This is a genomic window from Leptotrichia wadei (genome assembly GCF_007990445.1).
Taxonomy (GTDB): Bacteria; Fusobacteriota; Fusobacteriia; order Fusobacteriales; family Leptotrichiaceae; genus Leptotrichia; species Leptotrichia wadei_A.
The window spans coordinates 1,435,542-1,493,212 of the sequence record NZ_AP019841.1 but is presented as its reverse complement, the minus strand read 5'-3'; the positions used below and the strand labels follow the sequence as shown (position 1 = coordinate 1,493,212).

Genomic DNA, 57,671 nt, shown 5'->3' with positions numbered 1-57,671 from the left:
TGATTTTAGCTATGCAGATTTAGATATGACAAAAGGCGGATTTTACTATTCATTGAGAGATATTCCAACAATAGAGCTTAGGGATGCTATTTTTGAAAGTCAGTTGACTCAGCAAAAATACGGATGGGGAGCACCATTCTTTGAAAATCACGATTTGCCAAGAAGTTTAAATAAATTTTTTGGTGAAAAAGCAAATGAAACAAATGCAAAATTATTAGCAAATGTATTTTTCTTTTTGCGAGGAACACCGTTTATTTATCAAGGTCAAGAAATTGGAATGGATAATTTTGTGAGAAATGATATTTCTGAATTTGATGATATTGCAAGTAAAGACCAATATCAACGGGCATTAGGAGAAGGATTTTCATCTGAGGAAGCATTATATTTTGTAAATAAACGAAGCCGTGACAATTCAAGAACGCCTATGCAATGGGATAACAGCAAAAATGCTGGCTTTTCAAAAGATGAAAACTCAAAATCATGGATAAAATTAACAGGAAGCCAAGCCACAACAAATGTAGCAGACCAAATAAATGACAAAGATTCAATTTTTTCACACTACAAAAAAATGATTGATTTAAGACAAAATGGTAAATATTCAGATTGCTTGACTTTTGGTGATTTCATCTCTGTTCCGTTGGAGAATGAAAAAATTATTGCTTATGTGAGAAAATACGGGAATCAAAAAGTTCTTTGTATTAGTAATTTTTCTGAGTTGAAACAAGAAGTTAAATTAAGTGAAATTGCAAAAGCTCTTGGAGAAAAAGAAATTAAAATTGGAGAAATTTTGATTAACAATTTTGATGGTTTTGAAAATAATGGAGAGAAAGTTATTTTTGAAGGGTTTCAAAGTTTATTAGTTGAAATTTAAAGAATTTTTGTTAAAAATGGATTTGTTTTATAAATTATGAAATAAGATAATTTTAAATAATTCGTAAATAAAAAAACTGTCTTTTATTTTTAAAAATAGAAATATTAGACAGTTTTTTGTTTTTAATGCTCAATTTAACCCAATAATTTAAAATTCAATTTAGAAATTTTAAATATAAATTTTATCCCTTTTATCTATTTGAACAACCAAAATAAGTAATTCATTTTCTTCAATTTTTACAATAATTCTATAATTTTCAACTCGATATCTCCAAAATCCTTTTAGATTATATCTCAAAGCTTTTCCAAATTTTTTTGGATTATCTGTTTCATTAAGATTTTGCTTGATATATCGCATGATTTTTAGTTTTATTGAATTATCTAGTTTATTCAGTTGTTTTTCTGCTTTTTCTCTGATAATGACTTTATATTTCATCTTCCAAGCCCATTTTTTTTACTAAATCGTCAAATGAAATTGCTTTTTCCTTGTTTGCTTTATATTCTTCATAAGCCTCAACAGCCAATTTGTAGTCTTCTTCATCTTCGATTTTTTCAAGAATTAAATCTAACATTACCTGGTTTAAATTGATATTATTTTCCTTAACATAGTTATTTATTTTGTTCTCTATGTCAGGATTAGCATTTATAGAAACGGTTATCATTGATTTCACACCCTTTCTTGTTGTTTTAGTTAATAAAATTTTAACATAAAAGATAATAAAAAGCAACGAAAATATTTAAGTGAATTATTTTATTTTAATACCTTCCAATTCCAACAAAAATCGCTTAATATGAAGTCCCCCACCATAACCAACCAATTTTCCATCTGCACCAATCACACGATGACAAGGAATAAAAATAGCAATTTTATTTCGATTATTTGCCATTCCAACTGCACGGACAGCTTTTGGATTGTCAATTGCGATTGCAATATCTTTGTAAGAACAAGTTTCACCATAAGGAATTTTTTCAAGAGCACTCCAAACAGAAATTTGAAATGGTGTTCCTTCTTTCAAAAGTGGCAAATCAAAATTTTTTCGTTTTTTTTCAAAATATTCAAAAAGTTGTTTTTTCGCTTGTTTAATCAGTTCAGTTTCACAAATTTGAAAATCATTTTCTTTTATTAAATTTTCAAAATCAGATTCCCAAGTCAAATCTGTAATGTGAGAGTCATCTTCTGTTGTAGCAATCCCAATTTTTCCAATCGGAGTGTTTGTCTCATAAAAATAGATGTTCTTTTTCATTGTTTTTACCTCTTAATTTTCATTTATAAAATTACTTTAAAACTAAACTCAAAAGTTATGTCTACTTACTCAAAATCCAAATTTATACAATTTTAGTAGTTTGGTTTTAAATAGGTTCAAATATATAATTAATTAAAAAAATTAACTTCAAATTACAAAAAATTTTTCATAAATTATTCTCTCTCAAATTTTACTTCAAACTCTTTTCCAAAAAACGCAATTCCAATTTTTAAAATATTGTCAATTCCAGCATTTTTCAAAATCGAAGTATACTCTTTTTTTTCAATTTGATTTAGTGCAACCTCACATTCATTTAACAATTTTTCGTGAATCTTTTCCAAATCTAATTTCAAATTATCTATATTTATTGCTTTTAATTCAATGATGATTCCTTCTTTTCTTTCAAAAATATTTTTAGGTTTCAAAAGTAAATCGTATCGACCTTTTCCAGCAAAATTATTTGATGAAATTTCATATTCATTTTTTAACATTAAGATTAGTCCTAACATTAATCCATGATAAAACTGCTCTTTATAAATTCCGATTACATCAAAAATACCAATATTTTCTAATAAGATTTTATTCAATTCAAATTTAAATTTTTCAATATTTCCAGTTGTAAGTGCATCAGTCATATCCAGAAAGGTTTCGGAATCTTTGAAATAAATTTCGATAAACATTTCTGAAAACATTTCTAGAATTTCTTTGTTTGGAATTTTAATACTAGCATTTTTTTTCATCACATCATACTTATCAGCCAAAGTCAAATATCCGCTATGAAAAAATAGATTCCAAATATTTTTTCCAAAATTAGTTTTCAAATTTTCAAAAGTCATATTGTTGTTTATTTTTTTAAGAATATTTTCTTTATTCAATAATTTTGAAAAATCGTCAAAAACATCATTTTTTAATTTTTGGAGATATAAGTTGATTAATCCGTTTCCACTTGTATTTACCCAATAAGGCTTCAATTTTTCATTTTTTAAAAAATTAATAATCGACCAAGGATTATAAACTTTTTTTTCGCCAAATAAATATCCATTGTACCACTTCTGGACATCATTTAATTCATATTTTAAGTCAAAATCTTCAAGAGATTTTTCAACTTCATTTTCCATAATTCCAAAGTATTCTGTAAATTCATCATCTAAAATTGTGTGAACTTCCAAATTATTCAATCCCGAAAAGACATTTTCCTTTGCAACTCGTAATATTCCAGTTAAAATTCCCATTTCCAAATAATTATTATCTTTCAAAACTTTTCCATAAAATGCTTTAAAAAACGCAATACATTTCTCATAATTTCCTTTTATGTAGGAATCAATTATTGGCTGGTCGTATTCATCTATCAAAACAACAACTTTTTTTCCAGAGATTTCATACAAATATCTAGTCAAATTAAATAAAGAATTAATCCAGTCAGCATTATCTTTTTTCAGCCAAATAGCATCAAAATCTGCCAAGTCACTTTGATTTAAATTATCTCTTATCAAATAAAATTCGTTATACAGCAATTTTATTTCATTTTTAATCGTATTAAATCCACTTTCCCAGCTTTCTGCATCATAATTTTTAAAAGAAATAGAGATTACAAAGAAATTCCCCTGTTTTTCAAAATATTCACTTTTAGAAATTTCTAAATTTTCGAATAATTTTCTATTTTCGTCTTTATTTTTAATGTCAAAAAAGTATTTTAACATCGAAATATTTAAGGTTTTTCCAAATCTTCTCGGACGAGTAAATAATTTAACTTTAGAGCCATCTTCTAAAATATTTTCTATAAATTTTGTTTTATCAAAATAGTAGTAGTTATTTTCGATAATCTCTTTAAAATCAGATATTCCAATTGGTAATTTCTTTTTTTTGCGATTTCCCATCTTCATTATCCCTCCTTTTTATTTATAAATAATTTTATTGTTTTAACTAAGTGAATATATTATAATATGAATTGTAAAAAAAGTAAATTATTTGATTATTACAAAATAGTTTTGAATTTATAAAATAGATTGTATAGTAAAATACAATAATTTTAGAATAAAAGTGTTTTATTTAATTATTGTAATTTGAAAAGTAAAAGGGAGTAAAAAAATGAATTTATTTGATGAAGTATATGAAAATAAGAAGCCACTTGCATTTAGATATCGTCCGAAAAGTTTGGATGATTTTTATGGTCAGGAAAAATTGGTTGGGAAAAATGGAATTTTGAGGAAGATTATTGAGCGTGGAAATTTTATGAATGCGATTTTTTGGGGAGCACCTGGGACGGGGAAGACGACTCTTGCGGAAATTGTTGCTGAAAAAATGAATTATCATTATGAATATTTGAATGCGATAAAGGCGTCTGTGACTGATATAAAGGACATTTCTGATAAGGCACACAACAGATTTCGTACGAACGGACAGCAGACACTTTTGTTTTTGGATGAGATTCATAGATTTAATAAGTTGCAGCAGGATTCACTTTTGCAGGATTTGGAAAATGGGAATATTATTTTAATTGGTGCTACGACTGAAAATCCTTATTATAATTTGAATAATGCGTTGTTGTCACGATGTATGGCATTTGAATTTAAAAAATTGAGTGAAAAAGATTTGCTTAAAATTTTAAAAAATATTAATGAAAAAGAGAAAATTGGAATTTCAGATGAGATTTTAAAATATATTTCAGAAATTATTGAAGGAGATGCGAGACAGGCTATAAATATTTTGGAATTGATTGCGAATGTTGGGGTGGATTTTACGCTTGATGAAGTGAAGGAAGTGTTGAATACGAAAAAGTCTTATCACAAGACGGAAGACAAGTATAATACGGTTTCTGCGATGATAAAAAGTATTCGTGGGAGTGACCCTGATGCGGCGATTTATTGGATGGCAAAAATGCTCTCTGGTGGTGAAGATATTTTGTATATTGCTAGAAGGCTTGTAATTTTGGCTTCTGAAGATATCGGACTTGCAAATCCACAGGCGTTACCAATTGCGGTGTCTGGACTTAATGCGGTAAAGGAGATTGGAATGCCAGAAGCAAGAATAATTCTTTCGGAAGTTGCAATTTATTTGGCAATTTCTCCAAAGAGTAATTCAGCTTATAATGCGATAAATTCAGCACTTAGCCATATTGAGAATGAAAAAATTCAAGATGTGCCAACTCATCTTACAAAAGTTGGGAAAAAAGATTATAAATATCCTCATAACTATGAAAATCATTATGTTAATCAGGTTTACATGAATGAAAAAATTAAGTTTTATGAATTTGGGGAGAATAAGTTTGAGATGGCGGCGAAGGAGTATTTTAAGAAAATAAAAAAGAATGAAAAATAAATTTGTCTATTAAATTTTATAAAATGATTTGAATAAAAAGTATTTAGACAATAAATCATATTGGTACTTGAGTATTTTTTGAATATTTATATGATAAAAGGACATACTCTCCTTCTAGATACTATCTTTTTTTCTTTTGGAATAGTTGTAATATGTTTAATGCCATAACTAGCAGCAGCAAAGGGTGTGTAAAAATTTTTGTGTAAACCTCTAAATAATATATGGTAAAATTAACTATACAATTTTGTAATTTTCTTTTAGCAAAACCTCTAGTTTATTTCTTTCATTTATGGTAAAATATTTATGACTCATGATATATTTCCTTTCGTTAATGTTTTTGTGGTTACTAACATTTTAACACGAAATTATCATGAGTTCTATTTTACTTTTAAAATTTGTTGCATTTTATTATAGAATCTATCGATTATAAAGAAATTAAATTGGAGTTAATTTTATAAATTATTGTATAATAATTTTAAGTTCATAATTTTTAAAAGTTAATATTTTTGGCAACCTTGATAAATATAATACTTTATGATAAAATAAATTAACAAAATGTATTGGAGGAATGATACCGAATGAAAAAAGTTTTGATTAGTATTTTTGATATAACTGGGAATATTGTAAAAAACATATTTTATTGACGAAAGGAATAAAAAAAGATGAAAAAGATTATATTTTATATATTATTGGCTTTAGTTTTGATTGGATTATGTTCTAAAAAAGAAAAAAGTATCTATGAATCTGAAAATAAAAAGTTTAATAGCTATCCAGCAGTAAAAGTTTTAGAAAAATATATAAGTAAATTTAAAAATAAAATTGGAAATCAATGTGAACCTGAGTTAAAAGAAATAGCAGGAAAAGATGCTTGTGAAAGTATACAAAAAGCAATGCAAACTTTAGATTATAAAATTAATAATGTGAATGAAAATAATGATAAAATAGTTATTAATATAACTATGAGAACACCTGATTTTGAAAAAGCATTTTCTAAATTAAATAATGAAATGAATGCCTTTTTTGAAAAAGAAGAAATAGCAGGAAATGATGTTAACGGATACAAAAAAAGCATTTCTAAAAAAGTTAAAAATATTTTGGTCAATGAATTATCAAAAGAAAATTTAAAATATAGAGAAAAAAATTTGAATGTTGTATTTAGAAAAATTGGAAGTAATTGGGTTTTATCGGAAGAAGAGAATGAAGAATTTTTTAATGCAATAGTACCATTTTAATCATAAAAATATAAAAAATTGAAAGGAAGAAGTAAAATGAAAAAAAGAGCATTAATAAGCGTTTTTGATAAGACAGGAATTTTAGAATTTGCACAGTTTTTGGATAAAAAAGGTGTGGAAATTATTTCAACAGGAGGGACTTATAGATATTTGAAGGAAAATGGTCTTTCTGTGATTGATGTTTCAGAAGTTACGAATTTTAAAGAAATGCTGGATGGGAGAGTAAAAACTTTGCATCCGAATATTCATGGTGGAATTTTGGCGATTAGAGATAATAAAGAGCACATGGATACGATTGCAAAAGAAGGAATTGAAACAATTGATTATGTTGTTGTTAATCTTTATCCGTTCTTTAGAGAAGTTCAAACTGACAAAACTTTTGATGAAAAAATCGAATTTATTGATATAGGTGGACCTACAATGCTTCGTTCGGCTGCAAAATCTTTTAAAGATGTGACAGTTATTTGCGAAACTGAAGACTATTCAGTAGTTATGGAAGAAATGGAAAAAGATGGACAAGTTTCTTATGAAACTAAAAAAAGATTGGCTGGAAAAGTATTTAACTTGACATCAGCTTACGATGCGGCAATTTCTGCGTTCTTGTTAGAAGAAGATTATCCTAAATATTTGAATGTTTCTTATGAGAAAAAATTTGACTTGAGATACGGGGAAAATCCTCATCAATCTTCAGCTTATTATGTTTCAACTACTGAAAATGGAAGCATGAAAGATACTAAGCAATTGAATGGAAAAGAATTATCATTTAACAATATTAGAGATATGGATATTGCTTGGAAAGTGGTTGGAGAATTCGATGGTCCAGCAGCTTGTGCGATAAAACACTCAACTCCTTGTGGTGTAGCTGTTGCAGATGATATTTTCACAGCGTATAAAAAAGCTCACGATTGCGACCCAGTATCAATTTTTGGTGGAATTGTTGCACTAAACAGAGAAGTTAATAAAGAAACTGCCGAAGAATTGAAAAAAATCTTCTTGGAAATTGTAATTGCACCTTCATTTACAGATGAAGCATTGGGAATCTTGAAAACTAAGAAAAACTTGAGAGTTATCGAATGTAAAACTCCAAAACCTCAAGATAAATTCGATTATGTAAAAGTTGACGGCGGAATTTTGGTTCAAGGAACAAATAATAAAATGATTGATGAAATAAATGTTGTTACTGAAAAACAACCTACTGAAAAAGAAAAAGCTGATATGGAATTAGGAATGAAAGTTGTAAAATATGTAAAATCAAATGCAATTGTAGTCGTTAAAGATGGAATGGCAATTGGTGTAGGAACTGGTCAAACTAACAGAATTTGGTCAACAGAACACGCATTGCAACATGCTCAAGAAAAAGTTGGAAAAGACTTGACAGGAGCAGTATTAGCATCAGATGCTTTCTTCCCATTCAGAGATTGCGTAGATACAGCTGCAAAAACAGGAATTAAAGCGATTGTACAACCAGGTGGATCAATGAGAGATCAAGAATCTATCGATGCTTGTAACGAACATGGAATTACAATGGTATTTACAGGAATTAGACATTTTAAACATTAATTTTTTAACAGAAAAATAAGATTGAATGTGCTACACCAATAGTTTTAGAGATTAAAATTTAGGTGTGGCATTTTTATATTAAACTCTATTTGAATAACGAATGCATTATAAATCTTTTTATTAGATTAAATTTTAAATAATTAAAATAAATATTTACTTTTTAAACGGAGAATAGTATTAAGTATAAGTGGATTTGAAATTGCAATAAAAATTAAGAGTAGAAAAAAATTCTACTCTGCAATTCATTAATTGGCATTGTGTTGTAACCAATCTAAATATATTTTTGTATTTTTTTCTGTTTCAGAATTAAGCCTTTTTGCATTTTTAGATTTTAATAAAGCATTTAATTCATTTTCTGAAAGCATTTGGAAGTCAGTTCTTTCGTATTTATTACCTTTTTTTATTTCTGTTCCAGTATTAATTACTCCAAATTCAACCCTAATTTCATACGAATCCGTAACTGGTGTATTTTGATTTTTTTTGCTATTTACATAATATTTTTTTTCAATTTTATAATTTAATATTGGATATTTTTCTTTATTATAAGATTTTACATTGTCAAATGGTGTGTATGAAACTCTATATTTGTTTCCAATTGGAACTACATTAATAAAATAATTAAGTTTTTCCCATATTATTTCATCATTATCTGATGCTGGATCCATCCCTGAAAACCAATCTTTTTGATTTGAAACATAAATTTGTGCTTTTGGGGTGAAAAAACTTTCTACTTCACTAATTGTAGTTTCAGAAAAAGTAAATGTTCCCAAAACAAACATTAACATTAAAATAAATTTTTTCATAATTTTAAACCTTCTTTCTTTTTATGATTTGTCTATCATCTCCATAATTTTATAAAACCTCATTTAACAGGTATTATACTTTTATTATAGCATATTTTTATAAATTCGTATATCCCAATATTTTATCATCTTGATTATGCAATCACTCAATACACCTTTTTAAAATTTATAAAATTAAAGTCTTGACAAATATATGATATTATGATATTATAATTATGTTGTTAAAAAAGTTATAAACAATCCGGGACCGTAGCTCAACTGGTCAGAGCAACCGACTCTTAATCGGTAGGTTGTGGGTTCGATCCCCACCGGTCCCACCATTATAAAAGTTATGTTTTACAAGAGTTTTTAAACTCTTTTTTTTTATTATAATTGACAATATATTAATAATGTGATATAAATTACATTGATGAGATTAAATTTAGAATATTCTCAAATTAAAATTTTTACAGGTAGAAAAGAAGGATTAATATGATTTTAAAAAATGATGAAACTGAAGTAAAATTAAAGATTTGGAAAGAAGGATTTGTTGATGAAATCTTTTTTGATAAAAATTCGACAGTGGAAAATCTTCCAAGACTAGAGAAATTATTAGATGTGCAAGAAAGTGATTTTTTAAGTTTATTTCAAGAGGAAAACGAAGTTGTAATCGAAGGCAATATCATTGCGATGATGAATGGAAATGAAATAATCAAATATGATTTTAAGAAAAAATATGAATTTATGGATAATAATGGAAATATTTTAAATATGGTAAATGAAGAACAACTAGAATTGATAGAAACTGCAGAAAATATGTTTGAAAAAGCGATGATTTATATTTCTGATAAAACAAAATGGATTGCTGAAGCATTTAAACTTTTTTCGATTTCATTAAAGATATTGAAAGAAAAAGATGAATATAATAAACAAGAACTTATCAGTTATCTGAGAGAAAATAGATAATTTTGTAAAAAAATTAAGTTGTCGAACAGATCTATTATAAGGAGAGATTATGGAAAATAGAAGTTATTTTGATGGGGGACTGTTAAGTTATGTTGGCTGGATCATTTTAGGAAGTCTTTTAACTTGGTGTACGTTTGGAATTTGTTATCCTTGGGCTTTGTGCATGATTTATGGCTGGAAAATAAACCATACTGTTATAGAAGGAAGAAGGCTAAAATTCAACGGAACTGCAGTAGGATTATTTGGAAATTGGATAAAATGGTTATTGTTAATAGTAGTGACATTTGGAATATACGGTTTTTGGGTGCACATAAAACTGGAACAGTGGAAAGTAAAAAATACAACATTTTTAGATTAATTTATTGGATAAGACTGATTATTTCAGTCTTTTTCTGTTTATTAAATGATTTTTGATGAAGGAGGATTGTGTTTATGAAAAAATTTTTTAGGATGTTAGGATTAATTATTTTAATTGGAAATATTGGATTTGCAGAATATACGATTAAAGATGGCAAAGTTTATTGGGATGATAAACTTGTCGTGAAATATGTAAATGGGGTAGTCAGTCAGTACAATAAATTTTTACCTGATGTGGAAAGTTTTAAAATATTAAAAGATGGGTATGCAAGAGATAAAGGAACTATTTATTATGATGGAGAAACGGTGAAAAAACAAAATGGAGATAATGAAGTAGATATAAAAACATTTGAGATTTTGGAAAAAGGTGTGGCAAGGGATAAAAATACGGTTTATATTAATGGAATTGATTATCCCAATGTGGATGTAAATACAGTAAAAATTGTAAAATCTTAGGTTTGAGGTAATCAGGAATACCTATGGATTCTAAAGGAATGATTCGGTTTTTTAAAGAAAATAGGGTATAATTTAAATGAGATTAAATTTTAAAATAGAGAGAGGGAGAATGGTATGAGAAAGTTTAAAATTTTATTTTTAATGTTGCTAGGGATATTTGGATTAAATTCTTGTGTTGCATTAGGAGTGGCAGCTGGTGTGGGATATGCAGTACCGTGGGTTGTAGCAATTTCATGTAGTGAGTTTGGAGTATGTTCTGAACCAAAGTCTAGAACTCCAAAACAAATTGAAAGAGATGAAAAACTAAAATTGAAAAAAGAAATAGAAGAAAAAAATTATATTCAGAATACAATTTTGAGTAAAAGAAAAAATAAAGAAATTTTTGAAAATATTTCGATATTAATGCCTGAAAAACTTGAATTTAGAAAAGTAAAAGAACCTAGAGAATATGAGTACAGTAATGTAATCTCAGAATTATATGACAAAGAAAAGAAAAATTTATTTTTACAAAGATTGTTTATAGTTGAAAAAGATAAAAAAGACTTTGAAAAAATAATTAATGATGGGAAAGATGAAAAATATAAAGAATATTATGAAAAAGAAAAAGCCGAATACAAATTAAGATTATTATCAACTGATGTAGAAAAAATAGGAGAAAATGTGTATAAGATTACTGAAAAACTTGAAATGTCAAATGAACCAATAGTTAAAATAACATATGTTAAAATACTAAAAGAAGGTGTCTATGTTATTGGAAATGAAAATTCAAAAGATATTTTTTTAGCATTATTTGGGAAATAAAATATTGATTAATTAAAAAATTACTGAAACAAAAAAAATTTTAAACTTTTTAAATAATGTTTAATTATCGTTTCTTTTTAAAATTTAAAGTTATAAAAAATATTCTAATTTTTTTCAAGTTTCTTAAAAATAAGAATAAATATATTGGAGAAAAATTAAAAATAAGGTATAATTTTAATGAAATATAAAAATAAAAGAAAGAGAGTTGGTAGTCATGAAAAAAATCAGAATACTGTTATTATTTGCTCTAGTTATGATTTTTGGTGCGAACTTATTGGCGAATGACTGGGAATTTGGGTCGGAAGGTGGGCATATTGTGCCGATGAATGTGTCGAATGTTTCGATAAAGAGTGAGAGGCTTCGTTTTAAATTGGAAAAATTTAAGTCGGAGTATGGGACGATAGATAATGAAATGGTGGTAACTGTTAGATTTGTGTTTGATAGTCCTGAAGCTGGGGAGAGATATATTGGATTTATTACGCCTGAAGGTGGGAATGAAGCATGGGATGAAAGAGATCATTTCAAGGATTTTAAAACTTCTGTCAATGGACAAAATGTGAGTACAAAAGCGTATAGATTGACTGATTTTGCACCGAAAGATGTAAAACAACTGGAAGAAGTTAAAAAATATTTTAAGGAATATGATGAAGAAAAGATACTAAAAGAATATGAATATTACAAAAAGAGTTATGTTTACTATTTTAAGGCTAATTTTAAAAAGGGAGAAAATGTAGTTGAGCACAGTTATCATTATGATGGAAGCAGTGGTGTTGGAACTGTTGATTTCAACTATGTTTGGTCAACTATTTCAAAATGGAAAAATCAGAAGGTGGATGATTTTGAAGTGATTGTTGAGCCAGGAGATGCTCTTATTGCGATGCCTGTGATAAAGACAAAAGATGGGAAAGAAATAAAATGGCAATTGGCTGGAGAAGGAAATGTTGATTATGCTTACAAAGAAAATTATGAAACAAATGAGCCATACAAAATTCTTTATGCCAGATTGAAAAAAGGTTATTTATATTTTAAAACAAATAATTTCAAGCCTGAAGAAGAATTTGAATTGACAGAAATAAAAGGCTTGAGAGTTAATTATGTATTTCCTGATAAAACGGAAAAAGGTTTTAAATTTAAGGATGATTTGACAGATGATGCCTATGCGATAAGGTATTTAGATAAAGATGAAATAAAAAATATTCCAGATGAAGAATTGAAAATAATGAGAAACTATCCTTATGCGATGGCAGGTTATGATTTTTCGGACAAAAAATTGAAAGACTATTTTTCAAAATTTTTGTGGTATGTGCCAACTGGAAAAGATGTGAAATTGGGAGAAGCTGATTATGAGTATGTTAAAGATGTGGATAAAGTTATAAATGATAGGAAGAATGGGAAGTAGATAATTTAAAGATAGAAAAAGGTTACGGAATTTTATTGTAGCCTTTTTTGTTTTGGGAAAAGATGTTATAATAAGTGTAAAATAAAAATTGGGAGATGAAATTGGATATTGAAGTTAAATTGAATGAAGGTATGAAAAAATATATTTATAAAATATGGGAAAAATTGGAAAATGAAGACAGAACAGAATATGATGTTGCACTTGAAAATTATAGGAAATACTTGTTAAAGGAAACTGTAAAAAATCCTGAGGATGTTTCAGTCGTTTGTCAGTTGGCGGGAGTTTGCTATTTGAGCAGGAAATGCGACGGTATAGAAATTTTAGAAACATTTTTGAAAAGGAATTTTGATATTTTAACAGAAGATGAAAAGTTTAGAATGTATGCTGATTTGGCTTATTTGTGTGAAGATAGGGGATGTATGGAAGAAAAGGCTATTGATTATCTTGAAAAAGCAATAAAAATTAATTCAAATAATGCAGACATTTATTACAGACTTGCAGGTATTTGTTTTCATGTTAAAATGTATCAAAAATCTCTTGAAAATATAGAAATTGCCTGCAAAATGAGTGATGAAGCGAAATATAGTTATGGATATGCACTGATTTTAATTCAAAATAAAGAATATAAAAAAGCTGAAAAAATTTTAGATAATTTGTTAATGGGAGACTCAAACAACATTAAATATCATTTTTACAGGGTCCTTTGTAAAATTTATTTAGGAAATAAAGATACTGAAAATATAGAAAAACTTTTGGAAAAAATAAAAGAGTTTGAAATGCTGGAGAAAACAGATTATGAAAAATATTTGAATTGGTTGACGTATGAAGGTTTTCACACGTTTGATGAAGATGTAATAAAAGATTTATTTTATTTATGCGATAATTATGAAAAATATTGTAAATATGCAGATAAAAGTAATTTTTATTTAGAAGCGAATTCCATAGCACCGTATCTTTATTCCTTAAAGCAATTAAGAAAATTTGAAAAAATAAATAAAATAGTGAAAAAAGCTGAAAAAGAAATTTTACAAAATATTGAAGAAATGAAGACTGATGAAGAATATCAGAAAGATACAACGGAAGAAGAGCTTTTGGAAATGATAGAAGATGAAAAAAAGAGATTGGCGAATATTAATTTAGTATCGGAAAAAATATTAAATACAGATTTTAAGCCTAAGATGGAAATAACAATGTTTTTTAAATATGAATGCTGGATGGCAGATTGTCCACAACATTTGGTAATTGATGAGGATTGAAGAAATACGAAAGGAATAAAATTATGAAACAAACAAAAGAAGAGTGGGCGAGATATATTCAGGATGAAATTCAAAAAAATGATAGTTATGATAATTATAAGCATGCATTTATTGAATATAAGGATTATTTAGAGAAATATCTTTTGAAAAATCCGCGAGATGTAGAAAAGGTATGTCAATTAGCGATAGCTTATTTTACGGTGTATCAAGATGGAAAAACGAGTGTGAATGTATTAGAGGAGTTTTTGAAAAAATATTCAAAAGATTTAAATGATGATGAGAAGGCTATTATTTATCAGGATTTGGCTGATTTATATGAAAAAGATGCTTATGATGATAAAATGTGTAAGTATTATTTGACAAAATTAATTAAAATGGGGAAACAATCAGTGGTTGTATGGGAAGTATTGGGAGAATATTATTTAAAAAGAAAAAAATACAAAAAGGCACTTGAATGTTTTCAGGAAATGGAAAAATTTTCAGATGAGAAGGAAATAGAAGATGATTATAATTATGGGATAACGTTGTTTTATTGTGGTTATTTTGAAAAAGCGAAAGAAATGTTATTGAGATGTTATGAAAAGGAACCTGAAAGTGCAGGAATTTTATATGCATTGGCACTGTGCTTACATTATACCAATGATAAAAAATTGGCTGAGCCAATTCTGGATAAATTGTTAGAGAAAGTGTCGTTAGAGAAATATTATTATGATGAGCAAATTTTATTTGAAGAACTTATAGACTTATATTATTTATTTGAAGAATACGATAGGTGTGTCTTGGTTTTTGAAAAAGAGATAGATGAACTTGACTGGGAAGAACGTTTTTATTATAATATGGGTTTTTCATTTTATTTTTACAGTTTAAAAAAATTAAGAAATTTTAAGAAAGCAGAAAACAAATTGTCAGAATTGATTCAAAAACATAATAAGTATATTGAAAAAATTGAAGTTGGAGAAATTTATGACAAAAAATACTGGAATGAAGAAGAGATTGATGAATTTATTGAAGAAGAAAAGAATGAAATAAAAAAGATTTTGGAGATATATAAAAAGATAATGAATAGTAATTATAAGCCTCAAAATACAAAAATAAATTTAGAAAAAATGTATAAAACTTGCTATTTAGTTGATTGTCCAATACATCAAAAGTTAGGTTAGGAGGAAAATTGGAAAAACAAAAAAATTTAGAAAGAAAAACGGTAAAAGAATGGATAAAATATATTCAAGAAAAAATTAGAAATAATAGTGATTATGATTCTGTTTATGAAGAGTATAAAATATTTTTGGAAAATAAATTGAAAGAAAATCCCAAAAATGTTGAAGTTATTTGTCAATTAGCGGCAGTTTACAATGAATTAACTTATCAATGGGATGATATTTATAAATTATTGAATGAATTTATTAAAAAATATGAAAATGAATTGACTAATGAGGAAAAATCACGGATTTATACTAATTTAGGTTTTTATTATGATGATCAGAGATATGGCAGTAAGAGAGCAATTAGAACTTTGAGAAAGGCTGTTGCATTTAATCCAAATAATTCAAAGGCTTATTATGGGCTTGGGGCGGATTATTATGGTGCTGGGAAATATGATAAGTCGGAAGAAATGTATAAAAGAGCTTGTGAATTAGAAAATAATCCAATTTATAAGTTTGAATATGCAAATTTGCTGATGATTAATGGAAAATATAAAGAGGCGAAAATAATTTTAGAAGAATTAATAAAAAAAGATTTTGAATTTGAAAAAGAAGATTTTGCTAAGATAAAGTATATTTATATTGCGAATAAGGTTCAGTTGAAGGAATTTGTAAATATTGAGGCTCAAATTAATGAATTAATGTTAGAAAATATTGATAATAATTATTTTTTTTGTAGTGATTTAGAAAGTCTGTATTATTTATCTGAGAATTATAAAAAACTTGTAGAAATTTATTTAAAAATAGACGCTCAAAAGGATTGCCAAGTACCATATGAGGAACTACCAATTTATTTTTATTCATTAAAGCGATTAAATAAATTTGATAAATTAGAAAAATCTTTTGAGAAAGCATTGAAATTTAAAAATGAAGAAATAGAGGATGTTAAAAATGGAGAATTTAAAAGAGAGTGGACAAAATCTGAGAAAAAAGAAGAAATTAGGGAGATAAAAAGGCAAATAAAGAATTTGAAGGCGGAGTATGAGAAAATTTTGAAAACAGATTATAAACCAGAAGTAAAAATTTATCCTAAATTTTTATATGACTGTTTTTTGATAGATTGTCCACGACATCAAAAATTAGATAAATAAAGTTTATAATTTTTGTAAATTAAGTTGAGGCAATATTAAATTTCTTTATAATTAAACAAAAAATTAAATATTTCAGATTAAGAAATAAGAGGGAAAAGAGATTCTAGAAAATTACTAAAATCTCTTCTCCATTATCCCAATTTTCTTAACAAAATAAACATTCCCATCTTCCCTATATTCTAAAAGCATCGGATAAATTTCAACACCATTTTCTATCACTTCATAAAAAGTTTCAGAAAATTCTCTGTCGACAATATGTTCGGGTGCAAAAATTTCAGATTTTCTGAATATTAAAATAAAAACTGCTGTCCGAAATCCTTCTTTTTTAAGTTCCATAAGTTCCCTCAAATGCTTTAAGGCACGAATTGAAGGAGAGCCAGGAAATTGAGCAATTTTTCCGTTTACTAAAGTACAACCTTTTACTTCAATAAAAATTTTTTCTTTTTCAGTTTCTAAATAGAAATCTAGTTTACTATTATTATGCTTAATTTCAGGTTTTATATACGAGGGTTCTCCAAATGGAGAAATTTCATTATCGTGAAATATGGCTTCTGTAATATATCGATGAAAAGCCGTATTTATAAGAATAATCTCTCCATGAACTTTTACTGCGATAATATCCCATTTAGTTTTACGATTTTTATTATTTGCCTTTTTTATCAACAATTCTGCACCATCAATCAATAATTCCGTCAATCTTCCAGTATCGTGCAAATGAGCAAAGTCTTCTCCTGAATATTCTTCATTTTCAGAATCTTTAAATTCAAATCTAACAGTAAATCGAGTTACTCTTTCCTTAAAATTCACAATTTTGTCATAGTTTATCGTATAAAGAATTTTGTTTTTTTTCATATATTTTTCCTTTTTTTAGTATTTTTGATTTTAGGATAACATATTTGAAGTTAGGGAGCAAGAAAATTTTATAAATTTAATGTTTTTTATTGATTTGGGTATAATTTTTATGATATTATAAATTTGTAGTGAAATGGAAAGGAGATAAAAATGACTATTATTGAAAAAATATTTTTACTTGCTGCAATTTGTAGTATCTTGCAATTCGCTTTAGAAGTGTATAGAGAATACCAAAAGCACAAGAAAAATAAGGACCAATAACAAAAAGGGCTATGGTTCAACAAACCCTCTGGCCTTTTCACTACATTTATTAATTTAAAAGAGGAGTAAAAAATATGTTTGAAAAAATAATGTTAGTATTGTCTATAATAATTATAATATTAGCAATTATAACTTGGACATTAAAATACATCAACTGGAAAAATGAAAAAAAAGATAAAAAAAATAAGCCCCAATAACAAAGGGCTTTGACTATTATTGAATTTAATTACAATAATAGTATATCATATTTAAAATAAAAGTCAATAGTTAATTAAAAACATTTGAATAATTTTAAATGAAAGTAAATAATAATGTAAAATAATGATGTAATATTGCAAGAAAATATGATAAAATATATTTATAAAAAAGATATAAAGTAAATCAGAAATATAAATATTCAAGGAGGAGACAAGGAAATGAAAGTATTAATCGTAGGAGCAGGTGGAAGAGAACATGCAATTGCTTGGAAAATATCTCAAAATGAAAAGGTGGAGAAAATATTTATAGCACCAGGGAATGCGGGAGCGGAGTTATTGCCAAAAGCTGAAAATGTGAATTTATCGAATAATATAGATGAGTATGTTAAATTTGCTAAGGAAAATAATATTGATTTGACATTTGTTGGAAGTGAAGAATTATTAGTAGCTGGTATTGTTGATGAATTTCATAAAAATGGGTTGAAAATTTTTGGGCCTAATAAACAAGCGGCAATTCTTGAAGGAAGCAAGGCTTATTCTAAAGATTTTATGAAAAAATATGGGATAAAAACTGCTGTTTATGAAATCTTTGATAATGCTGAAAAAGCGAAAGAATTTTTGAATAATTGGAAAGATTTTCCTGTAGTTGTAAAAGCTAGTGGTCTTGCGGCTGGGAAAGGTGTAATTATTGCTCAAAATCTTGATGAGGCGATAAAAGCGGTTGATGATATAATGATTGATGAAAAATTTGGAGATGCTGGAAATCAAGTTGTAATTGAAGAATTTTTGGATGGAGTAGAAGCTTCAATACTTTCATTTACAGATAGCAAAGTTATTGTACCATTGTTATCAGCAAAAGATCACAAAAAAATTGGAGAAAATGAAACAGGATTAAACACAGGTGGAATGGGAGTTATAAGTCCTAATCCTTATGTGACAGATGAAGTTTTTGAAAGTTTTAAAAATGACATTATGAATCCGACTTTAAAGGGAATGCAAGCTGAAGGAATGGATTTTGAAGGTGTAATTTTCTTTGGACTAATGATTACGGCAAAAGGTGTTTACTTGCTTGAATACAATATGAGATTAGGAGACCCTGAAACTCAAGCAGTTCTACCATTATTGGAAAATGATTTGTTAGAATTAGTAGAATATTCATTTGATAAAAAATTATCGGAATTAAATGTTACTTGGAAACCACTTCATGCTTGTTGTGTTGTAGGAGCTGCAGGAGGATATCCAGAAAGTTACAAAAAAGATGATGTTATAACTGGAATTGAAAATGCTGCAGATGATGAATTAGTATTTATCGCAGGAGCAAAATTTGAAGATGGAAAATTCAAAACTAATGGTGGAAGAGTATTAAATGCTGTTGCATTTGGAAAGACATTGGATGAAGCTAAGGAAAATGCTTATAAATTGTTGAATAAAATTAAATTTGATGGAATGTATTTTAGAAAGGATATAGGTAGAATTAAGTAAAATAATCGGGAAGAAAAAACTGTTTTAATTTTAGGACAGTTTTTTTGTTATATAAACAATTATTAAACGGCGGACTAATATAAAATATAATTTTTATTTTTTAAATTAGATTTAGTGGAAAATTCCATTGTTACCAAATAAATAAATATAATAAAAGCCAGTATTTGAGATTAAGTCTTGTAAATTGGAAAATATAATATAAAATATTTAATTTGAAATTTGAAAAATGTGTGATATAATTAGAAAAAACTGGAATAATAAAACTAAAGTTTGAAAAAATTATTGTAACTTTAGGGTTTGGAATTTACGCTTTTTCTATCTAAATTTTAGTAAAGGATTTCGATTTCCTAATGTGAAGATATTTATTTCAAACAGGATTTAGTATAAAGAAGTTTTATTATAATAAAAAAATGAAAAAAAGGTGAATACTTTGGATAAGCAGAAATTTAATCAATATAGGAAAGTAAAATTTTACATCGCAGTCTGTTTCTGGATATTTTCATTGTCAATGTTTGCTGGCGGGAGCAGAAAAGCTGTTAGTGAAAATAAAAGTGGCGAAAAGAAAATTAGTGGAAATAGAGTTGAGGATGAGGCGATAAAAATTGATATTATTATTAATAAAGATAGTAATACTGATTTTGAAAATGAAGATTTGGAAAAAACAGATGATGAAGATGGGGATTTGATTTATTTGGATCGGATTCAGGATGAGGAAGAGGAAAAACAACAGAAAAAGTTGAAAAAAACTAATAGAATTGAACGATTTATAAAAAAAATAGATGATAAAGTTAATCCGATTATAAAATTTCAAACGGCAAAGAGTTATGGAACGTGGTATTTGATAAAAACAGATGATAATTCGGAGAAAAACTTGAAAAATGTAAGATATGATTTTTTGCAGGAGGAAAATGGATATAGAATAATTAAAAGTTATTTTGATCCGCAGACTGATAAATGGAATGAAGAAATGCAGAGAGGGTGGATCGAAGAAAAAAAAGGGAATGTGTATTTGGATATTGAAAAGAAATATTTTAAAAATAATAGGAATGAAATTATATTCTTTGATAAAAATTATCGCTATATGATTATAAGATATTATAATGGAGTTACAAGAGTTCTTTCACGTTATCCGAATAATAATAAAATTTCACTTGAAAATGATGAATTGGATGAGTTTGAAAAAATTGTGGATAATAAAAGTAATCTTAAGAATCTTGATTATGATGTAAATATGAAAAGTATTCGGGAACTTGAGAATGAAAGGAAAAAAGCTGAATTAAAAAATAGAACGGATGATTTGGAAAGAAGATTGAGTGAAAATCCTGCAAGTGTGTTTCAAATTGATACAATTGGTGCAAAAAGGGAATTTGAGAGAAGAATGAGAAAAGAGGGAATGACAAGGTTTGAAACTAAGGATGGAACTAAAAGTGTAGAAGTTATTGAGCTTAATGATGAGGATTTAAAAAATAAAAATTTAAAAAATAAAAATAAAATAGAAAATAATGGTAAAGATACAAAAAAATGAAAAAATTAATTGAAAAAGTTCACATTAATTGAAATTTGTAGATTTTTACAAATAAAAATACTGAATATTTGGGAGAAAAAAATGAAAAATACATTGAAAATTACTTATGTCATAATATTTTTAATATTGTTTATGTGTCTGTCACTCTTTTTTAACTTCTTTTTTGCAAAAAGGGAGTATAAAAATGTTAATGTAAATGTAAAAAAAGGGACAAATTTTATACAAATTTATAAAGACTTAAAATTGAATTATGGAATTATGGATAGAATATATCTAAAATTAAATGGTGGAAATATAAAGTTAAAAGTGGGAACTTATAAATTTAATGGGAAATATTCAAAATATGAAATTATAAAAAAAATAAAGAATAGTGAAACTAATGGAATAAGACTTACAATTCCTGAAGGATTTACATCAAAGCAAGTGTTTGCTCGGATGGAAGCGCTTGAATTGGGAAATACTGAGGAAATTAATAAAGCTTTGAGCGAGGTTGATTTTCCATATCCGCATGAAAATAATAATTTTGAAGGATATTTCTATCCTGAAACTTATATTTTTTCTGAAAATGTTACAACAAAACAAGTTATTAGAACTATTCTTGATGAGTTTTTGAAAAAATTTCCGCCTGAAAAATATCCTGACAAGAAGAAATTTTACGATGATTTAAAATTGGCTTCTATTGTGGAAGCAGAAGTGCCTGATGAAGCGGATAAGCCTAAAGTTGCCGGAATATTTTTGAAAAGATTAGAAATTGGGATGAAGCTGGAGTCAGATGCTACGTTAAAATATGAGTTGGGAAGACAGGCTACGAGAAATGATTTAAAATTACAGAATACAGCGTATAATTCGTATAAAGTCAAAGGATTGCCTCCAACACCAATTGGAAATCCTCCAATTGAAACTTTTAAGGCTGTGTTAAATGCTGAGAAGACAGATGATTTATTTTTCTTTACATATAAGGGAAAAACATATTATTCAAAGACACATGAGGAACATTTGAAAAAACGTCGTGAGAGCGGGCAATTAAAATAAATCTAATTAAATTAAAATTATAGTTAAATTAAGTAGTGTAAAACAAGGAGTTTGGCTATTTGTAAGAGTAAAAATATTGGACATATAGATTTAATGGAAAAAAATAAAAAATTGGGAATAAATTTAATGGAAAAAGTAAAAAAAATAGAAAAGAAAATATTGAAGAGATCAATAGAAGTTATTGAAAAAAAATTGATTTCAGAAGGAGATAAAGTTCTTATTGCATTTTCTGGAGGGCCTGATTCGGTTTTTCTTTATAATTTTCTAAAATTTTTAAAAAGTCGAATTTCGATGGAAATTTCACTTGTTTATGTCAATCATAATTTGCGGGCTGATGTTGAGAATGATTTGAAATTTGTAAAAAAGTTTGCATCTGAAAACGATGTTGACTGTTATATTCAAAGTGTGGATGTAAAAAAATATTCAAAAGAAAATAAGAAATCATTGGAATTAGCGGCTAGGGAATTACGGTATGAAGCGATTGAGGAAGTTAGGAAAAATATTGGGTATAATAAAATTGCAACAGGTCATAATATGGATGACAATGTGGAAACTTTTATTTTTCGGCTTTTACGTGGAACGTCTATGAATGGGTTAAAGGGTATTCCAGAAGTGCGTGAGAATATAGTAAGACCAATTTTAGGATTTGAAAAAAGTGAAATTTTGTATTTTCTGAAAAGTCGGAATTGGGAATATTTAGTTGATTATACAAATAATGAAAATGATTATACGAGAAATTTTATTAGAAATGAAATTTTTCCTTGCTTTGAAAGGGTTAATCCAGATTTTAGAAGAAAAGTGGAATCTTTGATTGTGGAAATTAATGAAAGAAATTTTGCTGGAGCGGAAAAATTTGAAAATGAGAAAAATTTAGAAAAGGGAAATTTTAAAATTCTAAAGAAAAATGAGGTTAATCAAAAGGATGAATTGAGTTTTTTTCTGAAAAAAAATAATGTGCAAGTTTCAAGGGAAAAGATTGATCAGATTTTTAGGAGTTTTTTTAATAAAAATGGAGAATTGAAAAATGCAGGGACAAAGGAATTTTATTTAGGAGAAAATAAAATTTTGCAAAATGTTTATGGGAAACTGGAAATTGTAAAGATTTTAAATAGAAATACAAAAGAAGATCTAGAAAGTGATAAAAATAGAATATTATCTGATAAAACCATAATTTTAAAGGAAAATCAAAGTATTAAATGGTATAATTACAAAATAACCCTATATGAAAATATTGAAAATTTTAAAAAGGATGAAAATGCAGAATATGCTATTTTTAAAATTGATGATAGAATAGAAAATGGGGAATTTTTTGTCAGAAATAGAAAAGATGGAGATAGAATTTCTTTGAAAAATTTAGGACATAAAAAGGTGAAGAAAATCTTGATTGATGAAAAAGTTCCAAAGGGGGAAAGAGATTTTGTTCCGATTGTAGGAGTTAAGGTTTCTGGAATTCAAAATAATTTAGAGTTTTCAAGTGATGATGTAAAATTGGAAAATGGAAATACTAATGAAGTGACAGAAATTTTAGCAATTTCGGATATAAAATTTTCAAAATTTTTGGAAAAAATTCAGGAAAATGAGATAGAAAAAGAAATAAAAAAATTAGGAAACGGGAGTAAAAGTAAATTATTAGTAATTGGGAGGAAAAATGGCAGAGAAAGATAAAAACGATATTAGAAAGCGGTTGGAAGAATTGCGGAAGGATAACAATAGAAAAAATAATAGACAGGATGATGGAAATAAATCTCCATTTTCAGGATTTCTGTTCTTTATTTTCGTAGTGTTGCTATTCACTTTTACAGCGATATTCCATCAGGATATACAAACTTATTTTCAAGCTAAAAAGGAAATTTCATATACAGAATTTGTAAATAGGACACAAGCTGGGGAATTTGCTGAAATAAATGAAAAAGATGATAAATTGATTGCACAGTCTCATGAAAATGGAAAAGATACCCTTTATTTCACAAAGAAAATAACAGATAGAGTCGGAAATGAACCGATTATCATTAATGCGATTGAACGTAAGAAAGTGAAGTTAAATTCATTGCAGCCATCGGGAGGAAGTTTCTTCTTGCTACTTTTAGGGCAATTTTTACCGATGATTATAATGATAGCTCTTATGGTTTATTTAGCTAAAAAAATGGTTGGAGGTTCACAAGGTGGAGGACCTGGAAACATTTTCGGATTTGGAAAATCTAGAGTTAATAAAATTGATAAAAAGCCTGATGTAAAATTTGATGATGTTGCAGGTGTTGATGGAGCGAAAGAAGAATTACGGGAAGTTGTTGACTTTTTGAAAAATCCTGAAAAATATACAAAAGCTGGGGCAAGAGTGCCGAAAGGCGTGCTTTTGTTAGGAAGACCTGGAACAGGGAAAACATTGCTTGCAAAGGCGGTTGCTGGTGAATCTGGAGCTTCGTTCTTTAGCATTTCAGGTTCGGAATTTGTGGAAATGTTTGTTGGGGTTGGTGCTTCACGTGTAAGGGACTTGTTTGAAAAAGCTAAGGAATCTAGCCCATCAATTATATTTATTGATGAAATTGATGCTATTGGTAGAAGAAGAAGTGTTGGAAAAAATAGTGGAAGCAATGATGAAAGAGAACAAACATTGAATCAGCTGCTTGTTGAAATGGATGGATTTGAAACTGATACAAAAGTTATCGTGCTTGCAGCAACAAATAGGGAAGATGTGCTTGACCCTGCGTTATTGCGTGCTGGACGTTTTGATAGACGTGTGACAGTTGATGCGCCTGATTTACAAGGACGTATTGCGATATTGAAAGTTCATTCGAGAAATAAAAAGCTTGCTAAAGATGTAAGACTTGAGGATATTGCTAAAATAACTCCAGGATTTGTCGGAGCTGATTTGGCTAACTTGTTAAATGAAGCGGCTATTTTGGCAGCAAGAAGAGCCAGTGATACGATAAAAATGGCTGATCTGGATGAAGCTGTAGATAAAATTGGAATGGGACTTGGACAAAAAGGTAAAATTATTAAACCTGAAGAAAAGAAATTATTGGCTTATCACGAAGCTGGACATGCTATTATGACTGAATTAACACCAGGAGCTGATCCTGTTCATAAGGTTACAATAATTCCTAGAGGTGAAGCTGGTGGATTTATGATGCCGCTTCCTGAAGAAAAATTAGTAACTACAAGTAAACAGATGCTGGCTGAAATAAAAGTGCTGTTTGGTGGGCGTGCCGCTGAAGAAATCGGATTGGAAGATATAAGTACAGGTGCTTATTCTGATATAAAGCGTGCTACAAAAGTCGCAAGAGCTTATGTTGAAAGTGTCGGAATGAGTAAAAAATTAGGACCAATTAACTTTGAAAATTCAGATGATGAATATTCATTTGCTCCAAACAAAAGTGATGAAACAGTTAGGGAAATTGATCTTGAAATAAGAAAAATACTAACTGAAGAATATTTAAATACTTTAAATACTTTACAGGATAACTGGAGCAAATTAGAAGAAGTAGTGGCATTATTGCTGAAAAAGGAAACTATTACTGGAGATGAAGTTAGACGAATCATTAAAGGTGAAACAGCTGAGCAAATTTTGAAGGAATCTGAAAATTCTGACAAAGATGAAAAAACTCAAAGCTTTAAAACAGAAGAAGTTAAAAATAAAGAAATTCAAAAATCTGAGAGCGAAAAAGCAGCAGAAGATGCTAAGCAGGAATTAGAACTTGAAAATGAAACAGAAAATAAAGTGGAAGAAGATGCTAAAAAGCTGGAAGAAAAAAATAAAACTAAAAAACTAGCTGAAGCTGTAAGAGAAATTACTGGAAAATCAGACTGGTCATCGGAAGGTGATTCTGATTCAGAAGGAACAGAAAATAGTAAAAATGATGATGAAAATAAAGACAAAGATAAAAAAGATAAAGATAATAATAATTCTGATGATTCTTCTGATAATAATGGCGGTTCTGGAAGTGATGGAAATAAAGATGAAAATGATGATTCTTCAAATCAGGCAGGTAATAATAAAAAGAAAAAAAATAATTTTAAATTGCCTAGTTTTATGGAGTAGAATATAAAAATTTAAAATATTGGGAAATAACATTGATAAACTTTGTTATTTCTCTTTTTTTTGTTTAAAATATATAGTATAATACAAATATGTAAGGAGGTAATTTTAAAGATGAAAAAGATAATCTTAATAATAGCAGTTTTAGCATTAGGAATAATGAATTGTTCAAAGTATGGAAAAGAAAATAAAAAAAGTAAAAAGCCAAATACAGCAACAGTTTCAAAAAAGCCAGATATTTTAAAAATCAGTTATGAAGATTATATGAAGCAAAGAATGGAAGATACGAGAAGAGATGCCTTGCCTGTGGATGTAGATGGACAAATGATAGAAGCATGGAAATCAGAAGTTGCAAAACTTTATAATTTACTTTTAGGAGAGTTATCTGACAAGGAAAGGGAAAAGTTGCGTTTGAATCAGAAGGAATGGGATACGAAAGTAAATACTGAATCTAAAGAGAAAAAATTAGAAAATATAGAAAAAAAGGCAATAGAAATGGCAAAACGATATGATAAAATACGGAAAAAATAAATTTTTTTAAAAGAATTTATAAATATAGATATTAAAGTATTTTCATCAGTAGAAAAAATACAAAAATTAAATCAGGAAAAGCATCTAATAAATACGTGATAAACTGATTGAATAAATGAAAAAATAATAATACTAGAGATAAAAGCAGAATTTTATTTATTTGAAAATGGGCAGTTTTACAATTAACAGAGTATAAGAATAATAAAAATATAAAAAAATTATGAAAATATGGAAAAAAAATTTGCACTTTTAAAATGATATGGTATAATACTATTAGTGAGGTATAAAAAGTGAGTAAGTTTTTTTTATTTAAAAGGAATAAAATGATCTTGGGTATAATTTTATTGCTTTTTAGTCAAATAATGTTTCCAATAACTTTTAAATATGACACTGGAGAAAATCTGGTAACGAAAAAAAAGGAAGAGGATACGAAAGAAAGGCAGATAAAATCATTGCTTGATGCTATTCGAAAGCATAATAACAAATATGTTCAGTTTTATCTTGCAATTGAAAAAAATATTAAGAACCGTAAAGGATTGCTAGAAGAATATATAAATAGACCTGCAGGAGTATATGGAGTAGATTTGAACGAATCATCGCTAATTGCCGGTGGAGGAGCTGAATTAGTCGATGTCAACTCTAAAAGCAAGGATGGGTATACTCCGATTATTGTTGCTATTGAAGCAAGAAATCAGGAAATACTGAAACTTCTGATTGAAAATGGGGCAAATTTATATGAAAGACATCCAATTTTTAATAGAACGACTGTGGGAACGGCTGCATACTATGGAAATGAAGAAGCAGTGGAAACATTGTTAAAAAAGGATTCCAGGCTTGCTAATATTGGAAGTACGGTGGATGGCTGGACTCCGCTTGAAGATGCAACATTGAAGGCAAATGTGGAAATTGTAAAGATGCTGTTAAAATATGGAGCTAATCCGACACTTACTGATAAGCATGGCGGTACTCCAATGGATATGGCGACAAAGTTTGGAAAGGGAGAAATTGTTAAAGTTTTGAGGGATCATATAAAGGCTAATAGAAGTAAGTATTATAAGTAAATTTATGTTTATTAAGTTTAAAGTTAGTTTAATTTTAAAAAAATTGCATTAAAATTTGTTTGTAAAAAAAAATTATATATATAGAGGAGAAAAACATGAAAAGAATGACAGGAATTGGTGCTTCTGAAGGAGTATCTATAGGTAAAGTATTACTTTTTATAACAGAGGAAATTGTTGTACCGGAAACTAAGGATGAAAATTCAACAATTGAAGCTGAACTTGCAAAATTGGAAAATGGATTGAAAAAATCTAAAATGCAGTTAATTGCAATTAGAGAAAAAGTAAAAGAGAAAATGGGAGAAGATAAAGCAGCAATTTTTGATGGTCATATTATGCTTCTTGAAGATGATGATTTAATTTCGGAAGTTGAAGATAAAATTAAAGGAGATGGGCTTCCAGCCGCAAAAGCATTACACGATGGAATTAATGAATATTGTGATATGATTTCACAATTGGATGATCCATATTTAAGAGAAAGAGCTGCTGATTTAAAAGATATAGGTAAAAGATGGCTTAAAAACTTGCTAGGTATGAAAATTCATGACTTGAGCAACTTGGAACCAGGGACAATTGTTGTAACTGAAGACTTGACTCCATCTGATACTGCTCAATTGGATTTGGAAAACTGTATTGGATTTATTACAGAAGTTGGAGGAAAAACAGCCCATTCTGCAATTATGGCAAGATCGCTTGAATTACCGGCAGTAGTTGGAGTAAAAGGAATTTTGACAGAAGTTAAGGATGGAGAACTTGTTGTTATGGATGGAGAAACTGGGGAATTATATCTGGAACCATCTGAAGAATTGATTAGCGAATATGTTAAAAAACAAGAAGTGTTAAAAAAAGAAAAAGAAGAATTAAGAAAATTAATTCATGAAGATGCAGTTACTGTTGATGGAAGAAAAGTCGACATTTGGGGAAATATTGGAAGTCCTAATGATGTTGATGCTGTAATCGAATCTGGAGCAACTGGAATTGGATTATATAGAACAGAATTCCTATTTATGAACTCTGATCACTTCCCAACAGAAGAAGAACAATATCAAGCATATAGAGTAGTTGCTGAAAAAATGCAAGGAAAACCTGTAACAATAAGAACAATGGACATTGGTGGAGATAAAGAATTACCATACTTAGACTTGCCAAAAGAATTAAATCCATTCTTGGGATATAGAGCAATCAGAATTTCATTGGAAAATAAAGATATGTTCAAAACTCAATTGAGAGCGATTTTAAGAGCATCTCAATATGGACAAATTAAAATTATGTATCCAATGATAAGTTCAATTAATGAAATTAGAAAAGCAAACGCTATTTTGGAAGAATGTAAAAAAGAACTTGATGAAATCGGAAAAATTTATGATAGAAATATAAAAGTAGGAATAATGGTTGAAACTCCTTCAACAGCTATTGTTGCTTATAAATTTGCAAAAGAAGTTGACTTTTTCTCAATCGGAACAAATGACTTGACACAATACTTCTTAGCAGTAGATAGAGGAAATGAAATGGTTTCAACTTTATATAATTCATTTAACCCTGCTGTATTGGAAGCTATTCAAAAGGTAATTGATGCTGCACATGGAGCTCACATTAGTGTAAGTATGTGTGGAGAGTTTGCAGGAGATAAGAGAGCTACTAAGTTGCTTTTAGGAATGGGACTTGATTCATTTAGTATGAGTGCTTCATCTGGTTTAACTGTTAAGAAAATAATTAGAAATAGCAGTTATGCTGATGCTCAAAAATTTAGAGATTTAATTTTGCAACAAGACACACCTGAAGATGTTATAGCAAAATTAGTTTAATAAATTAAAAAAGGCTAGTGATATTATTTATTAGCCTTTTTTGTCTTTATAATTTTATGATAAATTCTATTTGAAAAATAAAAACTATATTTTATTTATTTTCTGAACAAGGATCAAGATTTTTTGTTAAATAGGATTTATAAATATCTTACTCTAATGGGAAGCAATATTGCTTATTTTTAAAATAAAAGTTGTCAACGTTATTTTTTTATTTAATATAAATTTTTTTGGCAAAGAGTGGAATTTTTTGTCATTAATTAAATTAAATAACACAATAAAGGAGTGGAAAATATTATGAAAGAAAAAAAAGTTGCAGTATTTTTGGCGGATGGATTTGAAGAAGTTGAGGCAATAACGCCAGTTGATTTGCTTCAAAGGGCTGGAATTGCTGTGGATACGGTTTCAATTACAGATGATAATCTTGTGGAAAGTGCAAGAAAAGTGAAAATATTGGCTGATAAAGTTATTGGAGAAATTGATTTTTCAGAATATGATATGCTTGTAATGCCTGGTGGACCAGGGACAGGCAATTATTTTAAATCACAGCTTCTTTTGGATAATGTTTTGAAATTTTCAAAAGATACTGAAAATAAAAGAGTTGCCGCTATTTGCGCTGCTCCAACAGTATTGGCAAGTCTTGGGATTCTAGAAGGGAAAAATGCGGTTTGCTTTCCAGCCTGTGAAGATGATTTGCTGAAGGGGAAGGCGATATTAAAGAAGGAAAGAGCTGTTGTGGATGGGAATATTATAACTAGCCGAAGCGCTGGAACTGCAATGGACTTTTCACTTGCGATTATCGGTGAACTTTTGGGAAAAGAAGTGGTTGAGAGAATTGCAAAGGAAATTGTGCTTTAAAAAAATTGAAAAATAAAAAATTTAAAAAGTTATATGGAAAAAATAAGAAAAGTGTGGTAAAATATCTCAGTAATTGTAAAAGAAATAAAATAATCTGATAATTAATTAGACTGTAAATTACTAATTTAATTGTGATACGTAAAAAATTTGAAATTTAAAAATATTAGAAAGGAGAAATTTATGGAATATCATAAACCTGTGCTGTTTGATGAAGTGATGGACAATATAATAACAGATGGGGATGCGGTTTATGTTGATTGTACGCTTGGCGGCGGTGGACATACACAAGGTATTCTGGAAAATTCTTCTGAAAATTCAGATGTTATTGCAATTGATCAGGATATTCAGGCTATTGAATTTGCCAAGAAAAGGCTGGAGAAATTTGGTAATAAGCTTCAAATATTTCAGGATAATTTTAGAAATGTTGATACAGTTGTTTATCTTGCAGGATTTGAAAAGGTGGATCGAATACTGATGGATATAGGAGTTTCTTCAAATCAGCTAGATAATGCTAAAAGAGGTTTTTCATATAGATTTGAGGCAAGGCTGGATATGCGGATGGACAGTAATTTGAAAATAAGTGCTTATGAAGTTGTCAATGATTTTTCTGAAAAAGAGATTGCTGATATTATTTACAAATATGGTGAAGAGCCAAAATCTCGAAAGATTGCAAAGAAAATTGTGGAATATAGGAAAAATAAACCTATTGAAACTACGACAGAACTTGCAGATATTGTTATACGGTCGATAGGGAAAAGTATGAAAAGACATCCTGCTAAAAGAACGTTTCAGGCTATTAGAATTTTTGTAAATAAAGAACTTGAAGTATTAAGTGAAACGTTGGATAAGGCGGTAAAATTGCTTAATAAAAACGGCAGACTTTTGGTAATTACTTTTCATTCTTTGGAAGATAGGATTGTAAAGGAAAAATTTCGTGAATATGAAGATCCTTGCACTTGTCCAAAGGATATACCGATTTGCGTGTGTAACAAGAAAAGTTTAGGAAAGATAATTACAAGAAAGCCAATTGTTGCTAAAACATCAGAGCTGGAAGAGAATAACAGGGCACATTCGGCAAAATTGAGAATTTTTGAAAGGAGTGAATAAAAGGAGTATGAATAGTGTATCTAAAAATAAAAAAATGCGAATGGAAATATTAGATGTTCCCAAAATTACAAATACAGCAAGATCACACGAAGAGGCAAGAAGAAAAAAAGTAGTAGCTCCTACAGAAGTTAGAAGAAAACTTTCCAGAACTGCAGGGCTAGATAAAAAACTTATAAAAACGGTTATGTTTTATATTGTGATTATAACGTCAGTGGCATTATTAAGATCTTTTGTTGGATATGATGTTGCAAGTTTAGGGAAAAAAATACAAAAAGAAGAGAATAAATTAAAAGAATTAAAAAAAGATGTTGCAAGATTAGATAATGAATTTATTAATAGTGATAATTTAAAAATTCAGGAACAAAAAGCAAAGGAACAAGGTTTTTCTTTTCCAAGTGATCCTACATATATAGATTTGGGAAAATAGTGCTAAAAAAATATAGCATAATTAATTGTGTTATATTTTTTTTATTTAAGGAAGTAGTATAAATATAGGAATAAAAACTTGACAATAATTAAAAAAATTGGTAACATAATAGATATAATGACTAATCAGTCAACTTGAAAAATCTTATCTATTAATGGGTATTATGATTAGTTAAAAAAATAATTTGTGAAGGAGGTTATATCTTGGCAAAAGAAGTTTTGGAAAAGATTAAAAGTGCTGAAGTGGAGTCAGATCAGATTATTGCTGATGCAAATGAAAAAGCAAAGAATATTTTGAAGGATGTTGATCAGAAGATAAAAGATGATGGCGATAAAATAATTTCTGAAGCTAAAATTGAAGCACAAAATCTGGAAAAACATTCAATAGAAGAAGCTGAAAAAAAAGTAAACTCTCTTTTAAGTAGTGAAGAAGAGAATATTAACAGTATTCTGAATATTGATGAGAAAAAAATAGATGAAGTTGTCAATTTGTTGGCAGAGAGGATTGTGAAATAATGGCAATAGTTAAAATGAGCAAATTTGAATTGGTTGTTTTCGCAGAACAGAGAGCTAAAGTATTAAAGGCACTTCAAAAATTTAAGGAAGTAAATTTTGTAGACATTAAGTTGCGTGATGAAAATGGAGAAATAGATAAGGATGCGGTTGAAGGTGTTTCAAAATATGTAAATAATGAAGAATTGACACATATCGATGAAAGACTTTATCAGTTAAGCAGTGCAATTTCTCTTATTAAGAAGTATGATGAAAGAAAGACACGTTTAAGGGATATTATTCATGGAAATGAAAATTATACTTTTGATACATTGTCTAAAAAAGTACTGACTTATGACTGGAAAAAAGTTACTTCAGAATTAAATTCAATTGGAGTGAAGTATTCACAAATAAAATCTGAAATTTCTAAAAAATATGCACGATATGATGAGATTGATTTGTGGGAACGGCTAGATGTAAATCCTATGGAATTAAAGAAATTGAAAAAGGTAAATACATTTCTTGGAACGATACCGTTAAAATTAAAGGGTGAATTTATTGAAGGCATTTCTAAACTTGATAAAACTTATTATGAAGAACTTAAAATAGTAAAAGATGAAGTTTATTATCTTGTAATTTCAAGTATAGATGAAAGTGAAAAGGAAAAATTGTCTGAAGTTTTTAGAAATAGCAGTTTTGGTGTGGAAAATCTTGATATTGATGCAGTTCCGCAAGACTATAAAAATGAATTGCAAAAGGAAATAGGTGAGCTGAAAAAGCAAAAACGTAAACTGAAGGCTCAAATTAAGACTTATAGTGAAGATTTGACTGATTTACAGGCGGTTTATGAATATATGCAAAATAAAAAGCTACGTATTGTAGAATCAGAAAAATTGGCACAAACTGAAAATACTGTTTTAATAAAGGGATGGATTCCTACGGAAAAAGTTCAGGACTTTGAAAAAGTTGTAAAAGGTGAAACTGGAAGCAGTTATTATTTGACGTTTGAAGAAGCGGAAAAAGATGATGCGACAGTGCCGATAAAATTGAAAAATGGAAAAGTTGCGAGTGTATTTGAAAATTTAACAGGGATGTATGCTTATCCTAGATATAATGAAATTGATCCGACACCGCTGTTTACACCATTTTATATTTTGTTTTTTGGAATGATGGGAGCAGATGTAGGATATGGACTCGTTTTGCTGCTTGCAACAATGTTTGTCTTGAAAGTGGTAAACTTAAGTTCACAAATGAGAAAATCGGTTAAATTTTTCTTTTATCTAAGTTTTTCAGTTATTTTCTGGGGAATTTTATATGGTTCATATTTTGGAGCAGAAATACCTGGAATGTGGCGGCTTATAAATCCATCAAAAGAATATAATACTTTATTAATTGGTTCGATTGTATTTGGAGTAGTTCATATATTTATTGGATTGGCAATAAAGGCGTATATGCTTATTAGAGATGGTAAGGCATTGGATGCTGTTTATGACGTGTTATTCTGGTATATGGCACTTATGGGCGGAATGGCTTATTTAGTATTTAAAATGAAAAATTTATCGCCTGCTGTAACAAGTGTGTCAATGTGGATTATGATTGTTGGAATGGTTGGAATCGTACTTACTGGTGGACGTGATGCTAAGGGAGTTGGAGCAAAACTTGGAGGAGGGCTTTATAGCCTTTACGGAATCTCAAGTTATGTTGGAGATTTTGTGTCTTATTCAAGACTTATGGCTTTGGGACTTTCTGGTGGATTTATTGCGTCGGCTATAAATATGATCGCTGGAATGATTAGCGGAAGCTGGGTTGGAATGATATTTATTCCAGTAATATTGCTAGGTGGACATTTATTTAATATGTTCTTGTCTTTCCTTGGAGCTTATGTTCATACTTCAAGACTTATGTATGTTGAATATTTTGGTAAGTTTTATGAAGGCGGAGGAAAGCCGTTTAAAGATTTTAGAACAGAAAATAAATATATAAATCTTGATGATTAGTTTTTTGATTTTCAAGAAAATTAAGTTTAATAAAATTATTAATAAATAAAAAAATTAGGAGGAAATAAAATGAATTTTTCACAGTTTTTAGTACAAAATGGAGGAATCGTAATGGCGACATTAGGTGCGGCATTAGCGACATTATTAGCAGGAATTGGATCAGCAAAAGGTGTAGGAATCGTTGGGGAAGTAGCATCAGGACTTATGAGTGAAGAACCTGAAAAGTTTGGTAAATCGTTAGTATTGCAATTATTGCCAGGTACACAAGGATTATATGGATTTGTTATCGGACTTATGGTGTTAGGAAAATTAAAACCTGAAATGCCAATACAAACTGGATTAGGAATTTTAATGGCTTGTTTACCAATCGCATTTGCAGGATATGGATCAGCTATTGCACAAGGTAGAGTTGCAGCTTCTGGTATTAGCTTACTTGCTAAAAATGAAGAACAAAATACAAAAGGTATTATTTATGCGGTAATGGTTGAAACTTATGCATTGTTAGCATTCGTTGTTTCAATTATGTTATTGGCAAAATTCTAGTTTTATTTTATAAAGGAAATAAAAAGAATTAAATATGACATAAAAAGCAAAGAAGGAGAAAATATGTCTAATTTAGATAATTTAACATCAAAAATATTAGCTGATGCTAAAGCACAGGCAGACAAAATTGTAAAAGATGCACAGGAAAAGGCGCAACATAAATATGATCTTGAAATAAAAAAAATTAATGCAAAAAAAGAAACTGTTCTTGAAAATGCAAGAAGAGATCGTGAACTTCTTTCTGAAAGAATTAAGTCAAGCGCTAATTTAAAGGCTAGAAATAAAAAACTGGAAGCAAAGCAGGCTGTAATTGATAAAGTTATAGATAAATTAAAAACAAAACTTGTTAATATGGATGAAAAAAAATATATTAATTATTTGAATAAAAATATTGATAAAAAAACTATAACTGGGAAAGAGCTAATTGTAAAAAAAGAATTTGTGGGAAAAGTTAAAAAGGAATTTCCAGGTGCAAAAGTAAAGGGAAATGAGTTTGTAACTTCAGGATTTATTATTGAAGAAAATGGGATTCAGGAAAATTACACTTTTGAAGTGAAATTGGACTTTATGAGGGATGAACTGGAAGTTGAAATTTCAAAACTTTTATTTTCATAACAGGTTTATTTTATAACTAGAAAGCTGAATAATAAAAAATTAATATTTTTAGTATAAATTAAAAAATAGGTCTAACATAAAAATAAATTGAGAGTTAATTGTAAAAGTAAAAATTAAAAAGCTGAAAAATAATAACATTTAAATGATAAAAAAAATAAAAAATTAAATGCTGTATCAGTAAAAATTATAACTTTGTACATGCGACTAAAAAATGAATCAGTAAAGGGAGAAAAAGATGGATAGAATGGATTACGGACAGAGTGTCGTAACTATTAGGGTACTGGAAAAGAGGCTTTTAACTAGAAATAGACTGGAAAGAATGATAGAAGCCGAAACTCCCGAAGAAGTGCTAAAATTATTGGGAGAAACAGAATATTCTCAAGATATGGCTGATATTCATGGTAGTCAAGATTATGAAACAATACTGAAAAGGGAAACAGAGCGGGTATTTTCAATTGTGAGAAAAATGGTTAAAAACACTACGATTGTTGATATTTTATCTTTGAAGTATGATTATCATAACTTGAAAGTATTATTAAAAAGTAAAATAACAGGAAAAGATTTTTCAAATTTGCTTATGCAGGCTGGAACGATTGATGCTGGAAAATTTAAAACAAAATTTGAGCTGCAAAGTAATGATTTGCCAAGGGAAATAATAGAGGCAATTGTTGAAGTTCAAAAAGATTTTGAAGAAAATCATAATCCGCAAAGAATTGATATACTTGTAGACAAGCATTACTTTAGAAATTTATCACGTTTAGCAAAAGAGATTGATGTAAAAGTTATTACTGATTATGTTGAAGGATTGATTGACTTTCAGAATATGATAACTTTGCTTAGAGTTCAAAAGCAAAATCGTGATGCGAGATTCTTGGAAACTGTTATTTTTGAAGGTGGAACAATTTCAAAAAATAAAATTGTCGCTTCAATAAATGATAATATAGATACTATTTTGAATAAGTTCAAGAAAGAAAAATTGGGAATGTATCTGGCAAAAGGGTTAGAAACATTTAATGAGACAAAAAGATTATCGGAACTTGAGAAAATTTCTGATAATTATTTAATGGAATTAAATAAAGAATCAAAATATGTTGTATTCGGACCAGAGCCATTATTTACATATTTAGTTGCAAAAGAGCGTGAAATCAATGCAGTCAGAATGATAATGGTAAGCAAGATTAACAACATAAGTTCGGATAAAATAAGGGAAAGGTTGCGTGAAACTTATGCATAAAATAGGTGTAGTTGGAGATAAGGATTCTATTTTATCATTTAAGGCATTGGGAATTGATGTGTATCCAGTCATTACAAAGGAAGAAGCCAGAAGTACAATTGATGAAATGGCAAGCAATGACTATGGCATTATCTTTGTAACAGAGCAAATTGCCACATTAGTTGAAAATACTATTGAAAGATACAATCGTGAAGTGCTTCCAGCTGTTATTTTGATTCCGAATAATCAGGGAAGTCTAGGAATTGGACTTAAAAAGATAGACGAATACGTTGAAAAGGCAATAGGATCGAACATATTTTAGATGAAAGGAGAAATTCATTGAAAACAGGAAAAATAATAAAAGTATCTGGGCCTCTTGTTGTTGCAGAAGGTATGGAAAATGCCAATGTGTATGACGTGGTAAGAGTTTCGGAGAAAAAATTGATAGGTGAAATTATTGAAATGAGAGGCGACCAGGCTTCTATTCAAGTATATGAAGAAACATCGGGAATTGGACCAGGAGAAGAGGTTTTCACAACTGGAGAGCCTTTAAGTGTTGAATTGGGTCCTGGGCTTATTGAAGCGATGTTTGATGGGATTCAACGTCCGTTAAAGGAATATCAGGAAATAGCAGGGGACTTTTTGGATAAAGGAGTAGAGGTTAAGCCTTTAAATAGAGAAAAAAAATGGGAATTTGAACCTGTTTTATCAGCTGGAGCGATAGTTGAAACTGGTGACGTCTTAGGAACAGTTCAGGAAACTTCTGTTGTAAATCATAAAATTATGGTGCCAGCTGGAATTAAAGGGACTTTGAAAACTATTAAAAGTGGAAGTTATACAGTAGTTGATACAATTGCAGTTATTAAAACTGAAAAAGGTGATGTAGAAGTTCAAATGATGCAAAAATGGCCAGTAAGACGTGGAAGAAAATATAAACAGAAATTAAATCCAGAAGCTCCATTAATTACAGGACAAAGGGTAATTGATACATTTTTCCCTGTAACTAAAGGTGGGACTGCTTGTGTACCAGGACCTTTTGGATCTGGAAAAACAGTTGTGCAACACCAAATGGCTAAATGGGCAGATGCTGAAATTATAGTTTATGTAGGGTGTGGAGAACGTGGAAATGAGATGACAGACGTTCTTATGGAATTTCCAGAAATAATTGACCCAAAAACTGGACAATCATTAATGAAGAGAACTGTACTTATAGCAAATACTTCAAATATGCCGGTTGCAGCCAGAGAGGCAAGTATTTATACAGGGATTACAATTGCAGAATATTTTAGAGATATGGGATATTCTGTGGCAATAATGGCTGATTCTACTTCAAGATGGGCGGAAGCACTTAGGGAAATGTCTGGACGGCTTGAAGAAATGCCAGGAGATGAAGGATACCCAGCTTATTTAGGTTCAAGAGCCGCAGAATTTTATGAAAGAGCAGGAAAAGTAATTTGTCTTGGACAAGATGGAAGAGAAGGAGCATTGACAGTTATTGGAGCAGTTTCACCTCCAGGTGGGGATATTTCAGAGCCGGTATCACAGGCTACACTTCGTATTGTTAAGGTGTTCTGGGGACTAGATGCTAATTTAGCATATAGACGTCATTTCCCTGCGATTAACTGGTTAAATTCTTATTCATTGTATCAAGCAAAAGTTGATAATTGGATGAATCAAAATGTAGGACCTGAGTTTTCTAGAAATAGAGCTCGTGCAATGTCATTGCTGCAAGAGGAAAACAGTTTGCAGGAAATTGTTAGATTAGTTGGTAAAGATACTTTATCAGAAAAGGATCAGCTTAAACTGGAAGTTGCAAAATCAATAAGAGAAGATTATTTGCAGCAAAATGCGTTTATGGAGTCAGATACTTATACTTCGCTTGAAAAACAGGATAAAATGCTTGATTTAGTATTGAAATTTTATGATGAAGGGTTAAGAGGGCTTGAAAATGGCGCTTATTTAAATGAAATTGTAGCAATGCCAGTGAGAGAAAGAATTGCAAGAGCAAAATATTTGCCTGAAGCTGAATTAAATAAAATTGATGAAGTGGCAAAGGAATTGGAAAAAGGAATAGATGAACTTGTAAATAAAGGAGGTGTAGCAAATGCTTAAGGAATATAAAACTATTAAGGAAGTTGTAGGACCATTGATGATGGTTGAAGGTGTTGAAGGAATCAAATATGAAGAACTTGTTGAAATTGAAACTCAGAAGGGAGAACTTCGTCGTGGGCGTGTGCTTGAAGTAAATGGAGATAAGGCTGTCGTTCAATTATTTGAAAATTCAGCTGGAATTAACCTGAAAGATTCAAAAGTTAGATTTCTTGGTAGACCGCTTTCGCTTGGAGTGTCTGAAGATATGATTGGACGTGTATTTGATGGACTTGGACGTCCAAAAGACAATGGACCAAAAATTATTCCTGAAAAGACATTGGATATTAACGGAACAGCTATAAATCCAGTTGCCCGTGATTATCCGTCAGAATTTATCCAAACTGGAGTTTCTGCAATTGATGGGCTAAATACTCTTGTTAGAGGACAAAAATTACCAATATTCTCTGGTTCAGGACTTCCACATGCAGAATTAGCACTTCAAATCGCAAGACAAGCAAAAGTTTTGGGAACAGATTCTAAATTTGCGGTAGTATTTGGAGCGATTGGGATTACATTTGAAGAAGCTCAAACATTTACGGAAGATTTTATAAAAACTGGGGCAATAGATAGAGCAGTATTGTTTATGAATTTGGCTAATGATCCAGCAATTGAGCGTCTGTCTACACCAAAAATGGCACTTACTTGTGCAGAATATTTGGCATTTGAAAAAGGAATGCATGTACTTGTAATTTTGACTGACTTGACTAACTATTGTGAAGCATTGCGTGAAGTGTCGGCGGCAAGAAAAGAGGTTCCAGGAAGAAGAGGATATCCAGGATACTTATATACTGACTTGTCAACAATTTATGAAAGAGCGGGAAGAATTAAAGGGCGTGAAGGATCAATTACGCAAATACCTATTTTAACAATGCCTGAAGATGATAAGACTCACCCAATTCCAGATTTGACTGGATATATTACAGAAGGGCAAATAATCTTATCAAGAGATTTATATAAACAAAATTTGATGCCTCCAATTGATGTTTTGCCGTCGCTTTCAAGATTGAAGGATAAAGGAATTGGAAAAGGGAAGACAAGGGAAGATCATGCGGATACAATGAACCAATTATTTGCGGCTTATGCAGCTGGTAAAGAAGCTAAAGAACTGGCTGTAATTTTGGGAGAATCAGCATTGTCTGAAACTGATAAAGCATTTGTTAAATTTACAACAGCATTTGAGGAACAATATGTGGCTCAAGGGTTTGATAATAACAGAACTATTGAAGATACATTAAATTTAGGATGGGATTTACTAAAAATATTACCAAGAACAGAGTTGAAAAGAATTAGAGATGAATATTTGGAAAAATATTTACCTGCAGGAGATGAATAGACTATGGCAAGATTAAATGTAAATCCTACAAGAATGGAGTTAAGCCGTTTAAAGACACGTCTAAAAACTGCTAAAAGTGGACATAAACTGTTAAAGGACAAGCAAGATGAACTTATGCGGCAATTTATTATTTTGGTAAAACAAAATAGAAAGTTACGTGTAGAAGTTGAAGGAAAGTTACAAGATTCATTTAAGGATTTTCTTCTTGCAAGGGGAGTAATGTCTGATGAAATGCTGGAAAATGCCATTGCCTATTCAGAAGATAAACTTTCTGTAAATATAGAAACTAAAAATGTAATGAGTGTAATTGTGCCTCAAATGACTTTTAATAAGGATATGGAAAGTAGGGAAGTAAACTATCCTTATGGATATGCTCAAACTTCTGCTGACCTAGATGATGCTGTTGACGGCTTAAATCAAGTAATGAAAGATTTGCTTGAACTGGCGGAAATAGAAAAGGCTTGTCAGCTTATGGCAGATGAAGTGGAAAAGACAAGACGTCGTGTAAATGCACTGGAATATATGACAATTCCACAACTTGAAGAAACAATCCGTTATATCCAGATGAAACTTGATGAAAATGAAAGATCAAGTATTACAAGGCTTATGAAAGTTAAGGATATGATGGCTGAAAAAGCATAAATTTAATAATACTTATTTAAATATTAGGTTTTAGCAAGGGGTTTAAGCCCCTTGTTATATAATATTTCAAAAAAAATAGAGCCGTTTAAATTACGACTCTTTTTATATTTAATATTATTTTTTCAATAATTTTCAATCTAAACATTGGATTTATTGAATAATTAATTAATATTTTATTTTAAATCTTTTATATATTTTTTTACAAAATCCTGAATATCAGCCTTATCAATCACATCTGAAAATCTAATTTCAGAATTTCTAACTTCAGTTAATTTTTCAGGGAATTTTACTCCAGTAATTTCTGAAACTTCATCCAAAATTGTATATGGCTCTTTTGTATCATCCAATCCTAGTGCTTTTGCAATTGGAGTCGGGAATTTAAATGGATGGGCTGTTGACATTACTACTGTGTGAATATTTTTATCTAAATGTTTTTCGTCTAATTTTTCATAAACAGAATAAGCAACTGCCGTATGTGGATCCATTAAATAGTGATAATTTTCATAAATTTCCTTAATTGCACTTACAGTTTCATCATCATTTGCAAATTCTCCGTAAAATTCATTTTGAATATTTTTTAGTTCTTTGTCGCTTACCGATAATTCTCCACCTGAAAGCAAGTTTTTAATTAATTCACTTACTCTCTTGCTGTCTTCATTTAACGCATAATATAAGTATCTTTCAAAGTTTGATGAAAGAAGAATGTCCATTGATGGCGAATTTGTTGCATAAAAGTCTCTGTTTTTGTTATATGTTCCTGTTTGGAAAAAGTCAGCTAAAACTTTGTTTTTGTTTGAAGCTGAAATAAATTTTTTGATTGGTATTCCAAGTTTTTTTGCAATAAACCCTGCTAAAATATTTCCAAAATTTCCAGTTGGAACTACTACATTAAATTCTTCCCCAGCTTTAATTGTTCCAGCATTTACTAAATTTACATAAGTTGTCACATAATATATAACTTGCGGGAATAGTCTTCCAATATTTATTGAATTTGCACTTGAAAACATAACATCGTGTTCATTTGCATATTTTTTAAATTCATCGCTTGAAAAAATCACTTTTATAGCGCTTTGAGCATCGTCAAAATTTCCGTTAATTGCAACGATTTCCACATTGTTTCCAAGCTGTTTTCTCATTTGCTCTTCCTGCATTGGACTAACTCCATTTTTTGGATAAAAAACGACAATGTTAATTCCATCAACATCTTTAAATCCTTCAAGTGCTGCTTTTCCAGTATCTCCAGAAGTCGCTGCCAAAATTAAGATTTTTTTGTCTTCTTTTTGTTTTTCCTTACTCAAAAGAAGTAAATATGGGAAAAGTGATAAAGCCAAATCTTTAAACGCCAATGTTCTTCCGTGAAATAATTCTCCAAAGCTCACTTTATCATTTAATTTGTGAACTGGAACAATGTTTTTGTCGTTAAAAGTTGTGCTGTTATAAGCATTATTTATAGCAGTTTTTATTTCTTCATCTGAAAATTCTGTAAAAAATAATTTTATAATTTTTTCTGAAATTTCTTGATAAGACAAGTCTTTCAATTCTTCGTAAGTCAATTTCACATTTGGCAATTTTTCTGGAATATACAATCCTCCATCTTCGCAAAGTCCATGAAGTGCCCCAAAAGTGGAACTTTTTACATTATTGGGATTAATTTCTCTTGTACTTTTATAGTTCATAATATACCTCTTTCTATTTTTCTTTTTTTATCATTTTTTATATAGAGTAATTATACTATTATTTTTTATAATATGCAAGATTAGTGAAGAAAAAACATAATATTCTCATTTTCTTTTAATAAATTTATTGTATAATTTAAATGAAAGATAGAATAAGTATTTATTAAATTAAGATGGAAGGGTGTGTTTTTTATGAAAAAAATATTTTTAATTTTATTGTTGTTATTTTCCGTTGTGGCATGTGAATTAGAAGATGCACAAAGGGCATATAATAATGGAGAATATATAAAAAGTGTATCTCTTACTTTAAGTTATTTTGAGAAACATCCAAACAAAGTTGAAAAAATTAAACCGAATGTTAAAAATGAAATTATGGAAAAATTTTCTAATATTGTAAATCGTTATAAGACAGAAGCTGGAAGTAGTGATTTGAGGGAAAAACAAGATGGTTATGAAGGACTTTATGGAATTTATGTATTGTTTGATACTTATTCTCAATCTTCAAATTTTACTGATTTTTTGTCAAAATATGATGGCGATGAGCTTTTAAGTGAAATTTATAAAATTATAGATAAACGTATAGAATCAAGAAACTTGGAAAGTAAAGATTTTGGAGATATTATTTCAACACTTGATAAATACTATGGTAATATTATTAATTATACTAAAAATTTAAATGAAATAAAAAATGTATCTAAAAGCAAAATATTAAAATATGAATCTGTATTAAAAAAAATATCTCAAGTTAAAGCTGATAAATTTATAGAATATGCTAATATAAAAGAAAAAGTTGGAGAATATCGTGATGCGCAAAAATTAAATGAAGCAGCACAAAAAGTTTATGGAAAATATGAAAGAAATTACAAAAACGTATATACAAAAGCTATAGAATTAAAGGAAAAGGCTGATTATCAAGAAGCAAATGAACTTTATCAAAGTGCTTTAGTTAAAATTTCTTACGCTCGAACTAAAAAGGATTATAGGGAAGCAATATATACTTTTAGGAAAGCGCAAAAAATTGTACCTAATTTTAGAGATACAGAAAGCAAAATTAAAGAATATTTTGGGGAAGCCTATGTAAAATATCATATTTTTGGCTGTAATGATACTAAAGTTTATAGTTATTTAAATGATTATTTATCAGGAATTGGAGTTCTTACAAATTCTAGCGAAGCTGAAGTCAAAATAAATTGTAGAGTTACAGATAATTACCAAGTTTTCACATATCCTAGCCAAATAAGAAATTTATCTGAAGTAAAAAACATTATAAATAATGATGCGCAAATAGTGAGAAAAGAATTTAAATTTCAAGAAAGTATAACTAAGTCGGTTGAAAAACTAAATTTAAGTTATGAAATAGAACTTTTTGGACTCGTAAATAAAAGTTATTCAAGCAGTTCAAATAAGCAGCATGAAATAAATTCTTTGCAATATTTAGGAGATGTGCCGTCTGATTATTTAAACAAAGATAAAATTGAAAAACTTTGGGGAGAAAGTGAAATGAGAAAAAAAGCCTATGAAAATTCTTCACTTTATAATGATCTTAAAAATATAGCTAAAGAATTAGAAAGATTATGATTATTGATAAATTCAAAAATAAATTTTTAATCTTTTTGTTTTTAACTTTATTGATTATTAAAAAAATTATTTAATATTTTCGAGATTTCAAAATTGGAAAATTTTATTTTTATGTAATGCTTGTATTTTTCTCTTGAAAATGGTATTATAATAATAAAACTAGTTTAAGATTGAATTTAAATGGAATAATGTATTTAAATATTAATATCATTTAATTTATTGGATGATTTAAAATTCGATGAGGAGGGAAGTCAGAATTGAAAAGCAGGATTGAAGAACAAAATGGAAGAGTGATAAATAGAAATGTAGCTTCCAGTAGGGTAAAAAAGGATGTGGAATTAAATAAAGATAATTTAGAAAATGAATCTAAAGTTAAAAAAGAAGAAGTATTAAAAAATATGTTAAAAAATGTGGATGATGAGATGAAAAGGGAAGAAATCATACACATGCTGCTGGAACAAAAAGTTTCAAAAGTTATAAAGGAAGAAGAAAGTGAGAAGAAACAGTTTTCATATAAAGTTTTAAATTTTGTGGGAAGCGGGAAATTCATTGCTTTTATGGGGATATTTTTGTTGGCGTGGACTTTAATAGATGTTGTTTTTCTTTTAGCAGATAAGTTTAATCCATATTCATTTGTTATAATGAATGTGATTTTGTCGTTTGTAGTATTGATTTTTTGTTCACTTATTGTTTTTAATCAAAATAAAAAAAAGAAAATGGATAGAAGAAAATCTGAAAATGATTATAAAGTTAATTTAAAAAATGAAATTATAATTGAAGATTTACATTATAAACTGGATGACTTGATTGAAAAGCAAGATAAGATAGCAAAACGTGTTTTGGAACTGGAAAAGAAGAAAAAGACTGTAGCTGCAAAGGGTAACAAGGAATATAAATTTATTGATATTTCAGAAGGTGAAAAGAAAAATAAATAGGTTAAATTTATTTAAATTATATGAGAAAGTCAAATTTTTTATCGTAAATTTTTAAAATAAGGTTTTATGTAAAAGGGGGAGAAATAAATGGGGACAAGTGAAATAAATGAAATTGAAAATGGAAATAAAATGGAAAAGATAAATATTTTTGATTTAAAGGATTTATCTGAGAGAAAAGAAGTTGTAAAAATTTTGACTGAAAATGAGAATGTGAAAATTGAGAAAATTATTTCGACTGGACAAGTGACAGGTTGGCAGGAATCTGATAAAAATGAATTTGTAATTTTGATTCAGGGGAATGCTGAAATTGAATATTATAGAAATAGAAGCTGTGAAGATAAAAATTTTAATGCAAATGAAAATATAATAAAAAACATAAAAAATACTAATGATATGAAACTACAATTAGGAAAAGGAGATACAGTGTTAATAAAAAAGGAAGAAAGGCATAGAGTCAGTTATACAAGCAAGAACCCTTGCTGTATATGGATTTGTATCTTTTTTGATTAAAAATCTTAAATTTTATAATATTCTTCATTTAAATAAAGTAGAATTGTCATAAATGTTTTTAACAAAAGAATGATTTTTTTGGTAAATAAATAAAAATATAGTTAAATGGAGTTTAGTATAAAAAATTTAAAAAAAAGTAAAAGAAGGAGCAGTTATGATGTTATTTGTAATATTTGCATTAGTTGTCGTTATTGCGACAGGAATTCCTTATGTGAAAAAGGGAATTGAAAATAGGAAATTGATGAAAGAATATATGGAAGAACAAGGACTTGGGAAAAATGAGGCTATTGGAAAAGTAAGAGATGCCAAAACGACGAATGATAAAGTTATTGAAGGCTTGTTTTATTTATCACTTATAGCTCTTTTAGGAGGAGGATTTTATAATATTTATTTATATAATAATGAAAATTCAGATAATATGAGCGCTCAACAGCAATCTGAAGGGACAATGGCAAATATAACAACTGATCAGAATCAAAACCAAAACCAAAATCAGGATCAAAACCAGCAGGATCAGAATCGACAAAATCAAGGAACACCAGTTATTCAAAATAACATAATTTCAAACCCGAATGATGCACAAGTTCAGGAAAATGTAAAAAGGGAACAAGCTAGAATTGATAAAATGTTTGCAGATAGTGAAAGAAATACATCAAGTTTGATGGATATGTTAAAGAAAAGTTTTGAAAAAAAGGATACAGGCGAAGGAATTAGAAATGGCGAAAAGGCTTTGGACAATGTAAAAAAATCTAGTAACTTATTTAAAAATACAAAATGTAATCCAACTGGAGATGCGGCATTTGACAAGGAATGTCCAAAATTGCTTCAAAAGGGTAAAGAATTGTATTCTTCAAAACAAATTGATGTTGAAAAAATGCTTAGTGCGTTGAAGGGTATTGAAAAGAGCATAAATGATGTTAAAAATAGCGAATTGGGACAACAGGCAGTTCAAGAAGGAAATAAATTATGGGACAGTCTTATGAAAAAAGTCGATGAGTTTCAAAAAAAGTAAAATAGACTTGTTTAGTTTATAATTTGTAAAATTATTTCATATAATAAATTTTGATGGTTATAGTTTAAATATTAAAGTCTTAATAACTGAAATGATAAAAGGAATTTATTTTAACTGGTTTAAGGTAATTCCTTTTATTTTATAATAAAATTTTTGATTCTCTGTAAAATACTGGGAAATTAAAAGGTTTTTTTAGGAAAAAAACAAAATTTTGACAAAAATGTGATGTATAATAGAAAAATAAATTAATAAGGTAATTAAATATAAAATATTTCAAGAATAGGAGGAAATGTTATGAAAATGAAAAGTTTAGGAAATGCAGTGCTTGGAGCTTTGATTATGCTAGTTGGGCTTGTGATACTGACAGAAAGTAAGGATAATCATATTGATATAAAAATTGCAGACAAGGGAAATCTGAGTGTAAATAATGTAAAAAATGTAACGACAGTAACTGAGAACAAAGGTTCAGGTAAAAAAGTAAAAGCTGTAGTTATTGAATTTGATAAGTCCATCAAAAATGAAAAATTGTCAAAAAATGTAGTTACAGTTACCCAAAAAAATATTTCTAAAAAAAATACAGAAGATAAAAATGATGAACCAATCGTTAATACAACTGAAACAAAAGTGAATAGAGAAGTTTCTAAAATATATACAAGTGATAAGATAGATGATGAAAATGTGGAAGCGAAAGATGGAAAATATTTGTATTTGGAATTAGCTGAAGATAAAGATTCTGATAATAAGACAGCTCAAAATGATATGGAAGATTTGAAAATCTCAGTTTCACAAAATAAAAAAAATTATTTTACAAATAATAGCAAAAGTTTTAATGTAAATAATAAATCTTAATTTCAAATATTAAATTGTAAAATAAAAAATATTTATTAAAAGGTGATTAAATGAAAAGTAAAAAAATGTTATTGATTTTAGCAGCAATTATATTTGTATTAAGCTGTTCCAATGAAAATAGTGTTGAAAAGAGCAATATAAAAAAACAGAGTGCTGTTGAAAATATAAAAAATTCAAAAACAGAAAAGGAATATTTAAAAAGCATAAATTATTCAAATATAGCAGATAAGATGGCTCAGGATGAGATTAAGGAAAGCTTGGAAAATGCAGGGGTTGATTCTAATAATATAGATCTTTTTTTTAAAAGTGTAAATTACTATAATGAAGCGACTGAAAATAAAGATTTGATAAAGTCAGGATTTATTAATTCTAAAAATATAAATCCAATTTATGATGAAGTGGCGATACAGAAAATTTGGGACAAAAAGAATAAAAATTTTCCTGGATTTAACTGTCGGATAACAGCATTCACATTGATGAAAAATTATATAAAAATGGAAAAGCCAGTTGTAAAAACTGGGGAAATGCTTTTTATGGATATAGAATCATTGAAGAATATGCCGTTTAAGCTGTTTTCTCAAAATGAAGAGAATAAATTTATTAATTTATTTTCAGAAATTCCGACAAAGATGACTAAGGATGTGAGAGTTCATGCTGAAAATGTGAAAAATGCCTGGAAAGAGCGGGGAATTAAGTTTGATAAAAATAGTAAAATATCAATGATTTCTGTATTTTTCCATTTTAATGATGATCCTGAAGAAAATATCCTGTTTATAGGGCATGTTGGGATTTTAATTCCTGAAAAGGATGGAAAGTTATTGTTCGTTGAAAAATTGGCATTTCAACAGCCTTATCAGGTTTTAAAATTTAACAATCGGACAGAACTTAACGACTATTTGATGAATAAATATGATACTGCATGGGGACAGCCTGTGGCTAAGCCGTTTATTATGGAAAATGATGAATTGCTGAAGGAATACAGGACTAATCCAAATAATGGAAATTAGTAAAAGTAATTTAAATATTTAGAAAAAATAAAAAACTCGGAAAATAAGTTTATCTTCTGAGTTTTTTTGTTTTTTATATTATTTTTTTACTTTTCTTGTTTTTTTATCTTTTTTACCTTTAGAAGATTTATCTGATTTTTTACCAGATTTACCAGATTTTTTGTCAGAAGATTTTTTTCTTCCCTTTCTGTCTCTTCTTCTGTCTGATTTTTTACCAGATTTTTCTCCACCGCCGTTTCTACTTCCAGTAGCTTCTTCAACAAGCGGTTTTGCATCTTTTTTGGAATTCAAAGCTCTCATTATGTATTCTGCTTCTTGTAATGGCACTGTTATGAAAGAGTATTTATCCATAATTTTTACATCTTTTACTTTTCTTCCTGGAGTTTTTGCCTTTTTGTTTAACAAGTCAAGCAATCTTCCAACATTATAGCCGTCTTTACTTCCAAGAGCAATAAATAATCTTGTCTTATCATCAATTTTAACTTTTACATCTGTTATTTCATTATAGTTTTCAGGCAAGAATTCATCTTCATAAACGTGTCTTAATACAGAGGCTAGAACCTGCTTGGCATCTCTTCCATCCATAAGCCTTTGGGCAAGTTCTGAATATGTGTCAAAGTCGTTTTCCATTATAATTTCATCCACATAAGCAAGCAGCGCTTCTTTTTTAGCTTCTAAAATTTCTTCAACATTTGGAATATGTTCTCTTTTGATTTCTGTTTTTGTAATACGTTTAATTTGAGCAAGTTTGCTTGCTTCTCTTGGAGTTACGAAAGTTATTGCTACACCTTTTTGTCCAGCACGTCCTGTTCTTCCAATTCTGTGAACGTAAGATTCAGCTTCTTGCGGGATAGAGTAGTTTATAACATGTGTCAGGTTGCTTACATCAATTCCACGTGCAGCAACATCTGTCGCAACTAATATTGTCAATATTTTTTTCTTGAATAAATCAAGAGCCTTTTGTCTAAGAGCTTGAGTAATATCTCCGTGAATACATTCAGCATCATAGTTTCTAGCTTTCAATTTATTTGTAACATCATCAACTTCTGATTTTGTACGGCAGAATACAATTCCATAAAAATCTTGTTCATAATCTAAAACTCTGCACAATGCTTCAAACTTATCTTCTTGTTTAACTTCATAATAAATTTGTTCAGTCAAATTAGTTGTAAGTTCTTTTTTGGCAACTTTTAATAATTTATGTTCTGGCATAAATTTTTTAGCAATAGCCATAATTGCTTTTGGAATTGTAGCGGAAAAGAATAGCATTTTTTTCTCATCATTAGTTTTTTCCAAAATTGCTTCAATATCTTCTAAAAATCCCATGTTAAGCATTTCATCAGCTTCATCTAGAACAAAATAGTCTAGTTGATCAACTTTTAAGATTTTCTTTCTCATTAAGTCCATAACACGCCCAGGTGTTCCAACGACAATGTCAACTCCAGACTTTAATTTTTTTATTTGATTTTCAATAGAAGCTCCACCATAAACTGCAAGAACCTTTAAGTCCTTTTCACCCTTTAATGAATAAATTTCATCAGCAACTTGATTGGCAAGTTCTCTTGTCGGTGCTAAAATTAAGGCTCTAACTGTTTTATCCGCTTCAATTGTTTCTAAAATTGGGATACCAAATGCGGCAGTCTTTCCTGTTCCTGTTTGCGCCTGTCCTATTAAATGTGTTCTTTCCTTTAGTAATTCAGGGATTACCAGTTTTTGTATTTCACTTGGCTCCTCAAATCCTTTTTTACTCAAAGCATTAAGCATTTCTATACTTAATCCAAAATCTTCAAATTTTTGCATTATTTTTTATTTTACCTTCCTTTACTTTTATATTTTAATTTATACTTATTATTTAAAAAAATTTTTGTATATATTATTATACCATACTTTTACAGTTTTTGTACTTATTTTTAAAAATTATTTTTTATATAAAGTAACAGGAGAATTCTTTGTGGATATTTTAAGCAAAAAATTAAAAATTTTTTTAATAGTTTCAGGAATTATGGGCATTTTATTATAAAATACAAAATAAAAATAAAAATTTTAAAAAAAAGGCTTGCAAAATCTTCAAAAATGTATTATTATATTGTTAGCACTTAAAGTTATAGAGTGCTAAAATTTTCAAAATATAAATTCGGAAATTTTTATTTAAAAAAATATAAAAAGATGAAAATAAATGACTTTAGGAGGACAAAATGATAATTAAACCATTGGGAGAAAGAGTTTTAATAAAACAGACAGAACAGGAAGAAGTTACAAAAAGTGGAATCGTGTTGCCAGGGACTGCTTCTAAGGAAAAGCCGATAATAGGAGAAGTTTTGGCGATTGGGGCAAAAGTTGAGGATATTAAAGTTGGGAATAAAGTAATTTTTGAAAAATATTCTGGAACAGAAGTTAAAGATGGAGATGAAAGTTACTTGATTTTAGAAAAAGATAATGTTTTAGCAATTGTTGAATAATGAATTTGGTAAATCTAAAAATATAAATAATAAATTTCATAATAAAAAATTTACAAAATTTAGAAGGAGAAATTAAAAATGGGAAAAATAATAAAATTTAATGAAGATGCGAGAAAATCGCTTGAAGTTGGAGTAGATACATTGGCTGATGCCGTGAAAATTACACTTGGACCAAAAGGTAGAAATGTAGTGCTAGATAGAGGATTTGGAGCACCGATGATTACAAATGACGGTGTTACAATCGCAAAGGAAATTGAGCTTAAAGATCCGATTGAAAATCTTGGTGCGCAAATTGTGAAGGAAGTGGCTACAAAGTCTAATGACGTGGCTGGAGATGGAACAACTACTGCGACTGTACTGGCACAGGCTTTAATTAAGGAAGGGCTAAAAATGGTAGCTTCTGGAGCAAATCCTGTATTTATAAGACGTGGAATGGAAGTTGCTTCTAAAAAGGTAATTGAAGAACTTACAAAAAGAGCTAAAAAGGTTGAATCAAATGAAGAAATTGCACAAGTTGGGGCGATTTCAGCAGGAGATGTGGAAATTGGTCAATTAATCGCGCAAGCTATGGAAAAAGTTGGAGAATCTGGAGTTATTACTGTGGAAGAAGCTCGTTCTTTGGATACGACTTTAGAAGTTGTGGAAGGAATGCAGTTTGACAATGGATACTTATCACCTTATATGGTTTCAGATTCTGAAAGAATGGTTGTGGAAATGGATAATCCATTTATCTTGATTACAGATAAAAAGATTGCAAATATGAAAGAATTATTGCCAGTTTTGGAAAAGACAGTTGAAACTGGAAGACCGATGTTGATAATTGCAGAAGATGTGGAAGGTGAAGCACTTGCGACTCTTGTTGTAAATAAACTTCGTGGAACATTGAATGTGGCCGCTGTAAAAGCTCCTGCATTTGGAGATAGAAGAAAGGCTATGTTACAGGATATTGCAATTTTGACTGGTGGAGAAGTTATTTCTGAAGAAAAGGGAATAAAACTTGAAAATGCTGATATTAATTTATTAGGACAAGCTAAAAAGGTTAGAATTACTAAAGATAATACAGTTATCGTAGATGGATTGGGAGCAAAAGAAGAAATTCAAGCAAGAGTTGGGCAAATTAAGAATGCGATTGCTGAAACAACGTCTGACTATGATAAAGAAAAATTGCAGGAAAGACTTGCAAAATTATCTGGCGGAGTAGCTGTAATAAAAGTTGGGGCTGCGACTGAAACTGAAATGAAGGAAAGAAAATTAAGAATTGAAGATGCCTTGAATGCGACAAAAGCCGCTGTGGAAGAAGGAATCGTGCCAGGAGGAGGAACAATCTTAATTCAAATTGCAAAAGATATTGAAGACTTTAAATTGGAAGGCGAAGAAGGGCTTGGAGTGGAAATTGTGAAAAAAGCGCTATCGGCACCTCTTAGACAAATTGTTATCAATGCAGGAATTGATGCAGGCGTTGTAATTGAAAAAGTAAGAAATTCTGAAAATGGAATAGGATTTGACGCAGCAAAAGAAGAATATGTAGATATGGTAAAAGCTGGAATTATTGATCCAGCCAAAGTAACACGTTCTGCAATCCAAAATGCAGTTTCAGTATCTTCAGTATTATTGACAACAGAAGTTGCAGTTGGAAATGAAAAGGAAGAAGCACCAGCTGGTGGAATGCCAGGTGGAATGGGAATGCCAGGAATGATGTAATAATTTAGGTTATAATATTAAAAAATGGAGGTAGCGATTAACTACCTCTTTCTTTTTTTACTTATTTTATTTTTTCCAAAATTTCCTTTACATTTTCCAAATTAATACTTTTTCCGCTTTCCAAAAGTTTTTCTACGGCAATGTCAATTTCCTTTCCTTTAGCACCAGCAAGCAATGCCAGAGAACGAGCTTGCAATTTCATATGTCCATGCTGTATTCCAGTTGTAACGAGTGCCTTTATTGCAGCAAAATTTTGAGCAAGTCCAACAGAAGTGATAATACTTGCCAAAGTTTTCGCATTGGGATTCCCCAAAATATTAAATGCAGCTTTTACACTTGGATTTAGCCCTATTGAGCCGCCTACACTTGCGATCGGCATTGGAAGAGTAAGTTCGCCCTTTAATTTATTTTCACTTTCATCAAAAGTCCAAGTTGTAAGCCCTTCATATTTGCTATTTTTTGCAGCAAATGCATTTCCGCCAGCTTCAATCGCACGCCAGTCATTTCCAGTTGCAATTACCACAGCGTCAATTCCATTGAAAATCCCTTTATTATGAGTTGTTGCACGGTAAACATCAAGTTTTGCAAATTTGCTTGCAAGTTCGATTTTTTTTGCAGTTTCAATAGACTTTTCCATTGAGCTGCTAAGAAGTTTTATATTTACTTCACATTTGGCTTTTACGAGAGATTCAGTCGCATAATTTGATAAAATTGCCATTAGGCTTTTTCCGTTTGTAATGTTTTCAAGCGGAGTTTTTATAGCCTCAAGCATTGTGTTTAAAATATTTGCCCCCATAGCCTCCTTCACATCGGCAATCAGATAAACAACCAAAAATTCATCAATATTTCTAACTTCAATATCAATTGCGCCGCCGCCACGTGCCACAATTGACGGATAAGCATCATTGGCAATTTTCAAAAGTTTATTTTTATTTTCCAAAACCATTGAAATAGCATTGTCAAAGTCCAGAATCTCATACAATGCAACTTGTCCAATCATTTTTCTGTTCAAAATTTCTGTCGTAAAACCGCCAGATTTTCCAATAATTTTAGCTGCATAACTGCATCCGGCTACAACAGAAGGCTCTTCTGTAACCATTGGAACAGCATAGTCTTTTCCATCAACGATAAAATTTGGAGCAATGCTAAACGGTAAAGCAAATGTTCCAATTCCATTTTCAGCCATCTGATTTGAAGTTTCAAGCGGCAAGTTTTCGTTCTTTTTCAAAATTTGTTCAAATTCATCACTTAAAAAGCCATTTTCCTTTAACATCTGTATTCTTTCAAGCCGTTCCTTTTTTTGAAATCCAAGCCAGTTTAATTTTTTTATTTTTTCTTTATTTTCATTTTTCATAGTTTAAGATTAATTCCTTTCAGTCGCTTCATAATAATTTTAATTTATTCATTTAATTTTTTATAAACTCTTTTATGATTTTCAATTTTTGCAAGAACAAATGAATTATCACTTTCCTGAATAAATTTATTATTTGAAAAATCACAGTTTCCTTCCTCATCTAAAACTATTTTTTCAAAAAACATATTCTCATATTCTTCCATTGACAATTGTTTTCTATTTTCAAAGTCATTTAACCTATCACATCGCAAGTGATTTTTAAATCCCTCTACAAGAGTTAGATTAAAAAATTCACAAACAGCGCCACTTCCATAACTGTACATCCCAATTTTGTCACCACCATTTAAATTCACGCAATTTTCAAGCAATGACAGCAAACTTAGATAAAGAGAGCCAGTATAGATATTTCCAACTCGTTTTCCATAGATTATTGAAGCGTGAAATTTTTCTAGAAAGTCATTTTTTATTTCTTTTTCAATGTTTTTCTCTAAAATTGAATTAATTGCCTTTAATCCAAGTTTTGGAAATGGAAGATGAAAACAGAAGGCATCAAAATCATCTAAACTCTGATTATACCTTTTTTTATATTCTTCAAATGTCGTTGTAAGGCAGTCAAGATACTGCTTTGTTGAAAAATGTCCATCTACGTATGGAAAATCCGAGTAGTTTGGACGCCAAAAGTCCATTATGTCACGTGTCTGACATACGTTTTCATCATTTATTACGGCGATTGCTGGATCTTTTTTTATTAACATTGCTATACTTCCTGCACCTTGTGTAGATTCCCCAGGAGTGTCAATTCCATATCTTGCAATATCTGAAGCAATTACAAGAACAGAAGCGTCGTTATTTTTTTCAATATAATTTTTTGCAAAACTCAGTGCGGCAGTTGCACCATAGCAGGCTTCCTTAATTTCGATACATCGTGCAAATGGCTGAATATTCAATAGATGATGAATAAAAACAGCAGATGCCTTGCTTTGATCAACTCCAGATTCTGTTCCAACAATAACCATATCAATATTTTTTTTATCTTCCTCGTCAAGAATCTGTGCAGCGGCAGAAGCTCCAAGAGACACAATATCCTCTGTAACTGTTGAAATGCTCATTTCACTTTGCATAAGCCCCTTTACAAACTTATTTTCATTTTCATTCCGTCCAAGTGCCAGATCCCGTATATCGAGAAAATATTTTGGCATTGCAAAACCAATTTTATCTATTCCAATTTTGATTTTTTCTTTTATTTCCTTAATTTTCATAAAATTTAGCCCTTTCTTTTTAATATTTTTTGAAAGAATCATTAAGTTTTATTATTAAATATAACTCTCATATATTGTACTATAAAAAAATTGAAATATCAACGGGTTATAAAAAAATATAACCTTAAAACTTTTATGACTAACTGTTTTTTGGTTATATTATATTCATAATTTTTATTTTAATTTCTTTTTTAATGAAATTTATTTTATTATAATTCTAATATTAATTTGAATTGTTCAAGGCATATTTTCTAATTGCTTTTGCTACGCCATCATTTTCATTGCTGTCAGTTTGATACTTTGCAGCCTTTTTGGCAAGTTCTGTACTATTTTCCATTGCAACACTGTAATTTGCATATTCAAACATTTCAATATCGTTATTTCCATCTCCAATTGCCATTATTTCTTCCTGCTTAATTCCCAGTTTTTTCGCAAGTTTTTTCAATCCAGTTCCTTTATTATTTCCCTTTGGCAGTATTTCATAAACATAAGGCTGGCTTAGCACACTGCTATATTTATCTTTTAAAATATTTTCATTTTCTTTTTGAAAATCTGCCATTATGTTAGGATTTCCAAGGAACATTATTTTTATTATTTTATGTTTTCCATTTTTTGCTTCTTTAAGACTTATATTTGTAATATCTGAAAAAACAAATCCAGCATCTGTAATAAGCTCATCTGTAGGTTTTCTGCCTATGTTGAAATAATAATAGTCATTTACCAAAGTAAAATTTATATCATAACCTTCAGAGAATTTATGTAAATAATCAATATCATCAGAAGTGAAATTTACTTGGTCAATCAGTTCCCAGTCTTTTGTTTTATGAATAGAGCAGCCGTTATTTAAAATAACATATCCTTCTGAATCAAGTTCTGATAATCCAAGTTCCTCATAAAATGGCAAAATTCCATATAAAGGTCTGCCAGTGCAAAGTACAATCTTTATTCCTGCTTCTACCGCTTCGTGAATAGCTTCCTTTTGTGCCTTGTCAATATGTTTTTTTTCATTTAGCAAAGTTCCATCCATGTCAATTGCAATTAATTTTATCATTATTTATCCCTTCTTTCAAAAAAATATGCTTATCTAGCTTATCTAGCTTCTTAAAGTTTTATGATCTGTAGATTTAGTTTTTATTTTATTATAGTATATCTTAATGTGAACTACTCCCGCTTTTAGAAGCGAGAGCTTCTTGGGAAGTATCTGCTTTTGTTAGCCAAATATATTTACCAAGCTCTTCGGGCAGTCCCTGCCCTGTTTTCTTTTATTTTCTTAATATTCCAACATCGCTTTTCCAATGTTTTTTATATTCAGTGCCGCATTGTAATCTCTATCAATTTCAATCCCACAGCACTCACATTTATAACTTCTTTCTGATAATTTCAGTTCCTCTTTAATATTTCCACATCTACTACAAGTTTTCGATGACGGAAACCATTTATTTATCTTAAAAAATTGTTTCCCTAAAAACATCAACTTATACTCAAGCATTTTCAAAAACATTCCCCAGCCATTATCTCCTACACTTTTACCAAAATTTAATGCCTGACTCATCCCTTTCATATTCAAATCCTCAACAACCACAGCATTATATGTTTCAGACAATTTTTTCGACAATTTATGCAAAAAATCTCTTCGGCAATTCTTGATATACTCATGCAATTTTGATATTTTCGCTTTTTGCTTATACCAATTTTTAGAAAATTTCACTTTTCTCGATAATGATTTCTGTAATTTTTTCAATTCTTCTTCCAACATCCTAAAATATTTTGGATAATCAGCTCTTTGGTTTTCAGAACTGACAAATAATTCAGACATTGAAAAATCAAGTCCTGTTACTTTATCATTACTAGCTACCTTTTGAATTTCCTTTTTAAATTCCGTCAAAATAGAAACATAGTAATTTCCATTACTGTTTGTCAATGTTACTGATTTTATCTTGTAATCCTTCGGTATTTCTCTATGATATTTTAATTTAACTTTTTTCAATTTTGGCAAAACCAAGTATTTGTTTTCTTCAATTCGTATCGAATTGTTCACACAATTTGTCGTATAACTTTTGACACTATTTTTTTTAGATTTGAACTTTGGAAACTTTGCTCTCTTTTGAAAAAAATTTGTAAACGATCGTTTTACATTCAATTGAGCATTTGAAAGTGCCAAGCTGTCTACTTCTTTTAAAAATTGATTTTCACTTTTCAAACTGGCAGGTGTAATTATTTTATTTTTTCCAGTTTCTTCATAAATTTTATTAGCGATACACAAAATCGTATTGTAAACAAAACGAACACATCCAAAAGTCTTATTTATCAATAATTTCTGCTCTTTATTTGGATAAATTCTGTATTTGAATGCTAAATTATATTTCATAAAATTACACCTCCTTTTGATTTTGAATATTATTTCTAATTATTCCTTTAGAAATTTTATTATTTATAACTTCTCTTCGATATTTTATACAAAAATTATATCATGGATGTATCCTTTTTTCAATAAAAAAAAGCAATTCATCTCCCACTTATAGAAGTCGGAGACTTCTTGCTATCTTTTTGTTAAAAAAATATTCAATAGCTTTAATAAAATTTCGTAAAATAAAAACCCCTGAAAACCAGTGTTTCCAAGGGTATATAAAATAATACAAATACA

At 29.1% G+C, this 57,671-nt stretch carries 53 protein-coding genes and 1 tRNA gene (1 of these 54 only partly in view); 42 read left to right on the top strand and 12 right to left on the bottom strand.

Going from position 1 to position 57,671, the window contains the following annotated elements; genetic code table 11:
* Positions 1-871: the 3' portion of a glycoside hydrolase family 13 protein gene (locus FVE74_RS07175; RefSeq protein WP_147003892.1), read on the top strand. Its footprint begins 869 nt before the window's first position; 871 of the gene's 1,740 nt are visible here — the last part of the coding sequence; its start codon lies beyond the left edge, outside the window; its stop codon occupies positions 869-871.
* Positions 872-1,039: 168 nt separating this feature from the next.
* On the opposite strand, the gene FVE74_RS07170 is transcribed toward FVE74_RS07175, so the two are convergent.
* The 4 genes from FVE74_RS07170 to FVE74_RS07155 form a co-directional block, all read right to left on the bottom strand.
* Entirely contained in the window at positions 1,040-1,306 is a 267-nt protein-coding gene (locus FVE74_RS07170; RefSeq protein ID WP_147003890.1) for a type II toxin-antitoxin system RelE family toxin, read from the bottom strand.
* Positions 1,296-1,532 (bottom strand): type II toxin-antitoxin system RelB family antitoxin, encoded by a 237-nt coding sequence (gene relB, locus FVE74_RS07165; RefSeq protein WP_147004581.1) that lies wholly within the window; start codon positions 1,530-1,532, stop codon positions 1,296-1,298. The genes FVE74_RS07170 and relB overlap by 11 nt, the downstream gene beginning before the upstream one ends.
* 84 nt (positions 1,533-1,616) lie before the next feature.
* On the bottom strand, positions 1,617-2,114 hold the full coding sequence (locus tag FVE74_RS07160; RefSeq protein ID WP_147003888.1) for a methylated-DNA--[protein]-cysteine S-methyltransferase: 498 nt from the start codon (positions 2,112-2,114) through the stop codon (positions 1,617-1,619).
* Between the two features lie 173 nt (positions 2,115-2,287).
* The gene (locus FVE74_RS07155) at positions 2,288-3,991 is read right to left on the bottom strand and encodes an AAA family ATPase (RefSeq protein WP_147003886.1); all 1,704 of its coding nucleotides are present in this window, start codon (positions 3,989-3,991) and stop codon (positions 2,288-2,290) included.
* Between the two features lie 211 nt (positions 3,992-4,202).
* Between FVE74_RS07155 and FVE74_RS07150 the strand changes: the two genes are divergently transcribed.
* The 3 genes from FVE74_RS07150 to purH all read left to right on the top strand — a co-directional run bounded on the left by FVE74_RS07150 (position 4,203) and on the right by purH (position 8,224).
* On the top strand, positions 4,203-5,432 hold the full coding sequence (locus FVE74_RS07150; protein WP_147003884.1) for a replication-associated recombination protein A: 1,230 nt from the start codon (positions 4,203-4,205) through the stop codon (positions 5,430-5,432).
* A gap of 662 nt (positions 5,433-6,094) precedes the next feature.
* Positions 6,095-6,664 (top strand): hypothetical protein, encoded by a 570-nt coding sequence (locus FVE74_RS07145; protein ID WP_147003882.1) that lies wholly within the window; start codon positions 6,095-6,097, stop codon positions 6,662-6,664.
* Positions 6,665-6,700: 36 nt separating this feature from the next.
* Positions 6,701-8,224 (top strand): bifunctional phosphoribosylaminoimidazolecarboxamide formyltransferase/IMP cyclohydrolase, encoded by a 1,524-nt coding sequence (gene purH / locus FVE74_RS07140; RefSeq protein ID WP_147003880.1) that lies wholly within the window; start codon positions 6,701-6,703, stop codon positions 8,222-8,224.
* A 245-nt stretch (positions 8,225-8,469) separates the two neighbouring features.
* Here the strand turns inward: purH and FVE74_RS07135 are convergent, their stop codons facing one another.
* The gene (locus FVE74_RS07135) at positions 8,470-9,027 is read right to left on the bottom strand and encodes a hypothetical protein (protein WP_147003878.1); all 558 of its coding nucleotides are present in this window, start codon (positions 9,025-9,027) and stop codon (positions 8,470-8,472) included.
* Between the two features lie 243 nt (positions 9,028-9,270).
* Between FVE74_RS07135 and FVE74_RS07130 the strand changes: the two genes are divergently transcribed.
* From FVE74_RS07130 to FVE74_RS07090, 9 genes are all read left to right on the top strand, one after another.
* Positions 9,271-9,347, top strand: a tRNA-Lys gene (locus FVE74_RS07130).
* Positions 9,348-9,498: 151 nt separating this feature from the next.
* The gene (locus FVE74_RS07125; protein WP_147003876.1) at positions 9,499-9,972 is read left to right on the top strand and encodes a hypothetical protein; all 474 of its coding nucleotides are present in this window, start codon (positions 9,499-9,501) and stop codon (positions 9,970-9,972) included.
* Positions 9,973-10,021: 49 nt separating this feature from the next.
* On the top strand, positions 10,022-10,330 hold the full coding sequence (locus FVE74_RS07120) for a DUF898 family protein (RefSeq protein ID WP_147003874.1): 309 nt from the start codon (positions 10,022-10,024) through the stop codon (positions 10,328-10,330).
* Between the two features lie 74 nt (positions 10,331-10,404).
* Complete coding sequence (locus FVE74_RS07115) at positions 10,405-10,785, top strand: DKNYY domain-containing protein (RefSeq protein ID WP_232053905.1); 381 nt, start codon at positions 10,405-10,407, stop codon at positions 10,783-10,785.
* Positions 10,786-10,899: 114 nt separating this feature from the next.
* Positions 10,900-11,586, top strand: a complete 687-nt coding sequence (locus FVE74_RS07110; RefSeq protein ID WP_147003872.1) for a hypothetical protein — start codon at positions 10,900-10,902, stop codon at positions 11,584-11,586.
* 214 nt (positions 11,587-11,800) lie between these two features.
* The gene (locus FVE74_RS07105; RefSeq protein WP_147003870.1) at positions 11,801-12,985 is read left to right on the top strand and encodes a YARHG domain-containing protein; all 1,185 of its coding nucleotides are present in this window, start codon (positions 11,801-11,803) and stop codon (positions 12,983-12,985) included.
* Between the two features lie 95 nt (positions 12,986-13,080).
* On the top strand, positions 13,081-14,241 hold the full coding sequence (locus tag FVE74_RS07100; protein WP_232053904.1) for a tetratricopeptide repeat protein: 1,161 nt from the start codon (positions 13,081-13,083) through the stop codon (positions 14,239-14,241).
* Positions 14,242-14,264: 23 nt separating this feature from the next.
* The gene (locus FVE74_RS07095) at positions 14,265-15,401 is read left to right on the top strand and encodes a phosphoheptose isomerase (RefSeq protein WP_147003867.1); all 1,137 of its coding nucleotides are present in this window, start codon (positions 14,265-14,267) and stop codon (positions 15,399-15,401) included.
* Between the two features lie 8 nt (positions 15,402-15,409).
* Positions 15,410-16,534: a hypothetical protein gene (locus FVE74_RS07090; RefSeq protein WP_147003866.1), complete on the top strand. Its 1,125-nt coding sequence runs from the start codon at positions 15,410-15,412 to the stop codon at positions 16,532-16,534.
* Positions 16,535-16,648: 114 nt separating this feature from the next.
* Here the strand turns inward: FVE74_RS07090 and sfsA are convergent, their stop codons facing one another.
* Positions 16,649-17,386 carry a DNA/RNA nuclease SfsA gene (sfsA, locus tag FVE74_RS07085; RefSeq protein WP_147003865.1) on the bottom strand — a complete coding sequence of 246 codons (738 nt, stop codon included), beginning with the start codon at positions 17,384-17,386 and terminating at the stop codon, positions 16,649-16,651.
* Between the two features lie 335 nt (positions 17,387-17,721).
* On the opposite strand from sfsA, the gene FVE74_RS07080 reads away from it, so the two are divergent.
* The 21 genes from FVE74_RS07080 to FVE74_RS06980 all read left to right on the top strand — a co-directional run bounded on the left by FVE74_RS07080 (position 17,722) and on the right by FVE74_RS06980 (position 40,687).
* A complete protein-coding gene (locus tag FVE74_RS07080) occupies positions 17,722-17,844 on the top strand; it encodes a Vpu (protein ID WP_146960487.1) in 123 nt (40 codons plus the stop codon).
* Positions 17,845-18,063: 219 nt separating this feature from the next.
* The gene (gene purD / locus FVE74_RS07075; RefSeq protein ID WP_147003863.1) at positions 18,064-19,326 is read left to right on the top strand and encodes a phosphoribosylamine--glycine ligase; all 1,263 of its coding nucleotides are present in this window, start codon (positions 18,064-18,066) and stop codon (positions 19,324-19,326) included.
* A 421-nt stretch (positions 19,327-19,747) separates the two neighbouring features.
* Entirely contained in the window at positions 19,748-20,851 is a 1,104-nt protein-coding gene (locus FVE74_RS07070) for a hypothetical protein (protein ID WP_147003862.1), read from the top strand.
* An 81-nt stretch (positions 20,852-20,932) separates the two neighbouring features.
* On the top strand, positions 20,933-21,883 hold the full coding sequence (mltG, locus tag FVE74_RS07065; protein WP_147003861.1) for an endolytic transglycosylase MltG: 951 nt from the start codon (positions 20,933-20,935) through the stop codon (positions 21,881-21,883).
* Positions 21,884-22,009: 126 nt separating this feature from the next.
* The gene (tilS, locus tag FVE74_RS07060; protein ID WP_147003860.1) at positions 22,010-23,548 is read left to right on the top strand and encodes a tRNA lysidine(34) synthetase TilS; all 1,539 of its coding nucleotides are present in this window, start codon (positions 22,010-22,012) and stop codon (positions 23,546-23,548) included.
* Complete coding sequence (ftsH, locus tag FVE74_RS07055) at positions 23,532-25,922, top strand: ATP-dependent zinc metalloprotease FtsH (RefSeq protein ID WP_147003859.1); 2,391 nt, start codon at positions 23,532-23,534, stop codon at positions 25,920-25,922. The genes tilS and ftsH overlap by 17 nt, the downstream gene beginning before the upstream one ends.
* Positions 25,923-26,033: 111 nt before the next feature.
* Entirely contained in the window at positions 26,034-26,450 is a 417-nt protein-coding gene (locus tag FVE74_RS07050) for a hypothetical protein (protein ID WP_147003857.1), read from the top strand.
* Positions 26,451-26,773: 323 nt separating this feature from the next.
* Positions 26,774-27,511, top strand: coding sequence for an ankyrin repeat domain-containing protein (locus FVE74_RS07045; RefSeq protein ID WP_232053903.1), 738 nt, complete (start codon positions 26,774-26,776; stop codon positions 27,509-27,511).
* A 95-nt stretch (positions 27,512-27,606) separates the two neighbouring features.
* The gene (ptsP, locus tag FVE74_RS07040; RefSeq protein WP_147003855.1) at positions 27,607-29,313 is read left to right on the top strand and encodes a phosphoenolpyruvate--protein phosphotransferase; all 1,707 of its coding nucleotides are present in this window, start codon (positions 27,607-27,609) and stop codon (positions 29,311-29,313) included.
* 294 nt (positions 29,314-29,607) lie between these two features.
* Complete coding sequence (locus FVE74_RS07035; protein ID WP_147003854.1) at positions 29,608-30,168, top strand: DJ-1 family glyoxalase III; 561 nt, start codon at positions 29,608-29,610, stop codon at positions 30,166-30,168.
* A gap of 180 nt (positions 30,169-30,348) precedes the next feature.
* A complete protein-coding gene (rsmH, locus tag FVE74_RS07030) occupies positions 30,349-31,275 on the top strand; it encodes a 16S rRNA (cytosine(1402)-N(4))-methyltransferase RsmH (protein ID WP_147003853.1) in 927 nt (308 codons plus the stop codon).
* Positions 31,276-31,282: 7 nt separating this feature from the next.
* Positions 31,283-31,702, top strand: coding sequence for a cell division protein FtsL (locus FVE74_RS07025; protein ID WP_147003851.1), 420 nt, complete (start codon positions 31,283-31,285; stop codon positions 31,700-31,702).
* Positions 31,703-31,905: 203 nt separating this feature from the next.
* On the top strand, positions 31,906-32,217 hold the full coding sequence (locus FVE74_RS07020; protein ID WP_147003850.1) for a hypothetical protein: 312 nt from the start codon (positions 31,906-31,908) through the stop codon (positions 32,215-32,217).
* The gene (locus FVE74_RS07015) at positions 32,217-34,190 is read left to right on the top strand and encodes a V-type ATP synthase subunit I (RefSeq protein WP_147003849.1); all 1,974 of its coding nucleotides are present in this window, start codon (positions 32,217-32,219) and stop codon (positions 34,188-34,190) included. Before FVE74_RS07020 ends, FVE74_RS07015 begins: the two co-directional genes overlap by 1 nt.
* A gap of 69 nt (positions 34,191-34,259) precedes the next feature.
* The gene (locus FVE74_RS07010; protein ID WP_018499629.1) at positions 34,260-34,733 is read left to right on the top strand and encodes a V-type ATP synthase subunit K; all 474 of its coding nucleotides are present in this window, start codon (positions 34,260-34,262) and stop codon (positions 34,731-34,733) included.
* Positions 34,734-34,796: 63 nt separating this feature from the next.
* Positions 34,797-35,348, top strand: a complete 552-nt coding sequence (locus tag FVE74_RS07005; protein WP_147003848.1) for a V-type ATP synthase subunit E — start codon at positions 34,797-34,799, stop codon at positions 35,346-35,348.
* Between the two features lie 235 nt (positions 35,349-35,583).
* Positions 35,584-36,582 carry a V-type ATP synthase subunit C gene (locus FVE74_RS07000; RefSeq protein ID WP_147003847.1) on the top strand — a complete coding sequence of 333 codons (999 nt, stop codon included), beginning with the start codon at positions 35,584-35,586 and terminating at the stop codon, positions 36,580-36,582.
* Positions 36,575-36,883 (top strand): V-type ATP synthase subunit F, encoded by a 309-nt coding sequence (locus FVE74_RS06995; protein ID WP_021746909.1) that lies wholly within the window; start codon positions 36,575-36,577, stop codon positions 36,881-36,883. Before FVE74_RS07000 ends, FVE74_RS06995 begins: the two co-directional genes overlap by 8 nt.
* Before the next feature lie 17 nt (positions 36,884-36,900).
* A complete protein-coding gene (locus FVE74_RS06990; protein ID WP_147003846.1) occupies positions 36,901-38,673 on the top strand; it encodes a V-type ATP synthase subunit A in 1,773 nt (590 codons plus the stop codon).
* Positions 38,666-40,045, top strand: a complete 1,380-nt coding sequence (locus tag FVE74_RS06985) for a V-type ATP synthase subunit B (protein WP_147003845.1) — start codon at positions 38,666-38,668, stop codon at positions 40,043-40,045. The genes FVE74_RS06990 and FVE74_RS06985 overlap by 8 nt, the downstream gene beginning before the upstream one ends.
* Positions 40,046-40,048: 3 nt before the next feature.
* Positions 40,049-40,687, top strand: coding sequence for a V-type ATP synthase subunit D (locus tag FVE74_RS06980; protein ID WP_147003844.1), 639 nt, complete (start codon positions 40,049-40,051; stop codon positions 40,685-40,687).
* A 173-nt stretch (positions 40,688-40,860) separates the two neighbouring features.
* On the opposite strand, the gene thrC is transcribed toward FVE74_RS06980, so the two are convergent.
* Positions 40,861-42,363 carry a threonine synthase gene (gene thrC / locus FVE74_RS06975; RefSeq protein ID WP_147003843.1) on the bottom strand — a complete coding sequence of 501 codons (1,503 nt, stop codon included), beginning with the start codon at positions 42,361-42,363 and terminating at the stop codon, positions 40,861-40,863.
* A 192-nt stretch (positions 42,364-42,555) separates the two neighbouring features.
* Here thrC and FVE74_RS06970 point away from each other — a divergent pair, with 192 nt between their 5' ends.
* The 6 genes from FVE74_RS06970 to FVE74_RS06945 all read left to right on the top strand — a co-directional run bounded on the left by FVE74_RS06970 (position 42,556) and on the right by FVE74_RS06945 (position 48,254).
* Entirely contained in the window at positions 42,556-43,941 is a 1,386-nt protein-coding gene (locus FVE74_RS06970; RefSeq protein WP_147003842.1) for a hypothetical protein, read from the top strand.
* A gap of 257 nt (positions 43,942-44,198) precedes the next feature.
* The gene (locus FVE74_RS06965; RefSeq protein ID WP_147003841.1) at positions 44,199-44,876 is read left to right on the top strand and encodes a DUF1003 domain-containing protein; all 678 of its coding nucleotides are present in this window, start codon (positions 44,199-44,201) and stop codon (positions 44,874-44,876) included.
* 87 nt (positions 44,877-44,963) lie between these two features.
* Positions 44,964-45,386 (top strand): hypothetical protein, encoded by a 423-nt coding sequence (locus FVE74_RS06960; RefSeq protein WP_232053902.1) that lies wholly within the window; start codon positions 44,964-44,966, stop codon positions 45,384-45,386.
* Positions 45,387-45,540: 154 nt separating this feature from the next.
* Positions 45,541-46,398: a hypothetical protein gene (locus FVE74_RS06955; RefSeq protein ID WP_232053901.1), complete on the top strand. Its 858-nt coding sequence runs from the start codon at positions 45,541-45,543 to the stop codon at positions 46,396-46,398.
* Between the two features lie 294 nt (positions 46,399-46,692).
* On the top strand, positions 46,693-47,247 hold the full coding sequence (locus FVE74_RS06950; protein WP_010129075.1) for a hypothetical protein: 555 nt from the start codon (positions 46,693-46,695) through the stop codon (positions 47,245-47,247).
* A gap of 50 nt (positions 47,248-47,297) precedes the next feature.
* Positions 47,298-48,254, top strand: coding sequence for a DUF4300 family protein (locus FVE74_RS06945; protein WP_147003840.1), 957 nt, complete (start codon positions 47,298-47,300; stop codon positions 48,252-48,254).
* Positions 48,255-48,332: 78 nt separating this feature from the next.
* Here the strand turns inward: FVE74_RS06945 and FVE74_RS06940 are convergent, their stop codons facing one another.
* Positions 48,333-50,054 (bottom strand): DEAD/DEAH box helicase, encoded by a 1,722-nt coding sequence (locus FVE74_RS06940; protein ID WP_147003839.1) that lies wholly within the window; start codon positions 50,052-50,054, stop codon positions 48,333-48,335.
* Positions 50,055-50,449: 395 nt separating this feature from the next.
* Between FVE74_RS06940 and FVE74_RS06935 the strand changes: the two genes are divergently transcribed.
* Both FVE74_RS06935 and groL read left to right on the top strand, forming a co-directional pair.
* Positions 50,450-50,713 (top strand): co-chaperone GroES, encoded by a 264-nt coding sequence (locus FVE74_RS06935; protein ID WP_010129626.1) that lies wholly within the window; start codon positions 50,450-50,452, stop codon positions 50,711-50,713.
* A gap of 78 nt (positions 50,714-50,791) precedes the next feature.
* Positions 50,792-52,414, top strand: coding sequence for a chaperonin GroEL (groL, locus tag FVE74_RS06930; protein ID WP_147003838.1), 1,623 nt, complete (start codon positions 50,792-50,794; stop codon positions 52,412-52,414).
* 61 nt (positions 52,415-52,475) lie between these two features.
* Here groL and FVE74_RS06925 read toward each other — a convergent pair whose 3' ends face one another.
* From FVE74_RS06925 to FVE74_RS06910, 4 genes are all read right to left on the bottom strand, one after another.
* Positions 52,476-53,768: a hydroxymethylglutaryl-CoA reductase, degradative gene (locus FVE74_RS06925; RefSeq protein ID WP_147003837.1), complete on the bottom strand. Its 1,293-nt coding sequence runs from the start codon at positions 53,766-53,768 to the stop codon at positions 52,476-52,478.
* Positions 53,769-53,812: 44 nt separating this feature from the next.
* Positions 53,813-55,027, bottom strand: a complete 1,215-nt coding sequence (locus FVE74_RS06920; protein WP_232053900.1) for a hydroxymethylglutaryl-CoA synthase — start codon at positions 55,025-55,027, stop codon at positions 53,813-53,815.
* Positions 55,028-55,250: 223 nt separating this feature from the next.
* Positions 55,251-56,078 carry a Cof-type HAD-IIB family hydrolase gene (locus FVE74_RS06915; protein ID WP_147003836.1) on the bottom strand — a complete coding sequence of 276 codons (828 nt, stop codon included), beginning with the start codon at positions 56,076-56,078 and terminating at the stop codon, positions 55,251-55,253.
* Between the two features lie 219 nt (positions 56,079-56,297).
* Complete coding sequence (locus tag FVE74_RS06910) at positions 56,298-57,395, bottom strand: RNA-guided endonuclease TnpB family protein (RefSeq protein WP_147003835.1); 1,098 nt, start codon at positions 57,393-57,395, stop codon at positions 56,298-56,300.
* Between the last annotated feature and the right edge of the window lie 276 nt (positions 57,396-57,671).

Bases quoted from the DNA above. Each gene is read 5' to 3' on its own strand.
- FVE74_RS07115 (WP_232053905.1), top strand. From the start codon at position 10,405: ATGAAAAAATTTTTTAGGATGTTAGGATTAATTATTTTAATTGGAAAT.
- FVE74_RS07015 (WP_147003849.1), top strand. From the start codon at position 32,217: ATGGCAATAGTTAAAATGAGCAAATTTGAATTGGTTGTTTTCGCAGAA.
- FVE74_RS06910 (WP_147003835.1), bottom strand. From the start codon at position 57,395: ATGAAATATAATTTAGCATTCAAATACAGAATTTATCCAAATAAAGAG.
- FVE74_RS07135 (WP_147003878.1), bottom strand. From the start codon at position 9,027: ATGAAAAAATTTATTTTAATGTTAATGTTTGTTTTGGGAACATTTACT.
- FVE74_RS07100 (WP_232053904.1), top strand. From the start codon at position 13,081: ATGAAATTGGATATTGAAGTTAAATTGAATGAAGGTATGAAAAAATAT.
- FVE74_RS07045 (WP_232053903.1), top strand. From the start codon at position 26,774: ATGATCTTGGGTATAATTTTATTGCTTTTTAGTCAAATAATGTTTCCA.
- thrC (WP_147003843.1), bottom strand. From the start codon at position 42,363: ATGAACTATAAAAGTACAAGAGAAATTAATCCCAATAATGTAAAAAGT.
- FVE74_RS07095 (WP_147003867.1), top strand. From the start codon at position 14,265: ATGAAACAAACAAAAGAAGAGTGGGCGAGATATATTCAGGATGAAATT.
- FVE74_RS06950 (WP_010129075.1), top strand. From the start codon at position 46,693: ATGAAAATGAAAAGTTTAGGAAATGCAGTGCTTGGAGCTTTGATTATG.
- rsmH (WP_147003853.1), top strand. From the start codon at position 30,349: ATGGAATATCATAAACCTGTGCTGTTTGATGAAGTGATGGACAATATA.
- ptsP (WP_147003855.1), top strand. From the start codon at position 27,607: ATGAAAAGAATGACAGGAATTGGTGCTTCTGAAGGAGTATCTATAGGT.
- FVE74_RS06970 (WP_147003842.1), top strand. From the start codon at position 42,556: ATGAAAAAAATATTTTTAATTTTATTGTTGTTATTTTCCGTTGTGGCA.
- purH (WP_147003880.1), top strand. From the start codon at position 6,701: ATGAAAAAAAGAGCATTAATAAGCGTTTTTGATAAGACAGGAATTTTA.
- FVE74_RS07025 (WP_147003851.1), top strand. From the start codon at position 31,283: ATGAATAGTGTATCTAAAAATAAAAAAATGCGAATGGAAATATTAGAT.
- groL (WP_147003838.1), top strand. From the start codon at position 50,792: ATGGGAAAAATAATAAAATTTAATGAAGATGCGAGAAAATCGCTTGAA.
- FVE74_RS06935 (WP_010129626.1), top strand. From the start codon at position 50,450: ATGATAATTAAACCATTGGGAGAAAGAGTTTTAATAAAACAGACAGAA.
- FVE74_RS07035 (WP_147003854.1), top strand. From the start codon at position 29,608: ATGAAAGAAAAAAAAGTTGCAGTATTTTTGGCGGATGGATTTGAAGAA.
- FVE74_RS07120 (WP_147003874.1), top strand. From the start codon at position 10,022: ATGGAAAATAGAAGTTATTTTGATGGGGGACTGTTAAGTTATGTTGGC.
- ftsH (WP_147003859.1), top strand. From the start codon at position 23,532: ATGGCAGAGAAAGATAAAAACGATATTAGAAAGCGGTTGGAAGAATTG.
- FVE74_RS06985 (WP_147003845.1), top strand. From the start codon at position 38,666: ATGCTTAAGGAATATAAAACTATTAAGGAAGTTGTAGGACCATTGATG.
- FVE74_RS06955 (WP_232053901.1), top strand. From the start codon at position 45,541: ATGATGTTATTTGTAATATTTGCATTAGTTGTCGTTATTGCGACAGGA.
- FVE74_RS06925 (WP_147003837.1), bottom strand. From the start codon at position 53,768: ATGAAAAATGAAAATAAAGAAAAAATAAAAAAATTAAACTGGCTTGGA.
- FVE74_RS06940 (WP_147003839.1), bottom strand. From the start codon at position 50,054: ATGCAAAAATTTGAAGATTTTGGATTAAGTATAGAAATGCTTAATGCT.
- tilS (WP_147003860.1), top strand. From the start codon at position 22,010: ATGGAAAAAGTAAAAAAAATAGAAAAGAAAATATTGAAGAGATCAATA.
- relB (WP_147004581.1), bottom strand. From the start codon at position 1,532: ATGATAACCGTTTCTATAAATGCTAATCCTGACATAGAGAACAAAATA.
- FVE74_RS06915 (WP_147003836.1), bottom strand. From the start codon at position 56,078: ATGATAAAATTAATTGCAATTGACATGGATGGAACTTTGCTAAATGAA.
- sfsA (WP_147003865.1), bottom strand. From the start codon at position 17,386: ATGAAAAAAAACAAAATTCTTTATACGATAAACTATGACAAAATTGTG.
- FVE74_RS06980 (WP_147003844.1), top strand. From the start codon at position 40,049: ATGGCAAGATTAAATGTAAATCCTACAAGAATGGAGTTAAGCCGTTTA.
- FVE74_RS07080 (WP_146960487.1), top strand. From the start codon at position 17,722: ATGTTTGAAAAAATAATGTTAGTATTGTCTATAATAATTATAATATTA.
- FVE74_RS06995 (WP_021746909.1), top strand. From the start codon at position 36,575: ATGCATAAAATAGGTGTAGTTGGAGATAAGGATTCTATTTTATCATTT.
- FVE74_RS07145 (WP_147003882.1), top strand. From the start codon at position 6,095: ATGAAAAAGATTATATTTTATATATTATTGGCTTTAGTTTTGATTGGA.
- FVE74_RS07105 (WP_147003870.1), top strand. From the start codon at position 11,801: ATGAAAAAAATCAGAATACTGTTATTATTTGCTCTAGTTATGATTTTT.
- FVE74_RS07170 (WP_147003890.1), bottom strand. From the start codon at position 1,306: ATGAAATATAAAGTCATTATCAGAGAAAAAGCAGAAAAACAACTGAAT.
- purD (WP_147003863.1), top strand. From the start codon at position 18,064: ATGAAAGTATTAATCGTAGGAGCAGGTGGAAGAGAACATGCAATTGCT.
- FVE74_RS07160 (WP_147003888.1), bottom strand. From the start codon at position 2,114: ATGAAAAAGAACATCTATTTTTATGAGACAAACACTCCGATTGGAAAA.
- FVE74_RS07000 (WP_147003847.1), top strand. From the start codon at position 35,584: ATGGATAGAATGGATTACGGACAGAGTGTCGTAACTATTAGGGTACTG.
- FVE74_RS07125 (WP_147003876.1), top strand. From the start codon at position 9,499: ATGATTTTAAAAAATGATGAAACTGAAGTAAAATTAAAGATTTGGAAA.
- FVE74_RS06960 (WP_232053902.1), top strand. From the start codon at position 44,964: ATGGGGACAAGTGAAATAAATGAAATTGAAAATGGAAATAAAATGGAA.
- FVE74_RS07150 (WP_147003884.1), top strand. From the start codon at position 4,203: ATGAATTTATTTGATGAAGTATATGAAAATAAGAAGCCACTTGCATTT.
- FVE74_RS06945 (WP_147003840.1), top strand. From the start codon at position 47,298: ATGAAAAGTAAAAAAATGTTATTGATTTTAGCAGCAATTATATTTGTA.
- FVE74_RS07005 (WP_147003848.1), top strand. From the start codon at position 34,797: ATGTCTAATTTAGATAATTTAACATCAAAAATATTAGCTGATGCTAAA.
- FVE74_RS06920 (WP_232053900.1), bottom strand. From the start codon at position 55,027: ATGAAAATTAAGGAAATAAAAGAAAAAATCAAAATTGGAATAGATAAA.
- FVE74_RS07110 (WP_147003872.1), top strand. From the start codon at position 10,900: ATGAGAAAGTTTAAAATTTTATTTTTAATGTTGCTAGGGATATTTGGA.
- FVE74_RS07010 (WP_018499629.1), top strand. From the start codon at position 34,260: ATGAATTTTTCACAGTTTTTAGTACAAAATGGAGGAATCGTAATGGCG.
- FVE74_RS07050 (WP_147003857.1), top strand. From the start codon at position 26,034: ATGAAAAAGATAATCTTAATAATAGCAGTTTTAGCATTAGGAATAATG.
- mltG (WP_147003861.1), top strand. From the start codon at position 20,933: ATGAAAAATACATTGAAAATTACTTATGTCATAATATTTTTAATATTG.
- FVE74_RS07155 (WP_147003886.1), bottom strand. From the start codon at position 3,991: ATGGGAAATCGCAAAAAAAAGAAATTACCAATTGGAATATCTGATTTT.